This is a genomic window from Spiroplasma sp. NBRC 100390 (assembly GCF_001886495.1).
Classification (GTDB): Bacteria; Bacillota_I; Bacilli_A; order Mycoplasmatales; family Mycoplasmataceae; genus Spiroplasma.
Genome location: NZ_CP018022.1, coordinates 807,402 through 865,072 on the forward strand (window position 1 = coordinate 807,402; position 57,671 = coordinate 865,072).

The window sequence follows — 57,671 nt, forward strand, 5'->3', positions numbered from 1 at the left end:
AGCTGGTTTAAAATAAAACCCAGCAAAACATGGTGTTGCAAAATCATGGGGGTTGGCTGCGGTGCTGCTAGCACAATCGTATTATCTTCGGTGCTATTAAAACTAACCGTCTTGCGAAAACCATTAACAAATGGCGCATGAATGGTATAATCCGTTATTTTTTCTTGGCGCAAAATAGCGGTTAAAATCGCTAACTGGCGTAAGTCCAGAAAATCCGTTGCAACAATTTTTCCTTGCCGGGATTGAACACACCATCCTTTAATCTTATTAACTAAATCATAATCTTGCTGGTAATGTTGTAATAATTGGTTCTTATTAAGCATCTTTTGTAATCGTAAATTGATAAGTTTTATGTTCTAACTTTTGAACATCACCATCAAATGCATACATTACCCCGGTCATAAAATCTAACAAGCGAACACGCTCTTCTTTTGATAACTTTTCCAAATGAACAACTAACTGTCCTTTGTTCAATAATAAGTCCGCCATTTTTGGAGCGTCATTATAACTATCCGCAACAAAACCAGTGCTCATCGTTGAACTAGTTTCACTACTAGTCACGTTTCGCGCTGGTTCTGGCGCATCAAAAGTAACCTTTCGGAAAGGAACAGTTGATGCTGGAGTGGCTTGTTCTTCTTTGTGGTCAGTTTGGACAATTGGTTCAACAGCAGTGTCATTAAAATCAATGCGGGGCTGAGAATCGTAAATACTTTTGGGTTTTTTCTTAAAAATACTCATTATTATCAACTACGACGAACAAATGGTGGTAAATCATCATCGTCATCATCACTATCATTATCAGCTGAGCGATTATTTTCATTGACATGTTCTTTCCACGCATTAATTCGACGGTTTGCATTTGCCGTTTCACGACCAGCATTTTCTTGTAAACTATTAAAATAACTTGGGCGCTTACGCACAACTTCTTGATCCTCTTCGCCTTCATCAGCATCTCCACGCGGGGTTGCTTTTGGTGCAGGTTCTTCATACTCTTCCATTGAAGCACGATAATTATTTTCGGGGTTTAGAAAATTTTCATCTTCATCAAACCCTGTTGCAATAACTGTTACAATCATTTCATCATCTAAATGCTCATTAACAGCTGTTCCAAAAATAATATTAACTTCCCCACCAATTGCTTGTTTAACAATATCAACAGCATCATTCGCATCGTTTAACGTTAATGTGTTTCCACCAGTAACATTAATAATTGCATCTTTTGCCCCACGAATTGAAGCTTCTAATAATGGTGAAATAATCGCCTTGTTAGCAGCTTCAATTGCTTTGTCTTTCCCAGAACCAATTCCAATCCCGAATAAAGCATTACCTTTGCTTTTCATTACCGTTTTAATATCGGCAAAGTCTAAGTTAATTAATGATGGTACCGCAATTAAATCGGTAATTGTTTGTACTCCTTGCCGCAAAATATTATCCGCCTCTTTGAAGGAATCTTTCAATGGCACTCCCCCAATGACTTCTAATAAACGGTCATTTGAAATAATAATTAATGAATCAACATGTTTGCGTAATTCTTCCGTTCCTTGAATCGCATAACTGTTACGAGCACGTCCTTCAAAAGAAAATGGGGTCGTAATAATTCCGACTGTTAATGCGCCTTGCTCTTTTGCAATTTTTGCAATAATTGGAGCTGCTCCAGTTCCGGTTCCACCACCCATTCCAGCGGCAACAAAAACCATATCAGCTCCTTTTAAAGCTTCCTTGATTTCCTCTGCTGATTCAATCGCTGCTTGACGTCCAACATCAGGATTTGCACCAGCACCAAGTCCTTTTGATGTTTCTTTTCCTAATACGATTTTATTTTTTGATTTTGAAACACTAATAATTTGGGCATCAGTATTCGCAACAATAAATTCCACTCCTTGGACTCCAGCTTCAATCATCCTATTAACAGCATTATTACCAGCTCCACCAATTCCAATGACCTTTATTGACGCAACTTGTTCATAATTATCAAAATTGTCCATAACCTTAACTCCTCCATTTTTTTATATATATATTGTACTATTTATTTAATGTTTTGGTAATATTTTTGATGATATTGTTGTGAACCATTAAAATGTTGTTGATTAAGATTCACTAACCCTTGTGATGCCCCGTCAGGAATTGCTGGTTGGCCACTATCATCAGGTGCCAGCATTCGTCCTTTTTTATCAGGATTATTATTTAAATAGCGAATATAGCGATGATCAACTGACTGAACATTTGTTGCACTAACTTTGTTTGCTAAATGTTGATAATAAATATTCCCTAATAATCCTGTTGTTCATGTTTCTTTTGCTCCTAAAGTTGGAGAAGTATAAACCGAAATGTTGCGGTCTTTATTTAAAGCTAATAAGGTTTCTTTAAACCCACTAATTCGTAAAATTTCACCAATAACAACCATTGGATAATTATAGCGCCCTAAGCTATGTGCCAATTTTTCATTTAATGTTTCCATTTCTTCGTTTAAAACATGATTAACAATTTGTTTTAAATCATAATGGGTAAAATTTAATTGTTTTTGTTGTTGATGATCATATTTGCTATAAATAATTAAATTATCTTTACTATTATTATTTAAATTAATGATTTTATATAAATACTTTAGTGCTTGCTTATTATCACAATTTAAGATATGACGTAACCGATTAATAATTTTTTTAACTCCACCCGGAATAATAATCTGGTCACATAAAGTCTCACGAACAAAGACGTAAGCTTTAATACTGTCATAATCTCAATCAATAATTGTAATCCCGTTCTGTAAATCAACTGGCGAAGCAAGATTCCACGCAAGACTAAACCCTTCTGGAAGGATACCCATAATTTCTACTTTGGCATATTTTAAAGTAGCAAAAATACTTTGAATAATTTGTTTTTTTGTTACATAAACAATTGCCTTAATACTTACTTTATGCGCCGCCTGCCCTATTGGTGGCGCTGATAATGCTTTTTGTTCATTAAGAATGTAACGATATGGTCTAATAAAGAACGCTGTTTCATCATCTAATAACGGTACTTCTTTTGCTAATGTAATTAATGAATCAATATCATTTTTCGTAATCAGACGATCATGTGTTAAATTTAGCATTTTGGTTGAAGTTTTAATTGTCATATTATTAGCCGGAACAGTAATTGCCACCCGTTCAATTTCAATTCCTAATTGGCGATTAGCATCTTTAATTAAACTCGCTAATTCTTTTGCAACATTTTTTTCATCAATAATGATGCCATTGTCTGAAAAGCGATATTCAAGATGTCTTTTATAAAGCACTTTAATTTGTGATTCACTATAAACACCAACCATAAAACTAAAACTATAATTTTTAATTTCTAACACAGCATAGACTTCTTTTAACTTATAGTCCATTTCGTTCACCTCCTTTTAATATCTTTTTTAGTCGAATATTATTTCACCCGTTCTAATATTCGTAACTTTGCACTAGTACTGCGAGGATTAAGTGTTTGTTCATCCAACGCTGGTACAATTGCTTTTTTGGTAATAATGCGGTAATTACTTTCAAAATGTGATACCGTTGGTAATTGTTGATTAATTTCATAGTTTGGATCTTGTGTTAGAGTTTGAAAATACTTTTTAACAATCCGGTCTTCTAACGAATGAAACGAAATAACAACTAACCGTCCTTTAACCGCTAACATTGTAACTGCTTGTTCTAACGATGCTTGTAAAACTGATAATTCTTGATTTACTTCAATCCGTAACGCTTGAAAAACACGTTTTGCTGGATGTTTTGCTTTTTTTAGAACTTTTTGCGGTAAACTTTTTTTAATAATTGCTACTAATTGAAATGTTGTTTCAATTGGTTGTTCATCACGAGCAACAACAATATTTTTAGCAATAACTTTTGCAAATGGTTCTTCACCATACTCTTGAAAAACTTTTACTAATGCAGCAACAGAATAAGTATTAATAACCGTTTTAGCTGTTAATGCTTGTTGTTGATTCATTCGCATATCTAACACACTATCATAACGATAACTAAATCCCCGTTTGTCATCATCTAACTGGGGGGATGAAACACCAAGGTCATATAAAATTCCATTGACCATTTTAATTTGGCGCAATTGTAATTCAGCAGCTAAATTAACAAAGTTATTTTTAATAATTTCATAATTATGGTAATTACTTTGTTGTAGCACTTGTTGCGAAGCAACAATTGCATCATCATCTTGTTCAAAACAATATAATTTTCCAGCGGCCAAATGTTTTAAAATTTCAAGACTATGGCCAGCTCGCCCTAGAGTACAATCAACATAAATCCCGTTGGGAATAATATTTAACCCTATAATTGCTTCTTGTAATAAAACACTTTGATGTTTAAATTCCATAGCTTAAATTTTTTCCTCAAAGTTCTTCGCCGCTTCTTCCATTCCTGGTGCTTGGTCAATATAATTTTCTCAAACTTGCGGATCTCATAACTCAAGGTGATCGTTATTTCCAATAACAACAACATCTTTAGTAATACTTGCTTTATTTTGTAAAATAGACGAAATTTTAATTCGTCCAGCATTATCGAAAGTAGTTTCATCAGACATTGACATAATTTTCCGCGTCAATGCCCGTCCTTCGGGTGTGGCCTGTCCTGTTGAAGCAACTTTTTCGGTTCACTTCAATCATTCTTCTTCATTACGAACATCAATACAACCATCAAAACCAAGAGATATAAAGACTTTTTCATCTTTAAATTGCTCTCGCATTTTAGAAGGAATTGTTAATCTTCCTTTATCATCTAAAGTATGGTTGTAAGTTCCTAATAATGCCATTTTATCCCATTCTCCCCCACTTTCCTACATATTATATGATACTATTTCCCACTTTGCAACACTTTTAGTAATTTTTTTACAAAAAAGAACATTTTTTAAGTATCAAAACTTTTAATTTTCTGCCAAGTTTTATTAAGGTTCCCCACTTCCTCCCCCGTGGTTTGACTAAAAAAAAAAAAAAAAAGAATCTTTAACAAGATTCTCAGATTAATGAAATATTAAATTAATCAACTCTAACAACTTCTTTATTCTTATAATATCCACATTCACGACAAACTCTGTGTGGCTTAATTGTTGCCCCACAGTTTTTACATGCTATTAAAGTTGCCCCAACTAATTTAAAATGGGTACGGCGTTTTCTTTTTGCCTGTTTGGATGTTTTGCGAAATGGTACTGCCATTATTTCCCCTCCTTTGTCGTTTTAACCAATTTTTCGTGTAATTGTTCTCATCGTGAATCCACTTGTGTGGCCTGATATGCTGCAAATTCTTCTTCGGAAAAAACTTGCCAAGTTGAATCACCACTAATTATTTTATCACTATTTTTTGATAAATTAATAGGAATATTCATAATTATTTCATCTCACGCATATTTTATTATATCAAAGTTTTGTTCATTTAAATAATTAATATCACTTTTTTTATAAAATTTAAAACTATATTCATCGTTTCATTTTAAATTAATTGGCACCTTAAAATGTTCTAAGCTTCGTGCATCTTCCACAATAATTTCACCCTGAATTGTTGCCACAACATTAATTGCATTTAAATTTGAATGATAAGTAAGTGTTCCTTTAATAACAACACCATTAAGCGCTTTAATATTTGGTGAATAAGCTAGTAACTCATCAGCAATAATTAGCGGTGTTTCAATTGAAATTATTGGTTGCTTGATCAAATCTGCTTCTGTATAAATCATTATTTTCCCCCATTTACTATTAATTTTAACAGATTTTTTACTACAATTAATTTGATGAATAAAATTTTTTTTGGAAAATTATTGTTATAATATAACTATACATTTATTTTTAAATACTAAATGTGTAAAAATGAGGAGCCAAAATGAAAATAATAACATATGACAAAGAGAACCAGTTAACTGAATTGCAAATTCAATTAATTGAAAAGTTAAATAACGATATTCAAAGTGTTTTAGAGTTAACTATCAACGAATTAGCGGACAGTCTTTTTATTAATACATCAACATTAAGTCGGTTAATTAAAAAATTAGGTTTTGAAAATTATAGTAAATTTAAAGTGTGAGTTGCCGGAAAATATAATAATATTAAAGAATTTGATATTCAAGAAGATGACACAACCTTACATAATGTTATTGATAATATTTATAAATTACACACCTATGCTCTGGATGAAACTTATCGCAATTTAAAAATGAACCAGTTAGAACGAATTATCGATACAATTCATAATAGTAACCGCATTATTATTTGGGGCATTAGCCGTCATAGTTTAATTTGTGATAATTTAAATCTCCACTTAAATGTTTTAAAATATAATTCAACTTATTTATCAAACTATTATGCAACAATTCAAATCATTGAAACGCTTGGAGCAGAAGATCTCTTAATCTTAGTTTCTAAAAGTTTACAAGACGCTGAATATCATTTCTTAATCGAAATTGCATCAAAACGAAATGTTCAAATTATTTTACTAACAATCAACAAAGAATATAAAGGGCCCGCTAATTTACAAAAATTAACTTTAGAAAATACGGAAATTTTAAATTTTTATATTGATAACCCCCGTTATGTTTCACGTTTAATGTTAATTAATATAATATTTGGGATGTTAATTGCTAAATACCATCCTACCCATAATGAAGAATATCAAGATTATTACTTGGCAATTGATGAATGACATGAATATGTTAAAAAAATGAAATAGGTAAACCTATTTCATTTTTTTAACGAATTTGTAATTTTAGTTTTGCTAAATTAGCCTTAATTTTATCAAATTGTTGATTAACATCTGCTTCTGTTAATTGTTTTGCCATATTATTAAAAGTGAAACTAATTGTTAAAGCATGATGTTTTGGCATTGCTTTTTCATCAAAATATTGATCAATCACTTCTGTTGTGACAACATCTTTAACTTCTGTTAAAATTGTTTTTTTAATATCTTGATAACTTAATTCGTTTGGTACTCAAATTGAGATATCACGACTACTTGGTGTAAACTTATAAAGATTAGTAAAAAAAGTTCTTTTTTTAGCAGGATAATTAAAGATTACTTCAAAGTTAATTTCACCAAAATAAACTGGTGCTTTTAAATCATGTTCTTTACTATAGACTGGATGAATTACCCCAATTACTGCTAACAATTGTTTTCCTAATCAAATTTCACTGGTTTGATATGGATGATAAACATTATTTGCTGGTGCTTTTTGATAAGTTAACGCATTAAGATCAATTTGTTCACTTTCGAAATAAGCTTCTAATAAACTTTTCATATAGTAATATGAATTTGTTAGTTTTTCCCCGGTTGCTTTATTTTCAACAATTTCAGTTTGGCTAACAAACGCCCCATGATAATAACTTTCCCCATCATTTGCGTAAATCTTTTCCACGGTAAATAATTTTACATTTTTATTATTCCGTGCATTATTATAAACAACACTCTCTAATAAACTGTTTGTTAAACTTAAGCGCATTACTTCGTGTTCTTGTGATAATGGCGATAATAAATGATACGGTTTTTGATAATTAAAAAAGTTAAAATTTTCAATTTCTTTCGTACTAACTAAGGCATAAGTTTTTGCTTGATAAAAACCGTTATTTAATAAAAATGTTTCAAAATTTCGCATTGTTTTTTCATCTGGACGCTTTGCTTTTGCTAAATTAGGAAGCATTGGTGGTTGTGGGATAATTTGATCATAACCAAACAAGCGGGCAATTTCCTCAATTAAATCTGCTTTTTGAAAAATATCTGTTCTTGTTACTGGTGGCGTTACTAACAATTTTCCCCCTGTTTCTTGTAAACGAAATGCTAATGGTTCTAATAAGATTTTAATATCTGCTAGCTGAAAATTATGACCAATCAACTGGTTAATTTCAGTTAAACTAATGCTAATTGGTTCAACGGCTTTTTTATATTCTTTAATAAAATTTAAAACAGATAATTCTTCTAAAAAACCATTAATTTTTAATAAGTATAAATAACGTGACAATCCTAAACCAACTGTTGCATAACTAAGCGGTTTAATATAACGTTGTAAGTTAATATTACTAATCCCAACTTTCCGTTGTTGTTGCCGCATTACAATATGATTCAAGTGTAATGCTAAAACAGTAATCTCTTTTGTCTTAGCATTTACAGCATACATTGGATTTACCCGCACCCCAATTAATTCCACAAATTCATCACCATCAACAACAACTAAATCACCTTTATTAATTGCAAAAGTTTTATTTTCATAATTATCAGTAATTTTTAATGTTGCTTTAATTTTATCAAAATCATAAATTAATAATGGCTGTCCTGTTTCTAACGTTGTTTTAATTGCTAGATCTCCTAATGGATCAGCGCTATTTGATTGATATTCATTAATTTTTAATCATACTCGTTCGGCTAATTTTAATGGAGTTTGCTCTGCTGTTAACTTGACATTAACACTAATTGCTGATTGAACAGCAACTGAATCTAACACCACTTTTAACGGATTCTGATATTCTTTTAAATTTTCTGTTGACTCAAGTTCTAAAGGATATAATTCCCGCTTAAAATAACGAGCTAATTCCCGCGCTAATTCATAAGCGCTTAAGCAATCACTACGATTTAATGTTAAATCAATTTCAAACAAATAATCTGTTAAACCAATTTTTGCTAAGACATCATCAGCGCCAATCATATCATAAGAAACTTCTTTCTCATTAAAACTTAAAATAATCTCATCTTTTTCTTGATCTGTTAAATATTTCTCAGCAATTCCTAATTCGCTTAAGGAACATAACATTCCCTCAGAAGCATATCCTTTAATTTGGCGGGGTTCAATTTTCAGACCATTTGCTAAAACAGCACCTGGTTTTGCCACAACAGTATAACCATTTTCAGTTGGATTTTTAGCACCACAAACAATTGGGTCCACTAATTCTTGACCCGTATCAACTAAGCAAAATTTTAGATGTGTATCAGAAATTTCATTTACAACTTGAATTCGGCCACAAACAACATTACTATTACGATCAAAATTATGGGTACGTTCAACCTCAAACCCTAAACTATTTAATGCTGCAACAATCTCATCATTACTAATATCTTCAAAATCAATATATTTATTTAATCATTTTCTTGTAATAATCATCATGGACCTCCTAATCAAATTTCTTAAACTGTTCTAAAAAGCGAACATCATTCGTGTAAAAACGGCGAATATCATCAATCCCATATTTAATCATTGCAATTCGTTCAATTCCAATTCCAAAGGCAAATCCTGCTAATTCTGGATCTTGGCCACAAGCCTGATACACAAGTGGGTTAATCATTCCAGCTCCCATAATTTCAATTCATCCTGTTTGTTTACAAATTGAACAACCTTGGCCATGACAATTAACACAAGTAACATCCACTTCAACTGAAGGTTCCGTAAACGGAAAGAAACTTGGTCGTAAACGAATTTTGGTATCTTCACCAAACATTCTTTGGCAAAAATACTGAATTGTTCATTTCAAATTAGCAAAACTAGTTTGTGGAGCAATTAAAAAACCATCCACTTGCATAAATTGGTGCGAATGTGTTGCATCATCATCATCGCGGCGATAAGTGTTCCCCGTTGAAATCATCGCGATGATTTCATGTTTGCTTTTCATTTGTGAAATTGCCCGCGCTGTCATATTTGTACAATGTGTCCGTAATAACGTATTTTTAGTAATATAAAAGGTATCTTGCATATCACGCGCTGGATGGCCAATTGGTAAATTTAACCGTTGAAAGTTATATTCATCATCTTCAACTTCTGTTCCAAAAACAATATCATAACCTAACTCTTGAAATAATTGTGAAATTTCATCAATAACTTGGTTTAACGGATGTTTTGTTGCTAACGTTAAATTATACCCTGGTAATGATAAATCAATTTTTTCTTGTTCTAACATTGCCATTGCCATTGTGCTCTCTAATTCACTTTTCTTTGTTTGGCATAATTCCGTTAACGTTGTTTTAATAACATTTGCTCGCTTTCCAACAGTTAAGCGTTCTTCATGACTAATATCTTTCATTTTTTTTAAAAGATCATTTAAAGTTGATTTCTTTCCTAAATATTCCAATTGTAAAGCCGCAAGTTCAGCAATAGTTGTTGCTGCCGCAATTTTGTTAGTTGCTTGAGTAAATAATAATTCTAATTCTTTCTCCATGGCCTTTTCCTTTCTTGCCGAATGATTTATTGAGTAAGAAAAAACCTTGCTTATATCAAAAAATATAAACAAGGAGTAATTAACTTACGGTACCATCCTTTTTTACTAATAAATTAGTCTTAATTACAGTTAACGAAATTATTATCAAAATAATAATCCGGCTGGGATTAGCAGCTCTTCTTAGGTGAATTCCTAATCAACTAAGCAGTTATTTTCACCAACCATAACTTCTCTGTGTCTTAAGTTAGAAAGTACTACTCCTAATTCAACGATTTAATCTGAAATTTTATAATTATATTATAACCTATTTTATTCTGTAAGTTCATTTAGTTTACGTTTTTTTACCAAATACATTGATAATGATCACGATAGTACTAAAATGGCACTAATAATAGTTCCAACCTTGACTGGAGTTTGTCAATTTAATGGTAAATTAATAACAAACTTAAATTGGTGAAGAATAATATCGATTGCAAAGTATCACACCAGTAATGAAATAACATATGCTAATAACAACATCAATAAAACGCCAAGGACATAATTACCAATAATAATAAAGTTTACTTGCCGTGGTTTATATCCTAATGCTCGCATTGTTAAAATAATTTGACTTGCTTCGTCAATGACTGATGATGTAATTACTGCTAAAATAATAAAAATAATCATTCCATTTAAAATTTGTAAAATTAACAAGGAATCATTTAAGAGTCCCAGTCCCGCTTGTGCTAACAATTTTTGCAACGCAATCATTTCAACATTATTGGGACCAGTAAAAATACTAATATCACTGCCATCACTAGTTACAGTTTGCATAATCTTTTGTAAACTATCAGTAACATCATGGTTAAAAATATTAATTGTAAGGTTTTGCAATGTAATCTTATAATTTTGTTTTCCCGTTAATAAATTTTTTGGGTTAATTTTATCATGCACCATAATTTCTTTTGAAATTACCCCATTATATAAGTCTGGAACTGGTTGTCCATGAAAATCACGGAAAAAGTAACGAATAACATCAGCATTAACAAAAATATTACGACGAGTTGTATCATTTTTAATAATCCCTTTTACTATAATCGAAATATTATATGGTGTTGAAGTATTTTTAACGGTAAATTCATATGAAGAACCAACTTGTAAATTATTCAACCGTGCCATTTTTTCAGAAATTATAGCTGGAATTGCTACCCGACTTAAAGGGGTTGCTAATAAATTTGCAACAACTTGCTGATCAATTCCTTGCATTTGATAAAATTTAGCTCAAGTTTGCGGTTCAATTCCTTTTAAAACAACATCATTTATGACTGCTGCTTCATTAATACTTGGTGTTACTGGTAAATTAACTAATGGTAGTTCAGTTTGCGGGTTATAATATAACGTATTAAAAGTAAGAACAGTTTTAACATGGCTTTGGTCAATGATCCCCGTTCAATTAACAATGTTTTTTAATCAATCTGGTAGTGGCAACCCACCACTAGTTGATAAATCATTAATAATTTGCGTTAAATCAGCCAAATAAACTGACTTATAAATCGGTTGATAAGCAAGTAATTTCATTAAATTAGCAGCATCATGCGGATTTTTGTGAATTTCAGCAGCAAGCGTTCTAAAAGCTGCCAGTGATTTTTCTTGCTCAACTTCAACATTTGTGGTTGGCAACACCCGAAAATGGTTATTATTAACTAATTGTAATTTTTCTTCCCCACTTGGGGTTTGATATTGACTCGTCATCATTAATGTACTAGGAAATTGAAAACGATGATCAACATTTTTTTGATAAACATTACTGAATGATTGCACAATATCCCTAAAAATATCAGAAGCATTAAACTGAATAATAAATAATAAGGATGAAATAAAGAAAATAAACATTACTACTGTTCATTTAAAAAATCCTTTTAAAGTAAATGCTAATTGAATTCGAAATAAAAAACTAGTTTTTCGAAAGATATGTTTAATCCCCGTTACTAAAAAATTAAAATGTAACTTCCCAGCACCGTTAATTAACACTAAACTTGGTTTACGAAGATAACTATAAATAAATAAAAATGATAGTCCGGTAAAAAAGATTGGAATTACCAAAAACAAAATCAACATAAATTGTCATGGTGCATAAATTAAGGCAAACGGAATTAATAACCCCGAAGTATATAAGGTATTAACATACAACTGAATTGGGATACTAAAACAATAACCTAATGCAACCCCCAAGGACATTGTTAAAAAGAATTTTGTTAAAAAGACTCATGATAATTCTGTTGCGCGATAACCAAATGCTTTAAAAATTCCAATTTGACGCCTAGTCTTATTCATTTCCTTTTTCATGGTATAGTTAATAAAAATAAAACCTAAAAATAATAAAACGCTACCAACAGCACTATATAGAATAATTTGAATATTAATGTTTTGTGTTTGAGTTGCAATATAACCATCATCATAGGCAATTAATGTTGTTGTTGGATTAATATAAGCTTGGTGCAAATCATTTTTTAAAGTCAAAATTGCGCTAGCATCATTTAACTTGATTAAAACTTTTTGTCATGTTCTAAATTTATTAATTCCTAATTCACCTTTAGCATTAGCATCCGCTAAGGCGCTAAGCATTGCTGGAGTTGTAAATAAAACTCCGTACTGACGAATGTCATTATTATTTGCCGGACGTAAACCCCCACTTGTTCCTGTAATAAAATTATCTAATTTATTCCCAATGCCAACAATTTTTAAACTAAATTCTGGTTTGGTTGGAATAATGTTAATAATATCACCGATTTTAAATTTATTTTGTTCTGCAAATAAGCTACTAATAACAACTTCATTATCCGCCGTTGGTAAGCGTCCGTGGTATAACTTTAATTGATTAAAATTAACCTTCCCGGTGTTGGCTAAATTTGGAACAACAGCAGCCGTAATTTCAAAATTATAATTTGGGGAAGTTTGTTGCGTAATTGATATTGTTTCAAAAACCCCCGCTGAATATGCTGCTGGTATAGTCTGAGTTAATAACCTTGTCGCTAATTCTTTATTGTAATTATAATTATATTTTTTAAAATATAATCAGGCAATGGGATTAACACCATCAATGTTTGTCTTCGTGCCACGACTTGTTTCAATTTCATCTAGTTTATTCATAATCTGAACAAGACGACAAGTCTTTGCAAATGCCGGATTAGGTACTGCCTGACAAGTTGCTTCAATTGTTTTTCATCAAATACTATTTTCATCTAAAATTGCTTCTTCGTTTGGTCCCGTTACTTTAATTTTATGATTATTTTTATCAATAAATTCATTATGCAAATAATAATTTTCAATAAAGTTATCATTATACTCATTAGGAGCGCCAACAAAAAAATAATCTCATTTTTGCGAAGTTCGAGTTAAATCATTATATTTTAGTTTATATTGTAATGCGCCTGATAAAATTCCCGCAATCGTAGCAACAATAATAATTACAAAAAGAATTAAGCCTGCGGCTTCAATTCAGTTTTTAAAATATGATTTTAAATAACTTTTTAAAATTTGACGCATAATGTCTCCCCATTGAATTTTATTTTTGCCCTAATTTGTTTTATTAATTATATCAGGTAATAATACCATTATTTTAATTAACCACCAAGAAAAAAGACCCCATTTTATTTTGCTGGATTATAATAATCATTTTTAGAATCAATTAATTCTGCTAAAACATAACCTATTTGTTCAATAATATCTGTTGGTAACACTGGTTTTTTATATTGTGAAATTTCATCACCCGCAAAACCATGAAGATAAGTTCCAATAATAGCGGCTTCAAATAACTCATAACCTTGCCCAATTAAACTAGCAATTAAGCCGGTTAACGTATCACCCATCCCAGCAACTGCCATATAAGGATTGCCAGTTCCATTAATATAAACAATATTACCATCGGTAATAATTGATTGATAACCTTTTAAAACAACAATGATCTTATATTTATTAGCAAATTCTTTTGCAATATTTACCCGGTCTTGTAAAATCTCTTCAACACTTTTGTCAATTAAGCGTGATAATTCTAAAACATGGGGGGTTAAAACCCCACGGCCACGTAACTTACGCAATAATGGTAAATCTAGAACATTAATTCCATCCGCATCAACAACAATCGGTCCCTTATAATTATCTAAAATATAGTTTAAAGTATTATATGTTCGTTCTGTTTTACCCCTTCCCATTCCATAAGCAATAATATTAACTTTATTTGTTAATAAATCTAAAATCCGACCACGATCAGAAGAATCACAAAAAGTAATTTCCGGAGCCGTATTATTGGTTTTTCCTAATATTTCTGGTGAAACCGCTCAAATTACTAAACCAATCCCAGCATTTAACGCCATGTTTGCAACTAACGTTCCGGCATTTAAATACTCTAAACTTGAAGCAAAAATCATTAAATTGCCATAAGTTCCCTTGTGGGAAATTAGTGGTCGTGAGTGTAACTGCACACTATTACTATAAAACAAATTATTATTAACTAATTGCGAACAAATATCATTTACAGCTTGCGGATGAAAACCTAATTGTCATACCACAACTTCTCCCAAATAAGGAATAATATCATAATTAATAAATGCTGTTTTATAAGTAAAAAAAGTAACCGTTTTATTTGCTTTAATTGCAATCGTTGGAATTGTACCACGATCATTATCAATCCCGCTAGGAATATCACAAGCAAGAACATACTTTTGAACTTGATTTATTTTCTTAATAATTTCACTAATTTCTGGCGCCATTTTGCCATGATAACCCATCCCAAAAATACAATCAATAATAAATTCAGATCATAACAATATCTTATCAAGATCATCACTTAAAAAACTAATTGTTACATTAGATAAAGTCTTTAATTGCTCATAGTAATGTGCTACTTCTGGTGTTTTTGTAGCATCAAAAGTCGCTTTAGAAGCACAAATATAAACGTGGACTTTTTTACTAGCATCATAATCACTAATTAATTTTGCTAAGGCAAGGCCATCGCCCCCATTATTGCCACCATTACTGAAAATTAAAAAGTTATTAACCGTTAAATTAACATGATTAAATAATCCCTCGGCTGCTTTTGCCATTAATTTAATTGGGGTAATTTCTAATTGTTTAAAAATAAAATCATCAATATTTTTATTATCTTTTTGGTTCGTAATATAAAGCATAATTTTTTCATCTCCTTATTCAATTATAGTAAGTTAAGAAAGGAAAAACCAGTTTTAAATTCCTGGTTTTTTTAAAATTTCAACTTTTTCCTGATAATTTGGCATATATCGTTCAATATAATATCAAAATGACTTCGAATGATTATGATGAACTAAATGGGATAATTCATGCACAATAACATATTCTAAGACTGTTGGATCAAAATGAATTAGTTTTGTGTTCAAAACAATTTTTTCAGTTTGGGGATAACAAACACCTCATTTTCGAGTCATTACCTTCACTGATAAGTTTTTATAATTTAAACCCATTGTTGTTGCTCATTTATCCAATAATTGTTCAAACTTATAACCAAATTTTTGTTTTAAAAATTGATGCAACTTTTTAACATTTTCATCATAACTGCCCGCATCTTTCATTAAAAATAATTGGCGATTAATAATTTTCGTATGAACATTTTCTGTTGTTAACTGTAACGGATACTTTTCATTAAAGACAAAAACATAACCAGTTCCATCAGGATTAATCACAATTTTACGATAATTATCATGGACATCCATCACAGTAATAATTTTTTTAATATTTTTATAAATTAAAGCTTCAATTTCTCAGTCATGAGCATGACTAGGAGCTGAAACCTTAATTTTGCCATTATTAACATTTAAAACAATATTTTTTTGCTCTTTAATAATTAAATCATATTTAATTAAATTACCCTGATATGGTAGCACTTTCTGAAATGCCATAATGTTCCTCCCCTTAATAAAATAATAAAACTAGTTCTTTAATTAATGATGATTTTCATGTTCGTCAGAATTATCATTATTATCAATATAATCATCAAAGTTATTAGTTGGATTGGTATCGGATTTTGGCTTTGCTTTTTCTGTTTGTTTTGTAATATCTTCGCGATATTTTTTTCCAGCATTTCAAATTTTATCAATATCACCAAGGAAAACTTTGCCATCATATGAGTTATCAACACGTGCATTAGGATTAACTCGTTGTTTACCACTAATTTTTGGTACTGAACCAATTCGTTCTTCTAACTCTCGTGTATCCAACGGCATATGTTGTTTTGATTTTGGAATAATTATTGAACCTGGTCCAGTTCCCTTTTGTTGTGATGGTGATGAAGTTGTTTCACTGAAAATAGGAGCCGAATAATCGTGGTGTTTAATAATGTCCCCCTTTTTAACAAAATTGCCTTCTTGTTCAATCATAACACCTGTTGGTGATTCATCAACAATCCCAGCCCCTTCTTTGATTGTACGTAAATATTGGCCTTCTTTTCCAACGCGAATTGTTGGGGTTGAATCAGAGGTTTTACTTTCATCTTTTCAACGACTATTATCATATTCTGCTGTTGGTTCTGCTAAATGAGCTTCTCCTTGTTCATTTAACATTGCATTACGGGCCATTTTCGCTTTTAATAATGCCATCTTTGATTTTAAATCAGTAGCAGCGGGATTCTTGTTAGATAAACTAGACAATGTATCCTCGCGCGGATTAAGTTCGGCTTGACTAACCATTTCTTTTTGTGGAGTTAATCCTTTTGCCCCAATTTTACCTGTTGTTAAATTAATTGCTGATAAACGATTTTCTTGATCTGTTGTTAATGGTTTTGCTTTGCGTGCTTTTGAATAATAAACTGCTGTTAAAATACCACCAATAAAAGTAAATACTGGACCAATAAACAATAATGCAAAACCAGGATTAATTTTAAGTCCTAATTTAAAAATATTTAACCCTGTTTTTCCATCAGGTGTCTGAACACCAAATACAACAGCAAGAATCAAAAAGAAAGATGTTACAAAACCAAGAATTAACGCAAGAATAACACCAAACCCTTTATAACGACCATTTTTTGTTAAATAATTTGGGATTAAATACATTAATACTAAAAAACTAGAAATTCCTATTAAAATTCCACCAACCATTTCAGACTTCGCAAGGACATTATTATACACTGTTTGATTTGAAAATTGTAATACAACTCGTGCAATATCTTCTAGCAACATTCGTGCTGGTTCATAAAGAAAATGATTAGGACTAATTTTAATTTTAAAAATAAGTAATAACCCAAAAAATAGCGCACTAAAAAGTCCTCCAACTGTTAGAAAAATTAATGACGCTCCACGTAATTTCTTCATTCTTTTCACCTATCTTTTAAGCTTAACACAACCATACATATATTATTTATCTTCTAAATATACACAGTAATTATACCTTATTTATTTTAAAACTAATAATATTAATTATAATATTTTAAATTATGTCAACGATATTATATAGATATTGTAATCTAATAATAAAAAAACTTAAATATAAAAATTAGAATATAAGATAAAAATAAAAAAGTATGTCCAATTTTAATTAAATTAAACATACTTTTTATTTATTTTTAAATAATAAATTGATCGTTACTAAATCACCATTTTATTTTTACATTGGTGAACCATATGGTTTGAACGCAATATGTCATTTATCAACTGGTCATGGGGTGTAATAAATGTTATTGGTTGTTGAATTAACCCCAAATTGAAATCCTAAATTATAATGATCTCAATAAAATAAATAAATTCCGCGTTCTGGTAACTGTGGTGCATCACGCCGCATTACAAGATCTGTATTACTAAAAGTTGAGACTCAAAACTTATCAAGATCTGGTAAATTTTGATTGTTAGGATCTTCTTTAAATTTTTTTAATAAAGTACTTCATATTTTTTTATAAGTATATGTTTGTGAATCATTAAACAGCATTTCATGTAATTTTGGCTCTAACTGAATCCGTCCTTCACTATAACGCTTAATATCTCATGTAATTTGATAATATTTATAAAAAGCAGCAATAATACGACCAAAGTTTTTAATTTTATTAATCATCCCATCACGAGTGATACCAATATTAATATAAAAAGGTTTACCATTATTTAGGACAATCCCCGCTAAAGGAACTCCGGCAACTAAAACTTTTGATAAATTAACCTTAAATTGTCCTAACTGTAATTTTGTTCCTGATGTACTTGTTAAAATATTTAATTTTTCCCCATAATATTCTAAAAAATTTTCGGGGGTTAATTTATCCGGAGCATAGCCAGTATTAACCCAAGTGTATTTTTCATCGTCTGGTAATTTTGGTGTCACCCCATTTGTATCTGGATTAATAATTGAATTTAATAACGTTAAAATTTCTTCATCCGGAGCATAAGTAATACTGTTTCGAATCTCCCCAAGTTCATCATCTGCTTGTAAAGCAGTACTTAATTCGTTTTGTACAATCGTATCTAACATACTGTGATCAGAAGCATAATTTAAATCAAAATTATCATAAATTCTTTGATAGGCTGAATTTTGATCAACAATAATATCATTATCATTAGCATTAAAAAACTTAACAATTGCTTTTGAAACCGCCCCAGTTACAGCTGTTAAAATTTTTTGCATCCTAACAACATCATTAGTAATTGTATATTGCAATGTAAAAGGCATTCGCGATTCTAATGTTTTAAATTTAATTTTAAGTTCTAATTTAAAATCTAACCGAACACCTTTTAAACCATTCGAATCAACATTGGCTAAAGTTCCTAATTTATTAATATCAATATAGTTTAAATTAAACTTCATCGCATTCTGATCAGTTGTCATTGGAACACTATCTATATAATAATTTGAATATTCATCAGCAATTTGGCGATTAATATTATCAAAAACCGCTAAAAAACCATTGACTAATGCTAATAAAGCAGGCCCTACTTTTTGATCATTACGATCTAATTCTTGCAACGGTTTAGCAGCATTGACAATGGTAAATAAGTTTTCAAATTCGGGGATTGAATAATCCTTAATATCAATTAGTGTTTTTTCAGTTGCATATTGTTGAAAAGTATCAGTAATTTGTCTTGTAATTGCATTTAAAATTTTTAAATCACCTTGATATTCAAGTCCCCCATTGTCTATTTCGGGATCACTTTTTGTTGTACAGCTAATTACAGTATTAACTGCTGTTGTTGTTAAAGATAAACCCATTAATAAAGTTAGTAATTTTTTCATGTTTTAAACCCCCACTAGTTTTTTCATCAGTTATGAAGTAATTATAAAAAAAAAAAAAAAAAGGCAAGTTAAAACTAAATAAAAAATGTGGAAACCCCACACATTTAAGAATTTAGCTCATACCGTTAAAAAAATTATAACATAAAAAATAATTTAATAAGTAAAATTAATAACTCATCATAAGATCTAATAGATTTCTAGCAATTATTTCATCTTTTGAATGTATAAAATATCTATTAATTATTACACAAATTCTTAACAAAAAAGAAAATGAAATCTTAATCATTATACCTATATTATTTGGTAAATTTGGTGCTGAATGATTATGTGCCCAAGTATTCCGCATTTTTTTTAACAACTTCCATCCTGGTGATTCGTTAATAAAGTTAATTAATTCAATATATTCAGTTACTAATTCTTTCTTTACGAATGGCAAAGAAAAATCAAAAAAATGAGGATCAAAATACAATTTATTTAAATCAAATCTTTTGCCTTTATATTTTTCTGTAATATTTTTTAATAACTCTTCATAATTATCTTTTTTCGATAAACCATAATGCAATAACGTAGTTATTTTATCTAATGATGACATTATATAAAGAAAAGTTGACATCTGCCTATGATAATATATATTATCCATAAATTCACGAAAATAAGGATTCATAATGCCTCTATCATGTTCTTTTATGTCAAAAAGATAACTAATTACTTCCTCAATTTCATAAAACAAATCTCCCCAAATTATAGGTCTTTGAAATTCATTATTACTTAAAATAATAAAATAATTAGCCTGCATTTCTTCATTTTTCTCATAAATTTCATCAATTTTTTCTTCAAATGAAGAAATCCGTAACGTTGGTCCATCAGTTTTTTCTATATCAGCAGTAAAAATTTTTTCTATATCCTCAGGAATTAATTTAAATAAATATTGATCAAATTCTTTAATTTTTAATTCTAAATTATCAGGTTCTTTAACTATCTTTTTCATAAAATCATTATATCAAAAAAAATTATTTAAATAATTTAAATCTAAAATAACTTAAGCAACATTCAGCTGCATTAATCATATCTAGTTTATTTACACCAGGTTTTTCATCACGAATATTGGTTTTTTCATTATTAATGCAATTAAATAATTCTTGATATAAAAAACCATTCTTTTTCACCAAAATTTCTTTGTCATTAAAAGTTTTATAAACATCTAAATTCTTACTAAAATAAATTTTCCCTTCCGATAACAAACGTTTTCATTTGTAATGACGATCTTGAACACTTCAACCTTTTGAGCCCGTTACAAGAATAGTAGAGAATCTGCTAATATCCAAATTTGTGTTTTTTCAATCATCATGTTCAAGTAATGTTTTTCGAACAAAATGACCAACGGTGCGAGCATCATGTCCAATCCGATAATTAAAATCTTCTTTTAAATTATGATAAATTTGTGATCAGTTATTAATTTTACTGGCCATTGAATTAACTTTTTCGGTCATATCTTTAAATTCAGTTGAAGAAATTGATTGCTCTTCAAGAATGTAAATTGCTTCAACATATTCTTCTTGATCAAATTCAAAACCAATTAGAATTTGAGTAGCATCATCTTGTCCTTTAATACTATCAGCATAATCAGCTCCAACCTTAATTTTGGTAAATCAATATTTATTCATATCATTTCAGTAAAACTCTTTGGGGTCAAAAAATTTAGCACCAGTTATTAAGTCTTTTCGATAACTATATCGTTCAGCATTAAATTGCCGCTCGCCTCCTCGAAATAACGAATCATATACTTCTGGTTTATTTTCATTTAATCAATTTCCTAAATCAAATACTCTTTGACTAAGATTTTTATTATTTACTTTAGTAGTGCCTCTGACAACTGTTACACCAATATTGTTCATAAAAGTTGGATCATTAAAATATGATATATCATTGTTGTCTAATTCTTTTTGGACTTCTTCTGTTAATGGAAAAATCGATTGAACAAATGTTTCATAAATAATATGATCAGCATTATGATTATTAAATCCAAAAATAATAACCTGTTCTTTTCGCAATTCCATTGTTACATCATCATCTGAATAACATAACTGTGGAACTACTTCTCTTGTAGTTGTAATATTTTTTCCACGTGAGATTTGAATTATCATATTGAATAATCGATACATATATTCGTTTTCGTCTAAAATTGTTGCATCTAATGGAATCACTTCGTCTAAACCAAAAAAGGCATATTCCCCTACTGATGCATCTTGGCCTTCTCAAGTACTTCCATTGTCAAAACCAACTACTTTAATTATTCTGCCATTTGGCCATTTGTATTCGAATAAATTATCACTAGCTCTTTTTTTTATTATTTTTTCATCAATAGCTTCTTTAAGCGTAACACCATATTCAACTAAGTCATTAATCACTCTTGTCATTTTTTTATCGTAGTTATCTTTGGCTGATATATAAGTATACCTTGCCAGTAGACAATTTCAATCTAAAAAATTGCATGTATAAAATAAAGCTAATAAACAAATAAGATAAGATTTCCCAAACCCTTTTGCCCCAGTTAAAATTTTAAATATTGCTGGTTTTGATATTGGCTCACAAAATTTAGCAATAAAAATCTTAGCTAATACATCAATGTTAAAATTACAATTTTGTTCATCTCAATTTAAGTTAATTATTTCTTTTGTTTCCATGCCAATATAGATGCACTATTTTTCTTGATTTGTCAATAAATTTTACGCGCGAGCGCACTATGTTTTCAAAAAAAATTTTTCTTGCGGCGAATTCTAAAAGTATGGAGACCTCTACAATTATTCTTATTTGCAAATCTTCATTCCATTCATATTTACAAATATACATAATTCTCCACTATTTTTAAATTGGAGTCAAGGAAAATCTTTTTTTAGAAAACATTTGCGCGAGCGCTCGTGGATTTTGGCAAATAAAAACCCTTATAATATAAGGGATATTAATGATCTAGATTGATCAGTGCTATCAAATAAACCAATTGCAAATTTAACTGTCTCATTATATTCAATTGTAACTTGAATTCGCCTTTGTTAGTAAGACTATCATTGTAAGAATCAAATTCAATTTTGCCACTACCATAGCTAGAGTATAATTGTTTGACTTCTTCATCTAAATTAGTAATTCGATGAGCTAAGTATTTTGAATAGCTACCATTAGCTAACTGTTGATCTAAAGGCATTGTGGAAGGAATCGAACTAGTTTCTAACGAATTATTAATTTCCGGAAATGAAAAGTTATTATAGTCTAATTGATAAATATAGTTTTTTGAAATTATATCTTGGTTAAATTCAAAGCTATTTTCAGTAAAAATACCATAATTTGATTTTAATTTAACAACTATATCTTTATATTCATAATAGTCAGTTGCATCTGGACTTTCTAATGGATTAGTAACCTCAAAATAATATGGTAATAAAATTTTGTAATCGTCATTATCTCCTTTATTAATACAATAATTTGATTTTAAATTACTTGATAACATAGCTAATGCATTTTCAATTCGATTAACCATACTTTTATTTTCTAAAACTACTGTAGGATTTCTTTTTTTCATGCTATTCATAAATTTGTTACTACTGCATATCTATCTTGACCTTCAAATAAAGTTCTAATTTTATAAATTTTTTCATTATCTATTACTTCTACTCATTGATTATCATTTTTTATAAGTTTAACTGCATGTTCAAATTCCATTGCGATGATTGCAATTAGCACATCGAGATAAAATGTGTTCCTTTTGATAGTCCTTTGTGATTATTCGTGTAAGATGTTTACACTTTGGATTAATTTCAATTTCTTTTACATTCCCACCTGGTGTCATGCATTTTTCAATATCATTTATTTTATCCATGTCTAATCCTCTAAACTTTCGTATTGTTTATTTGAAATTTCATATTGTCAAAGTCACTCTTTATTACGTGGACAATCATTTTCTGCATTAATATCTTCTTCATAAATACAATCATAATCACTGTCTTCGCCAAAATTACAAGTACATTGACAATAACAGTCTTGAATATCATCTGTAACTCATCGTTCACAATGAGAACATCATACTTTAACTTCAACATCACTTTTCTTTAATCGATTATGCCGATACATTTCTAATTTATCTCTGTCTGCTAATAAGATTCCATATTGTTTATCTTTTTCATCAAGTTCATCTAATGCTTTTTGATAAATAACTTTTAAATTATCATAAATTTGCTGATGACTTTTTTCTAAATTTGTCATATTTATTTTAGATAATTCATTAACACTTACACATTCTTCTTTTAACTTTAAAATGATAGTATCTTTTTCATCAAGTTCTTCGTTTTTTTTATATATAATATTTCTTAATTCATTGATGTACTGATTTTTTAAAGTAATACCTTGCTCGTGTGCTTGAAAAAATTCATCTAAAATGTTTTTAAACTCATCTATAAGTTCTTTTTCACTTTCAGTTGGATTTTCATAAGTATCAATTCAATCTTTGTAATCTTTAACTTTTTTCATTTTGCACCTCTTTTAATTGTTCATATACTACTTTTAAAATATCAGGTGCCATATTGTTAGGCCACTTTGTAAAATCTTCTCCACATATTTGTTTTACCTGTTCTATTTGTTTAACAATATTGTTAATTTTTTCCATACCGCATTTCTCCTTTAAACGTAAAAAACCGCTTTTACGCGGTATTTTACTAAATTCTTAAATGTGTGTGGTACCTTACAAAACTAAATAAAAAAAGATATTAGTTTTAATCCAATAAAACTAATATCTGTGTCTTTAAAAGACTTAAGACAATTTTATTTTAAGATAATAAGAATAATTTTAATACAGGGTCTGTGTATTATATTTGAAAAAATTATTATTAGTAAAAAGAAATATTTTCAGAAATTATTAACTAATCTTAATTAAAGATATGGCACCTATTTTAATGGTTAATTTGCTGCTTAGTTAAGGATATCTAAAGGAACAAACTTATTTTACATAAATTGGTTCGGAAATGTAATTTTATTTTTTAAAAAGTCAAAAGGGATTTTTAAAATAATGATTCTGAAAATATTATTCTTCAACAAATGATCTTTTACTTAATATTTTTTCAAAGTCATATATATCCTCTCTATCTTAACAACCCAACCACCCTACCAAAATTAATAATTTTTGATAAATTTGATTATTTTTAAAACAGAATGTTAAAACAATTAATATTATTGTAATATATTTTTATCATTTTTTGAAAAAAATAACAAGTAGTTGTAATTTATGACTGAAATAAAGTTTTGGATATCAACTATCATTTATGCAGACAAAACAATATTTTCTTTTTTGGTTGTTAATAAAAAAATGGTAAAGCTATTCTTTATACTCGTAAATAAAAAAATGTTTTTAATACTAAATTATATTAAAAACAAGTGTTTCTAAAAAGTTATTTAATGATTGCTTGCGACTGGTAAAAGAACATCAAATTCTTTGTCATCAATTGTTTTGTTTCGTGCTCCAATGATTACTCTAATTTTTTTAGGTGTCGTTAAATCAATAACATGTGGCTGTCTATGATTAAAATAATCTTTAAAACCAATGACAAAATCATTTTCTGTTAATGAATCATCAATTGTTTTGACTGCTTCTAAAACTTTTGGGGTCAATGCAATAACTAGCTCAGATTCTTTTACCTTATTTGGTTGAACAGCGTTAACCATAATTGGCGGATTAATAGAATCAATAAATAAAATATTTTTATTAATTTTTCATTTTAGTTTTTGATTCTCATCCTTTAATTTTTTGTTCTCTTTGTGTAACTCTTCGTTTTCACCTTGTAACTTTTCATTCTCATCTTGACTATTGAAACTTTTATTTGGTTTTCCTCCTCCGCAAGCCATTAAACTTATTGTACTTGTTGCAGTTAAACTAATTGCACCTAATAAGCTTAGTAATTTTTTCATATATTTGTCCCTTCTTTAAAATATTGTAATATTTGATATAAAAAATTATAGCATACTTCATTATTTAAGAAGGTGAAATGGAAAAAATGAATTAATTTTATTTTGTTATTTGAGAAGAATTAAAAAAGTTTGATGATTTTTGATAATATTAATCCTTATCATGTTGCAAAAATTCAAAAAATGTCCGATAAACATAAAAAAAGTAATAATTACAATAATTATTACTAAACAGATTTATAATTTGAAAAAATAAACATATCCTTTTCCCGTATCACGATGATTAGTAGGATCACCAACTAAATTATAAGTAACTCCCCCAAATTTTAAATTAAGATGAAAACTATTAAAGTGAAATATCTTATGATTCCCCTTAAATGTATATGGAGTAATCTCCCCATTAAAAGTAAATAAGGTAGCATCTGAAATTTGTTGTGATGTTAAACTTGCTCTAAATTCCCGACGCATTAATTTTCATACTTCATTTTTTAAAAAATAAATATTAGTAACTTTATCTCATATGCTTGCTGAAATATGAAATTGTCAATGTCCTTGAATATGAAACATCTTAATTAGAGCAACAACTATTTTCCCAAAATTAACTAATTTTGTTTGGAAATCATTTTTATTAATTATTACAGGAACCGATATTGGCACTCCAGCATCCGTAACTATTCCAAACATTGGACACCCAGCAATTGTGATTCGTGATAAATTAACCTTAAAAGTTGCAATTGGAATGTCCTCTATATTATTATCAATTTTTAACATTTTTGTTTTATAAAAATCAACAAAATTTTCAACAGTTAATTTGTCATCACCATAGCCTTCCCCTGCTCAATGAGAATAATCATTATTAGAATTTCCATATAAACTTTGACCATTCGTATTTTTATCTAAAATACTTGTCTCTAAGTCTAATAACTTTTCATTCACGTTTCAGGTTAATTGTGAATATAACGAACTAATATTTGGGACTGCTTTTAAATCATTATTTAATTGAAACTGCACTAAATTATCTAATCTTGCATGTTCTTGAGCATAATTAATATCAAAATTATTGTATAAAGTTTTATAAGCACTTGTTTCTGATAAAATAATTTTATTATTAGCAAAATAATCTCTAATTACTATTGAAACTGCTTCAATTGTTCCATTTAATAAGGGTGTCATAATATCTAAATTATCTGTAATAATATATTTTAAGGTAAACTGTTGGGCTGAAACTAACTTTTTATAACGAACAGTATAATTCACATTATAGTGCAATGCAACAGCATTCGTATTTTCTACTGTAATTTTGGCAATTTCACCTAATTTTGCAACATCAATATATTGTAAAGTATATGTTATCTTATCACGTTCTAATGTCATTGGTTCCATTGCAAAATAAAAATTTGAATATTTCGCTTGAATTTCGCGATTAAGATCATCAAAGACACTTTCAAAACCATCATTAATAATTGCAATTGCTTCATCAACTCCTTCTGTTGTTGCCATAATATTAACTTTTGATTTGTCTTTTAATGCTAACCCATAAAAAGGAGCAAATTGAGTTTTATGTTGTTCTGAATTAATATATGAATTATTTATTGAATAATTAGTAAAATTATCACTTATTTCATTTATAATTTCGTGTAAAACTTCAACATCTTTTGTTTGATCACTATCTTCATCAGTTTCATGAGTAACAGTTCCTTTTGGTTTACACCCTATAACAACATTTATCATCGTAAAAATTAAAAAAATAGTTCCAAATATATTCAATAGTTTTTTCATAGTTAACATTTTCCTTCCATTTTTTAAACTAAATATGTTGCTAATCTTAAAGTTTTAACAGCAGGATATTCAATATTTTTGTTTCTTCTCAGTTTGTTTCTTAAAAATTTTTACTTTGTTAACTAAAATAAATAGTTTAATTTCACTTTTTATGTCTTTTTTTTACGTTATATTCTTAATTTTATTAATTGTTATTTAATTACTACTTTAATATTTTTTAATTTCAAAACCCAATATTTATATTGCAATTAATAGTTAATTGTCCTGAAAATATTAATACATTATTATTCTTTGTTATACATTATAGCATAAAAAGTAAGGCTTTTAAAGTTAATTTCCAAGAATTACAAAAAAATAATTTCTTTATCACAATAAAAAAACTAGTTTTAAGATAAAACTAGTTTATCGCTAACACTCTTTGGTTATTCCTAACATCATTACTGTAATGTTGCAACAATTTGATAAAATGGTTGTTTTGAAAAAATTGAGGCGGCTTTATCTGATGACGCCAAAATTTTTGACCCCGGTTTTGCTCGAAAAACAATTTGTTTTGTTTGTGTGTCATAAGGGACGTCAACAAAGATTTCATCATATCAAAGGTCTTTATATTTATTTGCAAATTCTGGTCCTAAAATGCTTTTGACAACTTCATAACGGATATCATTTAAATTATCCCCAGTATATTTTAAGTTTAACGTTACTGGGATTTTTGCTAAGTTTTGGGGTTTTTTGTTATCAAAATTTAAATACTTACGGTGATCTAAAATAACATGGAATTTAAAGGTTACTCCTGAATCATTAAAAACATTAGGAACCGTTCCTTTTAGAAAAAAAGTTCCGTTAAAATCATCATCAATTTTAATCTCTAAAGTTCCCCCTGATGACATAAATGCAGCAGCAATTGCCTGGCTATAAAAGGCCGAAAAACGATTACGATCACCAGTAAATTCCATTAACGCTGCTGCCATTGGCAACACATTAGTTGGGGTATTTTTTCAATTATTATACAACTCACTTGCTAAATAAATATTCCCCAAATTAACCGTTGGGAAAACTTGATCAAAAGTAACTGCCTCTGAAACAATTTGTAATTTTCCCGTAAAATTACCGCCCGCTTTAGCAGTTACCGTATATGAAGTATTACCATTAATTGTCACATCAACATCATTACTGGTAAAATTAGTTCCGTTTAAAATATTAATAATTGCTAACACTCGTGCTGGATCAGTTGGATCACCAACCGCTTCTTCCGCATATGGTAAGGAAGTAAAAGTAATAATTTTTGTAAGATCATTTGTTGTCCAATCCAAATTAATTTTTTTTGTTAAGAATGGTTTCTTTGTCACATCAGGCATAAAGCGGATTGTTGCTGTTTTCATTCCCGGATCAATATCAACATCTAAATCATCGGGATTATACCTTAGCTTTTTAATTTCCGCTTTAATACTATGGACATTGGGAACAACATGGTAATTAGTTTTTTCCCCTAAATCCAACCCAGTTGTGCAACTAACAACTGACATTACACCAACCGAAGTAATTGTCAGCGACGCTAAAATCATCATTAATTTTTTCATAATGAAAGCTCCTTTATTGTAAAAATAAAATATTAAATAAAATATATCAATAAATTGGTTTAATAATTTAACCTACTAATAAAGGCGGACAGTTTTCCTTTTTAAACTGAATTAATAATTTTGTTTTTCGTAATTGGTCTTTTAAAATTGTTTTTCGAATTAGTAATTTAACAACAACAAAAATTCGCATTTGGTTTAAAAAACAAATCATTTCTCAGAAGGGATCAGGTTCAGCATTACGATCAAATAATTGCTGATAAATTTCCCCGTTTTTTAAAGCAACAAAAAAGTTAATTTTTTTAAGATAAAATCAATAAATCACAACTAACACAATTGTTAATAGTAATGACATCCCAATAATAATATAAAAAATATAAAATAAATTTAATAAAATTAAATATGGTAATGGCCCAAAATGTTGTTTTTGAATTAAATTAATATACTGTTGAAAATTATTATATAACACTAATGTTAAAATAATTAAATTCAACAACCACGTTAAAAGTACTAATCAATTAGTTTTTAATAGAATTTTACAATGTTCAAACGAATATTGATAATAACGAAAGTTAATTAAAATTTGTGTTAATATTCCCACAACAAAAACAGAAATAAACGAAATTAAAACAATATATCCCAAGTTAAAAATAAAATTATCAAAAAGAAAATGATTAACAGGATAAATAATACCGACTCCTCAGAAGAAGAAAATATAAAAAAGTAACATTAACAAAAATGAACTAAGAAACTTATGATAAAAGTTATTATATTTTTTGGTCATTATCATCACCTGCTACTTTAAGAATTTATCTTATTTTATATCCATTATTATATCACTAATTAGTATAACAGAAAAAATTAAAAGAATAATTTATAACAAAAATTGCTGCTAACAGCAATTAATCATCTAATTTTAAAACAGCCATAAAAGCTTCTTGCGGTACTTCAACCGACCCAATTGCTTTCATTCGTTTTTTTCCTTCTTTTTGTTTTTCTAATAATTTCTTTTTCCGGGTAATATCGCCCCCATAACATTTTGCTAAAACATTTTTGCGCATTGCCTTAATATCTTCACGAGCAATGACCTTATGATTAATGGCCGCTTGAATGGGAACTTCAAAGTTTTGTCGCGGAATAATTTCTTTTAACTTAGCACATAACGCTTTTCCACGACCATAGGCAAAATCACGGTGAACAATAATCGATAAAGCATCAATAATATCACCATTTAATAAAATATCCATTTTTACTAGTTTATTTGGACGATAACCAATAAACTCATAATCTAAGGAAGCATAACCCTTACTAATTGATTTTAAACGATCAAAAAAATCAAAAACAATTTCATTTAATGGCATTTCATATGTGAGAATTCGTCGCGTATCATCAATATATTCTAGATTAACATATGTTCCCCGTTTATGTTGACATAATTCCATTAATGGACCAATATATTGGTCAGGCGTCATTATTGTTGCTTTAACAAAAGGTTCTTCAATACGGTCAATTTTTTGTACTGGTGGTAAATCACTTGGATTATCAATTGTAATCACTTCTTTGTTTGTTAAATAAACATGGTAAATTACTGATGGCGCTGTTGCAATTAATTCTAAGTTATATTCCCGTTCTAGGCGTTCTTGAATTACATCCATATGTAATAATCCTAAAAACCCACACCGAAAACCAAATCCTAATGCCTGCGAAGTTTCTGGTTCATACACTAATGATGCATCGGATAATTGAATCTTTTCTAATGCTTCTTTTAAATCTTTATACTTTGCTGAATCAATTGGATATAACCCACAAAAAACCATTGGATTCATTTTCTTATACCCCGGTAATGGTTCAGTTGCTGGGTTTGCCACGGTTGTAATCGTATCTCCTACCCGGACATCACGGACCATTTTAATACTTGCTGCTAATCAACCAACCTCACCAGCAACTAAGAAATCCTTTTTAACTTCTTTTGGAGTTTTAACCCCTAATTCTGTTACTTCATAAATGGCCTTTGTATTCATTAATTTAATCTTATCACCAACATGGACTGTTCCTTGTTTAATCCGAATCGAAACCATTACCCCACGGTATTTATCATAATGCGAGTCAAAAATTAGCGCTTGTAAAGGTTTATTATCATCCGCATCTAACGGTGCTGGAATATATTGCACAATTGCTTCTAAGACTTGATCGATGTTCAAACCAGTTTTAGCACTAATTAATGGGGCATTAGTGGTTGGAATCCCAATTAACTTTTCAATTTCTTCTTTTACTCGTTCCGGATCAGCTGATGGTAAGTCAATTTTATTAATGACAGGAATAATTTCCAAATTATTATCAATTGCTAAATAAACATTTGCTAGGGTCTGTGCTTCAATCCCTTGAGCAGCATCAACGACTAAAATCGCTCCCTCACATGCAGCTAAACTCCGTGATACCTCGTAGGTAAAATCAACATGCCCCGGGGTATCAATTAAATGAAAAACGTATTCTTGCTTATCTTGAGCATGGTATTTTAATTGCACGGAATTTAATTTAATGGTAATCCCGCGTTCACGTTCTAAATCCATTGAATCTAATAATTGTTCTTGCATTTCTCGTTTATCAACAGTTCCCGTTAGTTCCAAAATTCGATCAGCTAAGGTTGATTTACCATGATCAATATGGGCAATAATTGAAAAATTACGAATTAATTTTTTATCCATTCTAAAGTCGAACCCTTCCTACACCAAGATAAGTTATCTCTCTGATATATATTATACATAATTTTAAAAAAGATAGTTGTTTCACAATTAATTCTCATCATAAATCTGAATTTTCTAATCCCTAAGGAACAAATTGTTTTCTTGAATTTTCTAAGAAAATATTATATAATATAGTATGCAAGTTAGAAATTAAAAGGTAAATAAATCGATTATTATCAATATTTTTTATAACGATGAAAAGAGGAAAACTAATGGATAGTGATTTTACAAAATATTACAATCAATTAATGAATGAAGTAAATTTAGTTAGTAATGTTGAAAAGATTTCTGATACAAAAAAAGACTGACTTTATACCTTACTAAAAAATTTAAAAACATTCAACACTAAACAAGTTAAGTTACAACAACATGAAGGGTTAATTTATCAAATTATGAAAGTAATTGATCAAAGTACTGAATTCATCCATAACCGCATTAGTAATGCTTTAAATGAATATCGCAAGCTATACCGTCAACATTTTAAAGTCAACTTAGATATGCGGAACGAAAATAATCGAATCTTTGCCTACTGTGAAAAACAACTAGAAACAAACTACGGCGACAGCTTGCAAGTGTTACGCGACTCTGTTATTAACTATTATTATTTAAACTATCTAAAAGATAAAATTGAAGAAACCTTAAAAATTATTAGTTTATCAGCACGAACATTGTAACAAGAAAAGAGTAACCCTATTCGTTACTCTTTTTATAATGTCAAAATTGTTCATCATCTCAAATTTTATTAGTACTATGTTGGTTAACACGATCAAAGACAATCGTTAACGTGATTCCCAGGACTGTTGATACCGCAACTTGAATTGTATCATTAATTAATTCACCAATAGCCACGGCAGAATCAAAATTAGATACTAAATAACTGTATAAAACATACCAGAATAACATTAAACTACTAAGAAAAATTGCCCCATAACGACTTAATACTCGTGATAAAAAATAAGTAATTAAAAACATTAGCACCCGAATCACAATTGATGCTGGAATAAAAATCGGAAAACCAGTAATAACATCAATAATTGTTACATATAAAACACCACTAATTAATAACATTGGCCCCTTAATTAAAGTTATTAAAGCTAAAAATAATCCATCCGCTAACTGTAATATTCCCTTGTCATACCCAAGACGAATAAATTGTGAAGCACCAGCAACGGCTACTAACAGTGCTGTAATTAACGCCGTTGTAACCAAATACTTTAGAGATTTTAACCGATACATTATTAAATCAAAATGTTTCCTGGAATTATTTCTGGGGATGGAGTATGATAATAATTTTTCGCTTCGGTTACTTTTTTGCCTTCTCGTTGTAAACGAGTAATTATTAAATACCCATCTTCAACTTTAACTTTAATTCCGGTTTTTAAGACAGCAATAATTGTCCCGTCTACTAAGTCAGCATCCTTTTCTGCTAATGGTTCTGTTGCAATAACAGCTTGATGAATTTTATAAATAACATTCGCAACGGTTGTATAAGCAATTGGTCACGCATATAACCCTCGGATTTGATCATAAATATTTTGTTTTGGTAAATGTCAACTAATTTTTTCTTCATCACGAGTAATGTTATAAGCAAATGTTGCTTGACTATCATCTTGGGGCGTTCCTAACAACTTTCCAGTAATAATATCTAATAAGTGTTTCTCAATCATTGTTCCTGCTAAAATCATTAACCGATCATGTAATGATGAAGCGGTTTCATCAGCGGCAATTGTTAAAGCTTCTTGAACATACATTTCCCCCGCATCCATTTTCTTAATCATCTTCATTAAAGTAATCCCTGTTTCTTGTTCACCATAAATAATTGCTTTATGAATTGGTGCGCCGCCCCGCAATTTTGGTAATAATGAACCATGGGCATTAATACAATTAATTTTTGCCAACTTTAAAATTCGTTCAGGAATAAACTGCCCATAAGCACAAGTAACAATTACATCTGGTTGTAATGCTTCTAATTCCGAATAAAGATCATTAATTTTTTCTGGCTGAAAAATCTGAATTTGATGGGCTAATCCAAATTCTTTCACTGGTGAAAATTGAACCGTTTGATTACGCCCAATTTTCCGATCAGGTTGGGTTACAATCCCAATTAACTCAATTGTTGGTGCTAACTTTGTTAATGCGGTTAAAACTGCTGTTGCAAAAACAGGTGTCCCCATAAAAATTACTTTATACTTTTGCATTTTGTTTGCCTCCCTTTTCTAATGATAAATTTGCCATTAAATGAACAATATGTTGATAAATTACAACCATTGCTAAAGTATCACGATTACAATATTTGAGCATTTCCGCTCGAAAAAAGGTTTTTCAAATTGGCATTGGGATATTATTTTCAACGCGACGGCGAAAAATTTCACTTGCCATATCCCCTTTTTGAACCTTTAACGCTTGATAAGTAAAGTGGTTATCAAATGCTGGTTGGGTTTTTTTAATTGATGCTGATCCATAAAACTCTTTTTTATAAATCATAAAATCTTGAAAAAAGTCCATCAGGTCAATTGTTTTATTACGAATAATGGTCAATTTTTGTTGTCATGTTTGATAAGTTGCAACAATTGTTTTATCGGTTGTTTTACTAATTAAAATTGCTAAATAGTTAATTAATTCTGCTAATACTTTACATTCAAAACTTTTATAATAAGCAACATAAACCCCAACTTCCGCGCGGAATAAATCAGTTACTAAATGTTCAATTAGTTGCAAGCGTGGATCACCTTCACCATCAGCTAAAAAGGCATAATGTTCCATTGTTGTTTCGTCATGGTAGGTAAACTGCTGATCTTTAATTATATGGACCGAATATTGAAATGGAATTTGTTGATAGGAGTAAGAATAATCAAAGCGGGGAACCGCAGCTTTCATTGTTTCAAAATCATACATGTACAACGGATATTGATATTGGGCTAAAACGGTACTAATCCGTTCAATTTTTGTTGGGTCAATAACCGGAGCATTATCCTGTACCGCTAAAATTTGGCGTTGTTGTTTAATAGAAAAACAAATTGGTTTTTTTTGCCGCGATGATTGTTGAAAAGTAAATGGTAAAATAACATCTTTTAAACAGTCAATATGTTCTTGGTATTTTAATAAGGTCTTCTTTTCCATCCCTCGGATTAATTCAAAAACACTATGGTGTTCTGGTAAAAAAGTTGCTGCATGTTGACAATAACCATAGCGGTCCCCTTTGGCATTAAAACATTGTTCTTGGCTAAATAAGGGCAAAACTTCAGCAGCTGGTTTTGCCAAATAACTCTTAATTAATGCTAAATCATCGGTAATTAAACGGTTTTTTGCAACACGTTTAACAAAAACTCCCGTTAACATTTGTTGGCAAAATTCTAACAAGCTAACTGGTTGCAAAGTTTTGGTTGGTAACTTATATCAATCTTGAAACATAAACAATTCATCATCATTAATATCACCAACACGAGAATATTCCGAATTCAATAACATTAATGAAACTTGACTAATTTTTAACCCCACCCCGGTTAATACATAATATTGGTAAGCAACATCATAACCATATTCATCTTTCACTGGTTTATCAACATACATTTGTAAATCTTTGTCATATTTACGACCCGTTGAAGCTTTAACCTCAATTAAGTGATAAGTTCCATCAGGTAGTTTTTTTAAAATATCACACTTTGTAATGCAATTATTATAAATAAAGGAAGGCTCAAAATAAACATCATAGTTTGGATTAGCTAAAACTTCCGTTGTTTTAGCAAAAGCAATTTTCTTACTATAGTGTTCTAAATTAAAATAGTTATGATCACGCATAAAGTATTCGCGTGCTCGTTGCCCAACTTCGTTTCCATCAGCAATTGTCTCACCAGGATAAAAATCAATTGTATCTGGAACGGTTGATTGAACATCATCACTAAAATAACGCACATCATCACTAATACTTTCATTTTTATCAGCTGGTCAATAAGTTTCTAAGGCTAAGTCATATAAGTTTGGGGTAAACAATCCTGAACCAACTGTTGTTTCATCATCATCACTACCAATAAAATCACTATCATTAATTTTGGCACTATTAATATTATCTTGTAAATCAAAAAAGACAGAAATTTTTTGTTCTGTTACTCACTGTTGGACTGTTTTTAAGTTAGTCCGTGATGCTAATGTCCACGCAATTTTTAAACACTTTTTAAAGCGTTTAAAGTCCTCTTTTTTTAATGTTACGACTGAATCCATTTTGTTGCACTTCCCTTTCGTTATTTGTTCATATCCTCTGAAAGATAAAGAAAATAAGACCATGCTTATTTTCTTGGGACAAATTTCTCAGGTTTCGGTTTTGGGCGTTCATCGGCAGGTAGTTGCCCTACTTTTCGTAGTTTACGCTCTTCCTCGCGTTTTTTTACCATTTCCGCACGATGAGCTTCATATTCTTGTTTTGCTGTAATTTTAGCAGCTTTCTTTTCTTCTTTTGTTAACTTAACTTTCTTTTCGCTAATTTCAATGCGATGTTTTGTTTCATCTAAATCAATTTCTTGATTAACCGTTCAAGTTGTTTCATATTGTTTTTTACTAATTTTTTTTGAAATCCCTTCAATTTCAAAAGCCTTTTGTTCTAAAAAAGAATTAGTTTTTGCTTCATAAATATCAACAATAACATCAAAAATATCACGATATTTAAATTCTTTCCCCTTACGAGCAATAACTTTTTCATATTCTAAGCGTAAGTTTTTACGGTTGTCAGTTTCTTTAATATATTGTTTAATTTTATCTTTAACTTGTTTTTTACGTTTTTCACGTTCAAGACGTTGTGCTTTTCGTCCCATAATTGACGAAACAATTGCAAAAATAATAACTGCAACTACAATTACTACTAAAATGACATTCATTGTCATACTGCCACCCAGAAAATTTGACATTATTATCTAAACTCCTTTTTTACTTTATTTATATTATGCACTATTACCACGGATTTTACAAATGTTTTCCCCGGGGCAAATTCTTTTTTCTTCGCAATAATTTAATTTATCCAATCACAACATTATGATAAACTTCTTGAACATCATCAACTTCATCTAACATATTTAACATTTTTTCAAATCGTTCAGCATCTTCGCCTTGTAATGTGATCCGTTCATGGGGTAACATTGTAATCTCTGCCATTTGAAACGTTTCAATGCCACTGTCATCTAAAGTTGTTTTAACACTATTAAATGCTGTTGCTGGCGCATACACAACAATTTGGCCATCTTCAGCGACAACATCATTAATATCACAATTTGCTAACAATAATAATTCAAAAACTTCTTCGACTGTTTTTCCTTCAAAGGCAAAAACTGCTAAATTATCAAATAAATGTGTTACTGCCCCATTAACTCCTAACTTCCCGCCAGTTTTTGTAAAACAATTACGAACTTCCGCAACAGCCCGATTAACATTATTTGTTAAGGTGTCAATAATAATTGCACTACCCCCCGGACCATAACCTTCATACCGAATTGCTTGGTACTTTTCATTATCATTACCACTTGCTTTTTTAATTGCCCGGTCAATAACATCACGCGGAATTTGTTTTGCTTTTGCTTTATCAATCGCATTACGTAATGCTAAATTAGCATTAGAATCAACGCCACCCTCACGCGCTGCTAAATAGATTTCACGGGCCATCCGGTTATATAACACCGCTTTTTTTGCGGCTGTTGCGGCCATTGATTGTTTGCGAACTTCAAATGCTCTTCCCATATTTGCTCTCCTTAAATCCTTATTTTTTCCTTATATATTATACAATAAAATATTTAAAAGTTATTTATCATAACGCATTAAATAACCATTTTCATTACCATAATATTGAGGAATTGTCCGCACAATATGAAATCCATGCTTAAGATATAACTTTTGGGCAACTAAATTATGTTCATTTACCTCCAAAAAAACACTATTAAAAGAAAAATGCTCTAACAAATAAGTTAGCATTTTATCACCTCACCCTTGGTGTTGATATCTTTTTTTAACCGTTAGTTTAATAATTTCTAAATCACCACCACTATGCATTAAAATAAAATACCCAACTAAATTATTATTAAGAACCAACTTATAAACAAGATAATTTACATTATTAAGGATTTGAATTAAATTACGATATTTGTAATAATGTTGCGGATAGTTTTCTTGCTCTAATAAAAATAATAATAACCCGTCAGTATTATTAACTGGTTTAATTGTCATCATTATCCTAATGCTTTCTTAATGTAACGTGGTTCTAGAGCAAAAATATCATCAACCAATTCGAAATGGTTTTTTAACAGTTGATAATTTTGCACCGGATTAATGTCTTGCAAATCACACCGAAATTGATAACCGGGAAATTGTTTAGTAATTTCTAAACAAGTTTCATAATCAATAACTTGACTAGGAATCACTTCTTGACCATTACTAATTATCGCAAAGTAACGTTGCCCACCACGCGCATCTAACATTGAAACAACATTATCGAGTCCGGCTTGATACAATAAAGTATTAATAACAGATACTTTAACAACCGGATTAATTATTTTAATTGTTTTAACAATTGTCATTGGAATTCGAATCCCAGTATAACTCCCTGGTCCAACTGTCAAATAAAAATGATTGACATCTTTTAACTGCAAATTATATGTCGCTAATAACTTGTTAATTGCTGGTAATGTTTCTTCAGTATGACGACGGGCATTATTTTGATGAACTTGACCAAGCACTTGCTCATCTCGTGCTAAAATTAAAGTTAAAAAGTCAGTACTAGTATCAATAAATAAATTTAACATCTTATTCCCCTCTTCCTAAGGCCTCTCGTAATGCCGTATTGTTAGTTTTAATAGTAAAAACTCGTTCTTCGTTATTTTCAATATTAATAGTAATTTTAATTACTTCATAGTGATCAGTTATATCCTTACTAATTAAACTTGGTCATTCAATAATATTAATACTATTCGGAAAATAATCAAAATACATTGCTCATTCTTCAATATGATCTAAACCTAATAACCGATAACAATCCATATGATTAACAAGAATTTTATTTGGGGTTGTATATTGATTCATAATAATAAAAGATGGTGAAGTAACCGGTTCTGTTACCCCTAACGCAGCTAATAAATACTTTGTAAAAGTTGTTTTACCAGCCGCTAATTCCCCTTCTAATAATAAACATAAATTAGGTTGCAAAAATGGCACTATTTTAATAGCTAATTGTTTTGTTGCATCTTCATTTTTTACCATTATTTTCATAATATCCCACTTTCTATAAATAATTATATCTAGGAATTAATTAATGTGCCATACTTTCCCAAAAATATGTAATAATTAAAGGACAGAAAAAAAAGAAAGGTTGTTATAAACTAATGAAAGATATTTTAATTATTGGCGCTGGTCCGGTTGGGTTATATGCTTGAAGTTGTGCCGGAATGTTAGGATTAACTGGTTATATCATTGAAGGAAATGATAATCCTGGGGGACAACCTTGAGAGTTATATCCCGAAAAACTATTATATGATATGCCCGGTTTTTCTGAAATTAAAACAAAAACTTTTATTGAGAACCTAATCAGCCAAACTGAAAAAAGTAGTAAACAAATAACCTATTTTGGTAAAACAAACATTTTAACAGTTAACGAAGCGAATGATGGTTTTGCTGTTACTCTAACAAATAACGAAGTTATTAGTGTTAAAACAATTTTAATCACTAGTGGTAATGGTGTTTTTACCCCAATTCGATTAGAACACCTTGATGCAACACAAAAATATGATAACTTGTGATATGCTGTTAAAAAACTAACGACTTTAACTAATAAAAAAGTTATTGTCTTGGGTGGTGGAGATAGTGCTGTTGACTGAGCAAATCATCTAGTTGAAGATAAGATTACCAACAATGTCACCATCATTCACCGGCGCGAATTATATCGTGCTAAAGAAAGCAACGTCCAAAAACTACAACAAAATAAAATTACAGAACTAAAACCTTACCATGTTAAAAATGTTCAAGTCCAAAATAAGCAAATTAAATCATTAATTCTTGAACATGAGAACAGTAAAGAAACTTTAGAATTAGCAGCTGATTATTTTATTGTTCAATATGGGGCAAAAGTAGCGCCAACAATGTTAAATCAATTTTCTTTAGAAACAACACCAATGCGCAAAATTATTATTCAACCAAGTGGACAAACTAGTCATCCACATATTTTTGCAGCCGGAAATAGTGCCTATTATGAAGGAAAGTACTATAATATGGTAACTGGCTTTGGTGAAGCAATTAATGCTTTGTTTAACATTACCAAGATTATTCATGGGAATAAATATCACCCCGGTTATTTAAGTGATATTAAAAAATAACAATTATTTTTCTTGAAACAAAAAAATGTATATAAAATATACATTTTTTATTTGATTAAAATACTTATGAACCTTTTAAGGTATAAATTTCTTTTGGTGGTTCATCCTCACTCATTTTCTTTGTATTCTGATGTAAAGCTTCTTCCCGCTCTCATAATTTTTGATATGGCATTTCTGGTTCGGTTAAAGTAATAAAATCATCTTCATATTTTTGTTGACGAATTTTACGCATTTTATCTTGCCGTTTTGTCCAAATCTTATGGACAATTGGTAAACGTAAGAAAATCCCTCGTACTGACCGTGGTGCTCATAAAATTGAATTTCCAATAATAACAAATAAAGAAGCAAAGATTAATCCGAAGAACATGTTTAAGAGTTTTTGTCACCCCCATATTGGTTGTAACTGATCATTATAAATTTCCATTGGATTATATGTTTTTGTTAAGAATAAATAATTAACTAAAATCGCAATTACAATTGGTACTAATAAAATCATTCAATTACGAAAAACACCTTTAAAATTACTATTATATGTTAAAAATAATCAATTATAAAATCATAAGTATAAAAAGCGAAGTAAACTAACAAAGCACGTAATAATTACAATACCATATAGTGCCGCGGAAAGATCATTTACTAAAAATCGGAAAATTAATGCTGTAAAAAAACACAATACAATATTAATGATCCCAATCACAAAAGTTGGAATTGCTGTTTGCTTATAATTTGCTTTACCATACACTAAAACATTAGCTGGTTCTGCTAAGACAATAAAAACAGAACTTAAAGCTACTAATAACGAAAATGTTGGTTGATAAAAAATACTTTTAAAAATAGCAATTTCTTGTGGCGTTCAAGCATTTAAGGTTTTTGCACTGTTGTTAATTTGTTCAAGAATTTGTGGGGCATATAATGTTGTCACAAAGTATGGCGATAAAATAAACTGGTTAACAAATAAAAAACCACCAATCATAAAGGCATAAGTTTCAAACTTAAGATAACTATTTCAATCAATCCGTCCATTTTTTGCGGTTCAAGCGGCAAAAAACTCACGAAATGAATTAATTAAAATCATCATAATACTTCGAACCCCAACAGTAATTGTCATATATAACGATAAGGTTGATGATACCCGTAACCCTAATAATAAAGCGGTAATAATAACATCCCCATTAATTAATAAGGTTTCACCAATATTCTTTAAAACAACAATATTACTTGATTTTACTAATTGCATATTATCTTTTTGCCGTCCAATCCGAATTCAAGGATAATGAAACTTAACAAATACGTAAATTAAACTTCCCTTCATAATGGAATATCCTAGGAAAATTAGGAAAACAAAAATTGGGTCAACTGTGCGCGAAATTAAATAGAAAATAACTGAATAAGAAATTAGATCACAAATCATTAAAATTAAACGACGCATATGGTTATTTTGATCCGCTTGCATTAAATTTTCATAACAAGCAGTTCAAAATAAGGCAATTAAGTTTTTTGATCCAATAATTAAAACGATTAAAACCATTTTTCATAATGGATAACTAATCGTTTGATCATTTCATAAAATCGTAAAATTATCTTCAAATAAATAAATATAAGCACTATACCCAATTGCAATTGCCGCTAATAAAATAACGCCAACAATTCCCGAAATTTTATACTGGTGTTTTGCTGTATTAACCATTTCATTAGCTTTAATTCAATCTTTTTGTAATAATGGTTTCATTAGAAAAATAACGGTAATCGCTCCTAACCCACCTTCAACAGTTCCTAAAAATGAAACAATCGCAATACTATTCTTTACAAACCCGTTTAATTGCGAACCATAACTACGAATTAATAAATACATTAATGTAAATTGAAAAGCAGTTCCAATTAAAGAAGTAAAAGCGCCAATTAAAATACTAATGATTCCTCTTCTTGTTGACAATTACTTCACCTCTTTCTGCTGTTTCTCATATTATTATTCTATAATATTTTCTGAAATTTTAATAACCTTTTCATTTAAATATCCTAAATGCTCAGGTAACTGATGAAATATCAACGTTGTTGCATATAACCCAATCATGTATTCTTTCGTTATTCTTTTCGCCCCATATTTAACGTCATTTATAATGGGATGTTGTAAATAACTTAACGACGCTCGAATTTGATGCTTCCGTCCCGTTCCCAATGTTACTTCTAATCAAGTTGTGTTTATTGTTCTGTTAACCACCTTAAAGTAAGTAATTGCCTTCTTACTATTAGGTTGTTCAGTTAACCTAAAAATCATCTTTTGTCGTGATTCATCTTTTGCTAAATAACCTGTAACAGTAAATTCATCTTTTGTTATATTTCCTTCACATTGTGCCAAATATTTTTTTTCAATAGCTGCTTTTTGATTAATTTTGCTTAATAATAAATCCAAACTAATTTTATTTTTAGCATATAGCACTAATCCTCTTGTTAACTTATCTAATCGGTGAACATGGGAAATAACAAACGATTGATCAGTTTGTGGATGATAATCTCCTTTTTGCATTAAGTAATTTTGCACCATTCCATCTAAAGAACTATGAAATGTTGAATGCATTTCTACCCCATGTGGTTTATCAACAATTATAATGTTTTCATCTTCATAAACAACTACTAACTCTTCTTGAACAGCATCACTTCCCGCTATTTGTTGTTTACGTTCTGTAACCACTAAATTTTTATCAAAGATTAAAATTTGATCACCTAATTGGAGCTTATAATTCCGTTCTTTCATCACTTTATTATTTACTTTAATCTTTTTATTTCGAAATAACTTATAAAGCACGGATAATGATGTTGTTTGAAACATTTTTTTCATAAAATTAAAAAGCGTTTGATTAACATCATTATCTTTAACTGTTAATGTAATAATTGTTTTTTGTTCCATACTTTCACCCACCATTGTTTCTATCAATATTATATAATGAAAGTTTAATGATACAACAAGAAAAAAACATCCTAAGTTTTATTTAGAATGTTTATCTCCTTTTTGTTTCTTTGCTTCAACTTTTAAAACATTAGCTTTAATTTCTTCAATTTCAGCAACATCAGTAATTTCATTAAACAAATGATATAACATATAATTTTTTTCTTTTTCTTTTGTTGCAAAATGTTGTTCCATAAAAACAGCTGTTTCATCAATTATTGTCATTAATTGATAAGCTTTTTTTGTATCAATACTATTTGTTGACAATGGTCCTTTCACCAAGGTTGGTAATTGAGTAACAAATGCATAATCTTCCAAAGCTTTTTCTTTTTCAGTATAGTAAAAAATTCGAAAGGCACTAACTTTTGCCCCAATTGTTTTAATAGCATTCCGAACACCAGTCACTTTTGTTGATAACATATTTTTAATAAATACTGCAATAATAACCGTAATTGTTCCAATTGGAATAATAATTGATAAGATTAGATCTAAATCAACGCCAAATTTTGTTGAAAAGATTGCTTTAATCAAAGTATAACCATTTTGGATTAACAGTACTGTTACAAAGAATGAAAAGTTTGTTGCTTTTCATCATTTGTGAGGTACTAAAACTTCGGTTTTTCTATTTAAAACATATCAGAAGAAATATGATACTAAAACCAATAAAACTCCATAAGCTAAACTAATTAAAGTTGTCAAAAAATTAAAGAAACTAAAAATAATTGTTAAATTTGTTAAAAAGTTTAAATACATACGAGGGTTAAAAATAACATAATCATTTGGAAAATTTGTTGATAACCCATAACGTCATTCAAAACTACGACGTTGTGCTAATTTAATAATTATAACAATATAATAACATAACGCAATTAAAGCAATCATTGCTGTAATAAATAAATATGAATATGCCATATTAATATTAGTTGCTCGCTGATTTCAAGCCACACTTCAATCCGTTACACTATTATTTGTTCCAAAAAAATTAAACGATAATAATGAAAAATCAATTAATGGATATGTAATACTCATTAAATTCTTATAAATTTCTTGCACTTCTGCCGGCGTTTTTTTCCCTGCCGCAATTTCCGCTAGAACTTGTGAAACATTATTTTCATTATTAATTCGTTCACGTTCATTAATAAATAAAACTAAAAATGTAATAATAATCGCAGTAAAAATAATTCAAAAAATCATTGAAACTAAATACTGCCCGCCAACTAAACCAGTTGGTGTTTTATTTTTTGTCATTAACATCACCCTATTTTCTACTTATTTTAAAAATAAAACTATAATTACTATAAAACTGCGTTTGATATTATATTGATATATAAATACTAATTTTTTATACTAAAGTGATTATAACAAAAGAGTAAATAAATACAACCACTTATTTTATTCCCTTAAAATAAATTTTTAGGTACCGGTTATTTTCTAAAAACCATAATTTTTTGAAAAATTCCTTATATTATTTAGTTAAATGTCTACAAAATTAAGTTTCTTTAATTTTCTGATTTAATTTAGCCTTAAAATCATTTTTTTGCTATCTTTTTAATTTCTGCCATTAATGTCCGTTATGATACGCCAATAATTAATGTTTTTTTGTTTAAAACTAATAAGTTATTAAAATCTATACTACTCTTTCTAATGAATGGTTACCTGAATATATAATTGGTGTACTTCCTTCATTAATTTTATATTCATTTATATTCTTGACATTAGTTCAACGAGTAGTTTTATTAAATTGAACTAATTCTATTAGTTCATTATCAATTAATTCTTCAATTGGCTTAAATCCATTTAGGTTTGCAAATCTTAAATCTATCATATTAAGTAAGGTTTCTTCATTCAAGATTTTAGGTCCATAACCTAGTGTTTGCTTAAAATTATGTGAAATTTGTCCTCCAACACAAACTTCTAAACACCATGAATATTGAAATAATCTATTTGTTTTTTATTACGTTTAATATAATTATAAACTTGCTGAATCTTATCTTGTTTAGGAATTAATGAATCACCTTTGAAACCATTAATTAATTCAAGCAAACTATCTACATCACCTTTAGTAAAAAATTCTCGTGCAATAAAATTATTAATATAACTGATATTCAGATAGTCGCTAATGAAAAAAATAATTAAAGCTAATTTTTTTGTTTTATAAATTAATGCATTTTTCCGATGTTTTAAGTACAAAATTAGTGCAATTAAAAATATAATAAATAATAAACATATCCAATTGAAATAAATAACATCAACTTCTTTTTTGTAAAAAATAAAAAATCGAGTACCAGCATAAACTTATACTAAAAAGTATTTGTTTAATTGCCGGTAAGTTTTTGGTTTGTTTTTTATTTAGTTTTGTTTTAATATTACGATATTTTTCAGCAATTTCATGTTCTTCGGGAATACAATTAAGTGGTGATTTAACTAGGAGATTATTGATATTTGGGATATTAATAAGCTTTTTCTGTAATTTCATGTTTAGTTTCTTGTTCAATTAAAATATCATATTTATCGTCAAGTTTACCTAGCATATATGACAATAAATCAAAATAATAATCTGATAAAAACTAACTGTATCAATACTTTTTGTTTTTGTTCTTTTCCTAAATTAAATTCTTTTGCAAATTTTCAACTAAATTCCATATAGGCTTTGGCCGAATTTTCTCTTGCCGAAAAAACAACAACATATGAATTTTTCGATTTAAATAAACTACTCGCTTTAATTAACTCCACTCCTTCTAAACAAGATTAGAGTAGGTTTTTAATTATTTTATTAGTTTTTAAATCACGTAAAATTGAACATTATACATAATAGAATAAATTCTACTTTTTGAATCATTTATAGTTTTATCTACAAATTAGCTTTTACTTAATTAATAAGATAATTTTTACCTAACTTACTTAGGTTTATAAATCTCTAACGCCTTTTTTGTTGAAGTTTTGTAATTAACAATTTTATTAATTGTTGGGCGATTTTTTAAAAATTTATTACAATAACTTAATTTTGGGTCATATTTTTTCTGTTGTAATTCAGGATTAAAAATCCGAAAAAATGGTTGTGCATCAAAGCCCGTTCCTGCTACTCACTGTCATGAACATTGATTTATAATTGGATCATAATCAATTAATTGTTGAGCAAAATATTGTTCTCCTTTTCGTCAATCTATTTGTAAATTTTTAACTAAAAAAGATGCGCATACCATTCTTGCTCGATTATGTAATAAACCTGTTTCTTTCAATTCTTTCATTCCAGCATCAATAAAATCAAAGCCCGTTTCACCATTTTGTCATTTTTGAAATCATTCTTCATTATTTGTTCAGTTAATTGTTAATTTTTTATTTCAATTTTTACTAAAATGTCATTGATTATGTAATTGGGCATTATAAGTTACTTGATAATAAAAATCACGTCAGGCTAATTGACGAGCAAAAGCGTTATCAAAAGTTCCAAATTTTTCAATACTTCAAAGATAACATTGACGGATTGATATCACACCAAACTTTAAGGCTGTGCTAATTTTTGCTGTATTATTTTCTAAATCAACAAAATCCCGGTTTTGTTGATACTTATGATCTAGACGAAAAATTGCTGTTTTTATTTTTTCAAATTCTAATGGTAAATTGAAATCACTAGATCTAATATTTGTAATATCCAATAAAATATCCATATTTTTTAATTGTTGAGGTGAAAAGTCTTTAACCTTATAAGTAGGAATAGGATTTTTACTAAAAATTAGTTTTAATTTATTTCAAAATGGCGTAAAAACAGTATAATATGAATTTTGACTAGTTTTTATCGTTCATGGTTCTACCAATAAATAATCATCAAATTCACGATAAATAAAATTATGTTCTTTCGATAATTCACGCATTGTTTGACTGCGATTAATGGCAAATGGAGTATAATCACGGTTAGTATATATCTTATTAATTTTATATCCTTGATCTAACAAGAATTTAATTCCTTGTTGCTCACTATCACTTTTTAGAAAATTAACATGGACTTTTTTATTTAACTGTTTTAAACAATGGACCATTGCTTCAAAACTACGTTGAGAAAAATAATTATTTTCTTTTATTTGCTCTTTTGTAAAAATAAATAAGCAATAAATCTTATTCTCTTCATTGGCTAATTGAGCAAGACCAAAATTATCTTCAATTCTAAAATCTCGGTGAAAAATAAAAATATTCATTGGTTATAACCACTTTCTAATTTATTTTTTACCATTATACTATAAAGGATAATGATCTCATTCAAAAAACAAAAAAAGTTTATTTAATTTTTCAATAGTTGTTTCAAACCATAACTATTTTCCCTTACATTATTTTCATATTAAAATAAATTTTTTTATTTTCTCTAGTAAAATAAAAAGTTAAAAATAAATTTAGCATTCAACAAATTATTTGTTAATTATTTTTATAATTTTGAAAATAATTTGATAAAGTTATTTCTCAATTAAATGTACGACTACAAGACAGTTCTTAAAATTAGTTTTTAGATATAATTATTTATATTAATTTTTCAAATTAATATGCATATTAAATATGATTATGTAGAAAGAAAAAAAGGAAAAAACTATGAAAAAAATATTAAGTCTATTAACCGGCATAGGAATCACTGTTGCTTCAATGCCAAGCGTAATTGCAGCAAATGCTTATGACAAAAATAAAACAATTGTTGTTACTAATCATGAAGTTTGCACAAAAATGGCTAAAAAATATATCAAAGCATATCCAAAAATTACATCGCCAGAGTTATTTATCATTACTTCAACTTGTGAAGGGATTGTTAATCCGATGGATTCTGGTCTTGGCGGTGGATTCCAGATGGTACTGCATACTGCAAAAAATCCTTCTGCACATTATATTAATTCGAGAGAAAAATCAGGCGCTGTAGTTCCCTATCAAAGTGGAAATACTCCGCAGCACATTGGAGTTCCTTCAATGCTAGCTGGTTATCAACATTTATATAATAACTTAAAAAAATGAGGTTTAAAACCCGCGGTCCCATGAACTAAACTTTTCAGCAAGAATATTGCTTTAGCTAAAAAAGGAGTTTATATTTCAGATCGATTAGCATCTGTCCTATATCGTGTCAAAAACAATCAAAAATATTTGAACATAACAGCAAATAAGTTTTATAATACTAATTTAAGTAAGTTCCTTACCCAAATTGCTAATAATAAACCTAATGCACAGCCCTTTTATATTAAAAATTCATTAATGAACAGAATATTAAACGAAGAATTAAATGAAATTGGAACATTTATCACAAATAATGACGTTGCTAACTATAAAGTTACTGAAAAACCAGCCTTAAAACATGATATCTTAACCTATATGGCCCATACATCAGCATTACCTGGTGGTGGTTTCTTGCAACTGTTAGGTACTAGTTTACTTGCAGAAGCCATTTCAAAACATGGATATTTAACAACTTGAACTGATATCCAAAAGTTTAGTTATAAAATTAGAGTTCTTTATTATATGTACTCGTTAGAACCACATCTTAAAGCTTTTAAGAAAAAAGAAATGCAGTTGATGTTAACACGCGATGTTCCTATTTTGGCAAAGAAAATAATAAAAAAATTATCACAACCATTACCAACCAATATTGCAACAAAGATTGGAAAAACTAAATTACCATTATCTCGTGTTGTCAATTTGGAAATAAATTTTTAACACCAATATTATTAGCAATAAAAATAACCCGTTTTCTTAATTGCGGAACACCATAATCAGCAGAATTTAAAACTTTATAATCAATTTCATAACCATTTTCTTGGTACATTTTAATTATTTCATTAATCACTAACTCTCCATCCGCATTTCTCATACTTAAAATACCCAGTACATTTTCCATTATTACTATTTTAGGATTAATTTTTTTAACTAATTCCAACATTGATTTATATAATATATTCCTTGGATCATTTCATGAACGAATCCCGGAAACACTAAAACCTTGGCAAGGAAAACCACCAACAATAATATCTGGCATATTACTCTTAAGCATTTTTATTAATTTATTTTTAGAATCTAATTCTGTAATATCATTTTCATCAACATCATGATTAATAATTTTTCTTAGATTTTTAAAATTATAAGCATAGGTTTCATTAGCTTCTGGAAAAATTTCAAAATTTTGAATTGGTTGCATTCCAGCCATTGTAAAACCAACACCTATACCACCTGCTCCTGAAAACAAATCAACAAATTTAATTTCTCTTTTAATATTTCAATCTTGAAAATAATCATACTTTCATAAATCCGCTATATCTGTAAATTCAGAAGTATCATTATATGATTTAATACGAATAATATTTTTTAAATTATTTAAATTTAAAATTTCTGTTTGAATTTTATTTTTTTCATACTCATTAAATAATTTTATTTTACGATTATATTCAGAAGTATCAATTAAACCTTGATTAACTGCTGCACGTAAAATAATATTTTTTCCCACTTTTAGCATATTTGCTAGTTTTAAAACTGAATACATCCTAATCCTTTTGCAATTTCCTTTCTTCTTATAAATTAAGTATATAAATATAACATTATTAATGCAAGAAAATTATCATTTTTAGTTAAAATTATTAATTATAATAAAGTTAACTCTTCTTGTTTAATTTGAATAATTTAAGTTAAAACCATTTGATTATATTAATTAATATAATAATGTTCATATCTACAATTAATTAGATTACTATTAATTTAATTTTATATTTTTATTATAATTATGATTTTTTTAGATTTACTTATTGATATTTTCTAATTATGTATTAAATATCAAACAAAAAAAGAATATCAACAATGTGATATTCTCATATTTTTAAAAGCAATTTTTATTTTAAAAGAGGAAATTGCTAATTATTAGAGTTAATTAACTCTAAAATTATTTGTATTATTTTTAATAAATCTTATTTAAAAAGGTCATCAACTTTTTAAATAATTTGCTGCTGATTTTAGGTAATCCGTTGCCGATGAAACGTAATGTTCGGCGGTTTTTAACGCTTCATTGGCAAAGTGTTTGATACTATCTCAATGTTCATAAGTATAGTAACCACCATAAATCGCAGCGCCAATTAATAATGAAATTCCCATTGTTTCAACTGCTGTTCCCAACGAACCAGCAAGAATCCCACCTTCAACAGCAGTTGATGTTGAACCCGCGATGATTCCTTCAATTTCAGCAAGTTCAGCACCAGTCAAGTTTTCTAATGATAAAAAGGCATCGGGAATTAATTGATCAATTCGTTGCGCAATATTTTTCGCATAGATTAATAAATTTTTTGTTGTCATTCCTAATGAAGATATTTCACTATAAAAATTACTTCACTGAAATGTTTTTAAGAGATTAAACAAAGTTCCTAATTGACCCATTGCCGCATTGTAAAGAGCATAAGTTTCATTTAATAAATTAGGATTAGTTAAGATATTTTTCATTCCCACAACATAATCTCAAAATCCAATGCTAACGTTAGCAGTATTAGCTGCACTTGCAGCACTCCCTGCTCCACTACTGATAATTCCGATTGAACCTAAAAGGCTTAATAATGTTCCCATAATTTTTTCCTTCTTTCCTAAATTATATCTTCAGTATACAGTTTTAATCATGCCCAAGTTCCGAAAAGAACTCCGATTGCAGCAAAGGCAGCTGGAACTGCTCATGATGTTGCAGTTAATGTTCCCTCGGCTACTAAAACTGCCGTATTATAAATTAAGCTATATGAAACGCTACTTGCAAAAAAGGTAATATCTTTTGCTCATAACAAGTCATCTCATAAATTTTTATTGGAAATATCATTATCAATCAGAAATGTATTTATTGCATAATAAACAGTGAATAATGCTGCCCCTAAAGCGGTTGCGGCAATCGCTCATGGAACGCTAATTCCAAACCATCAAGCCGCTGCTCAGAAACCAGCAGCAGCAATTTCAGCGATAGTAGCAGCTGTATAAATCCCGGTATTAACAATTTTAAGTTTGTTTACTGCATTTAATGTATTAGTAATTGTTTTTTCTTTATCTAAATCTTTGTTAGTTGTTTGTAACAAAGAATAAGAATTTAATTTTAATGTTTCGTTTTTATGATCAAGTTTAAAATGTTGATCAAAGTCTTTAACATTTGTTTTTAAATAGTTTGTAATTTGATTTAAATTAAAATTTTTGGTTTTAAAATCATTGACATATTCTAATGATTTTTCTTGGACTTTATTAATTACTTCAGAAGTAATCGGCTGATTATTAGCATTTGTTAAAACATTAGTTTGATACAATGTTTGAAAAGAATCTTCTTTAAAATAATTTTCAACATGATCTCAATCTATCCCTTCTTTACTAACATTATCTTTGTGATGTGTTATTGGTTCATATGTTTTATTTACAGCAATTGATAAAACCCCACTAGTTGCTAAAAGAGCTGTACTAAGGACAGATAAAAGCTTTTTCATAAAATTCATCTTCTTTCTAATTTATATTTTATTATTTTCAGTAAATCACTACTTAAAAGGTCATCAATCTTTTAAGTAATCAGACGCCGATGATACATAATGTTCACCCGTTTTCAGTGCTTCACTAGCAAAATGTTTAATGCTATCTCAATGGTGATAAGCATAATAGCCACCAGCAATCACAGCACCAATTGCTAACGAAATACCCAATGTTTCAGCTGCCGTTCCTAATGAACCCGCAAGAATACCACCTTCAACAGTTTCTAATAATTCATTAGTTGACATTGTTGTGTTAAATATTTCTTCTCAATTTAATACAGTCGGAAAATCTAAATAATCTCAGAAATATTCTTCTATAAATTCAACTGGATTATCAACAATTACAGTTTCTGCAATTAGATTTGTTGTAGCATTTACTGTTACTCCTGCGCCACTGCTGATAATTCCGATTGAACCCAAAAGACTTAATAATGTTCCCATAATTTTTTCCTTCTTTCTATTATTAAATTGTTATTTTTTTAAAAAGGTCATCACCCTTTTAAATAATCAGTCGCCGATGATACATAATGCTCACCTGTTTTCAGTGCTTCACTAGTAAAATTTTTAATGCTATCTCAATGGTGATAAGCATAATAGCCACCAGCAATCACAGCACCAATTGCTAACGAAATTCCTAAGGTTTGTACTGCAGTCCCTAATGAACCCGCAAGAATACCACCTTCAACAGTAACAGGAGTTGATAATGCTTCAGCAGCTGCAGCAAGCGCTGCCTCATTTGATAAAACTCCAGTTGTTAAACTAGCTGTTTCTTCTAATGCAATCATTGCTTCAGCAATAACATCAGTTGCTACTTTTTCACCAGCATAAATCGCTTTTTCAATAGTTAAAATTCATGTTGAATTTGCATTAAGAATTCCAGAGACTTCTTTGCTAACAAGATCAATCATTGATGATGCACTAGCATGAATAATATATGTTCCAGCAGGAATAGTTGTTGCGTTTGCAACAGTACCAGCCCCACTGCTGATAATTCCGATTGAACCCAAAAGGCTTAATAATGTTCCCATAATTTTTTCCTTCTTTCTATTATTAAATTGTTATTTTTTTAAAAAGGTCATCACCCTTTTAAATAATCAGTCGCCGATGATACATAATGTTCAACTGTTTTTACTGATTCACTAGCAAAATTTTTAATGCTATCTCAATGGTGATAAGCATAATAACCACCAGCAATTGCAGCGCCAATTGCTAACGAAACACCCAACGTTTCAGCTGCCGTTCCTAATGAACCAGCAAGAATACCACCTTCAACAGCTGTTTCTGCGGCCAACGCCCCTTCAACAGTTGCTACTTCGTCTGATACAATATAACCCATTTCTTCAAGATATGGAATTATATCACCTGTTTCTAATCCTTCTGGAATATAAACATATTGTTTTAATAAAGATAATGTACCTTCACTAAATTCACCTCAACCATTTTGTAAAGATGTTTGAAGGCCATTTAGTAAACTTTTAATAGCACTATCGGTAATGGCAACAGAATTGGTGGCACTTGCGGCAGTACCAGCCCCACTGCTGATAATTCCGATTGAACCTAAAAGACTTAATAATGTTCCCATAATTTTTTCCTTCTTTCTATTATGAAATTTTTATTATACATTTTTGATAGGTTAGATAAGGTTGTATTGAAACCTTTACCTAATTTATTTATAACTCTGCTTAAATAAAAAAACAATAATTTAAAAAAATTATTGTCTTTTTATTTATTTAATATGAAAAGATATGGAAAATTATGAAAAATGATGGTAAATATGTTATTCAATAATAATCTTAATTAAAATATAATTTGATTTAAAAACTTTTATTGTTTTTTACAGGGTACCATAACATCTATTGCTGAAGAATTTGTTCAACAAATGTCTAATTTAGCAATCTTAAAAACTTTATTATGATTAATAATAATTTTTTGATCAGATAGTCCATTATGTTTAAAAGTTGTTGAAAAATTTAATAAATTTTGTGACACACTTAAAATCTCTTCACAATTTTTTAAATTAAATATTATTCGCTAATGATTCCAAATCTCATGATACTTTTTGTGCGTAATCCGTGGTAAAATTGTTTCTCGACGGCCAACATAAGGATAATCAAAATGTATAATTGCTTTCGCAAAAATAGGCGTAATCACAACAAATCAAATAATACTAAAGATTGGGATTCAGAAGAACTGTGTTCCTTTTGCTGCTGGTAAAATTCCCTTGTAGATAAAGTCGACTAAACCATCAGTAAAGGATACTCAAATATGAACACCCAACATGGACATAAACAAGCCATTTAATCCTGCAATTGGGGCATACACCATAACGTATAGCAATGGTGAAGCTAAGAAAATAAATAAGTTAATGATAATATTATTTCCTGTTAAAATTGTCACTAATAAGATAGTTGACATTAACAGCGCGGTTGAAAGGCGGTTTTCCTTTTTACTAGTTAAGATAATTGCAACACTAACTCCTAATGAAGCACCAAAGACAATCGCATAATTTGGTGGTAGTTTTAACTGAAATAAATCACCAATATTTTGACTATATAAGAATCAATTATATAACCCAGTTTCAATCCCGTTAATTTGGGGTAAACGGTTAAACGGTAAAATTGACATTCATTCAATTAAAGATAATTTACTATCAAATAACTGTGGTTGTTGTAAATATGTTCATACTGCTTGAATACTAGCATTATTTCAACTTTGCGTAAAAATATTATATTGTCAACCATAACTATATGAGATCTGACGAAATAACTCCATAAATTCTTGTTGCGTTAATAATTGAGAATTACTTTGAACAAATAAGTTTGCCGAAATATCTTTAAACCCAAATGGTACTAATAAAATATTTAAAAATTCATAAACAAAAGCTGCGCCTAAAAAATGATGAGCATTTTGATTTCACATTCAGAAATAAATCTTATTTAAAAGCATTGCTACTACAATTCATAATAATAAGAACACAACAGCTAACAACATACTAGCAAAAACCACAATAATACTTACCAACGGAAAACCATTTAAAAGTCCTAGTGATTTTGGCATTCTTAATTCAATACACTTATAATAAATGTATGATGTCATAATACCAACCATCACGCCACCAAAAATTGAAGTATTTAACGTTACAATTCCTAAGGTTGTTCCTAAAAATAAAGATAGATTATCCCCCTGATAGAAAAATAAAATACTAGTTACATACAATGTTCCATCGGGTGTAACCTGATATTGAATTAAAGCAAATTGAGTTACCGAGAAAACCAAAAAGCCAGTAACACCAATTGCTACGGCTTTAAGATTATTAGTAATACTAATAACAGTAACAAGACAAAAAATAATTGATAAATTGTTAAAAACAGCTTTCCCAATTTTAATGAAGACATCCCCCACTGTAATTAGGACTTGATTTTTACTATGATCATTTAAAATGGCACCAATCCCATAGATTAAAACAATCAACAACAATGGGATAATTATTAGCGTAATAATTTTAATAAATCGTTCGTATATATCTCTAATTTTAATTTTATTATTACTATAGCCTTTCCCATTCTTTTTGATTTGATATAACTTATCAATTCTTGACATTTGTAATTAATGCCTTTTAACCTAAAGTTTACCTATCACTCATAAACTGGATGCGACCAGCTGTTGAGTTATAAAATGGATATGGGTTAGCATATTGTTGGGTGATATTTAGAGTGTACATCACACCAAAATTAATCGTGTTGTTTAATAACATTCCAACAACCGATAAAACAACATAATCACCAATGAATCTTGACTTAACTTCTGCCATTGTAAACATCATTCCTGATGGCCCCGTATTAAAAGCACTCGTGTGATAAACAACATCATCAAGTCTGCTCTGTTTGTTGTCCCCTTTTAATCCTGTTCTAATGGTTGAATCAATAAATTTAAAATAAGGATATTGTTGAACAAATGAATCTCATGTATTAGCATGATTTAAAAAGTTAAAGACCAGTGGTTTTCCACTATTAGTGACAAATTGCATCCCACGTTTTGCAACTGGAAATGATGCATTCCCAGACATCACTCCAATATCTCATGTCAAAGGTGGGTTTTCTGCTTGTTGTTGACTAAGCGATGGTGCTAAAGTTGATCCTAGCGTTGAAGCTGTTAAAATGGTAAAAAATGTTTCTTTCATATTTGAATAACTCCTTCTTTATGTAATTAATATTGTTGATAATTGCTAAATGGTTAATACAAGTTGATACGACAAATAGTTGTTAACTATTCTATGCTATTAATAATACCATATTTTATTTTGGAAAAAAAGGAAAAAACTACTTATTTAAGCAGTTCTTAATTGGGTTTTTAAACCAGAAAAATGCCTTAAAACCTTAATTTCACTGTTCATATTGATAAATCTTGTTAATAACACTATCAATATCATTATCATAAAAACAAAGGGAACAACTGTTTTTGATTGGGCTGTATAACTATATAAATAAACTGATTTCTCAAGTTTGTTAACCGCCGAACTAAGTTTGGCAGCTGTTTTAACAGCCGCTAACGCTAAGTCTTGCGATGAAAAATAAATAAATTTCCCCACTTGATTTGGATCATTAATGCGATATACAACATAACGACCATCTGAAATTATTAAATCTCATGACCGTTTTGTTTTTGAATTTCATGTTTTAATTTCCTTTTTATGAACAAACTTGGATGTTAACTGAATTTTATTAGTTAACTGTTGAATTGCTGCGGTGGCGCTACTCGTTGTTACTTCCTTATTACCAAAAACATCATAGGCAAAATATTGTTTGCGTAATGTCCGATCCTTATTAATTAATTCTTTTTCCTTTGCGGCTTGTAACGTTGCTGCTAACATCCGCCCATCACGATCAGAAACGTCCGGATCAGGAGAATAAGAATACATTAACTTTGTTTGAAAGTTTCCTTCTAAATATAAGAATTGATCTAATTGTGCTGCTGTTGCTAAAAAGTCTGGTCGTAATTGATAGTAATGTTGATTATCATGAAGAATTGGGTTTGCTAATAACTTTTCTTTAATCGGAACTCAATTTAAATAACTTCGAATTAAGGATTGACTATATCCTTTGTTAAGATTAACATCATAAGCTTTATCCTTATAAATAAAGCCCTGCCCTTTAGTTCCATCAAAAGTGGGGTTTGTAATATAAACACCTTTTTTAATATCTTGATATGTTACCTGGTGGTTACTATTTGCACCAAAATTAGTTAAAACACTATTAAAATAACGATCGTATCAAATATCATAAAAGTGATTTTTTTCTTCAGTTGTAATATTTTGATTTGTAAAAACACCTTTTTTCTCTGCAGTAACATCTAAAAACTGATCATTATTTTGTTTGGTATTAGCATATAACTTAATCTTTCCCACAGATTGGTCAACAATGCTATAACTATTAATATTGGGGGCTTTTGTCTTTCCAAAACCATGACTTCATTTTGGAACTAAATTAATTTGGATCTTAACAGGTTTATTTTTATAAATTCCAGTAAACGCACGAGTTCAATATTTATGCCCCAGACCAACACTGCCTTGCTCTCTTAATCCCCAATATCGCGTATTATTAAATCAATTAATAAGATCTTGACCACTGTTTTTCACTCCAATATTTGTGAATTCTAACGTTGGACTAGTTCCGGGATAATAATCTTCTCCCGCTAAATATCTACCATTTAAATCAGAATATTGAACTGTCACTCGATTAGTTCCTGTTGCAGCAATTGCTAACCGATATTTAGTTTCTGTCTTAGCAACACCGTTATAATAATCACCATTAAAATCTTTACGAAAATCTTTTTTTAATAAATCATAAATTAGTTTACTATTCCCTTGTTCAACAATTGGTTTTACTAATGGTTTTCCTAATAATGATTGATTAATATTAGCATAATAACCCTCTTCCATTAAAGAAACTAAAGCATTAATATCTTGGTCATTAAAAGCATTATAATATTGATTATTGTAAATATAATATAATGATTTATTAATTTTCATTTTATATTTTTCATTAATCTTTGCTTCTTCTGGCGTATCAAACCAATAAAAACCATCATAACTATATTGTGCCTTTACTAACCCTTCGTTCGTATAAGTATTTAAAGCATCTTGGCGACTATACGCCACATTCCCAAAAGCATCACGATACAATTGCTGAAAATTATGCAAATCAGCATCATAAATCTTCTTGTCATCTAATGTCATATGTTCATAGTTTTTAATAATTTTGTTGGGGTTCGAAGCAGTTAAGACAGAAGTTACTTTATTATTTTTTAATAAATACTCATTTAATGCTTCATCAAAGTGAAAGGTTTGTCCATCATATTCACTATAATTAACTTAGCCACCATAAACACGATTAGCTAAAATATCTTGACGAAGAACTTCGGAACTAATCGCATAATCATTTCTTACTGCAACTGTTGTGTAATAAACACCAGAAGTCACAGT

Annotated in this window: 53 protein-coding genes (2 of these 53 cut by a window edge); 4 read left to right on the plus strand and 49 right to left on the minus strand. The window is 29.2% G+C overall.

What is annotated here, in order from left to right:
• The 8 genes from S100390_RS03580 to S100390_RS03615 form a co-directional block, all read right to left on the minus strand.
• A protein-coding gene (locus tag S100390_RS03580; RefSeq protein WP_070406922.1) for a hypothetical protein crosses the window boundary here: on the minus strand, positions 1 to 323 show its 5' portion. The gene continues 427 nt to the left of window position 1, outside the view; the window shows 323 of its 750 coding nt (coding positions 1–323); its start codon is at positions 321 to 323; its stop codon lies beyond the left edge, outside the window.
• Complete coding sequence (locus S100390_RS03585; protein WP_070406923.1) at positions 316 to 738, minus strand: cell division protein SepF; 423 nt, start codon at positions 736 to 738, stop codon at positions 316 to 318. Before S100390_RS03585 ends, S100390_RS03580 begins: the two co-directional genes overlap by 8 nt.
• Positions 739 to 740: 2 nt before the next feature.
• Positions 741 to 1,985: a cell division protein FtsZ gene (gene ftsZ, locus S100390_RS03590; protein WP_070406924.1), complete on the minus strand. Its 1,245-nt coding sequence runs from the start codon at positions 1,983 to 1,985 to the stop codon at positions 741 to 743.
• 41 nt (positions 1,986 to 2,026) lie between these two features.
• Positions 2,027 to 3,370, minus strand: coding sequence for a cell division protein FtsA (locus tag S100390_RS03595; protein ID WP_070406925.1), 1,344 nt, complete (start codon positions 3,368 to 3,370; stop codon positions 2,027 to 2,029).
• A gap of 38 nt (positions 3,371 to 3,408) precedes the next feature.
• A complete protein-coding gene (gene rsmH / locus S100390_RS03600; protein ID WP_070406926.1) occupies positions 3,409 to 4,350 on the minus strand; it encodes a 16S rRNA (cytosine(1402)-N(4))-methyltransferase RsmH in 942 nt (313 codons plus the stop codon).
• Between the two features lie 3 nt (positions 4,351 to 4,353).
• Positions 4,354 to 4,785, minus strand: coding sequence for a division/cell wall cluster transcriptional repressor MraZ (mraZ, locus tag S100390_RS03605; RefSeq protein WP_070406927.1), 432 nt, complete (start codon positions 4,783 to 4,785; stop codon positions 4,354 to 4,356).
• 223 nt (positions 4,786 to 5,008) lie between these two features.
• Positions 5,009 to 5,185, minus strand: coding sequence for a 50S ribosomal protein L32 (rpmF, locus tag S100390_RS03610; RefSeq protein WP_040093245.1), 177 nt, complete (start codon positions 5,183 to 5,185; stop codon positions 5,009 to 5,011).
• Positions 5,185 to 5,703, minus strand: coding sequence for a YceD family protein (locus S100390_RS03615; protein ID WP_070406928.1), 519 nt, complete (start codon positions 5,701 to 5,703; stop codon positions 5,185 to 5,187). The genes rpmF and S100390_RS03615 overlap by 1 nt, the downstream gene beginning before the upstream one ends.
• A gap of 143 nt (positions 5,704 to 5,846) precedes the next feature.
• Between S100390_RS03615 and S100390_RS03620 the strand changes: the two genes are divergently transcribed.
• Complete coding sequence (locus S100390_RS03620; protein ID WP_070406929.1) at positions 5,847 to 6,689, plus strand: MurR/RpiR family transcriptional regulator; 843 nt, start codon at positions 5,847 to 5,849, stop codon at positions 6,687 to 6,689.
• A 19-nt stretch (positions 6,690 to 6,708) separates the two neighbouring features.
• Here S100390_RS03620 and pheT read toward each other — a convergent pair whose 3' ends face one another.
• The 17 genes from pheT to lepA all read right to left on the minus strand — a co-directional run bounded on the left by pheT (position 6,709) and on the right by lepA (position 31,373).
• Entirely contained in the window at positions 6,709 to 9,105 is a 2,397-nt protein-coding gene (gene pheT, locus S100390_RS03625) for a phenylalanine--tRNA ligase subunit beta (RefSeq protein ID WP_070406930.1), read from the minus strand.
• Positions 9,106 to 9,115: 10 nt separating this feature from the next.
• The gene (gene pheS / locus S100390_RS03630) at positions 9,116 to 10,153 is read right to left on the minus strand and encodes a phenylalanine--tRNA ligase subunit alpha (RefSeq protein ID WP_070406931.1); all 1,038 of its coding nucleotides are present in this window, start codon (positions 10,151 to 10,153) and stop codon (positions 9,116 to 9,118) included.
• A gap of 309 nt (positions 10,154 to 10,462) precedes the next feature.
• On the minus strand, positions 10,463 to 13,678 hold the full coding sequence (locus tag S100390_RS03635; protein ID WP_070406932.1) for an ABC transporter permease: 3,216 nt from the start codon (positions 13,676 to 13,678) through the stop codon (positions 10,463 to 10,465).
• A 104-nt stretch (positions 13,679 to 13,782) separates the two neighbouring features.
• Positions 13,783 to 15,318: a bifunctional ADP-dependent NAD(P)H-hydrate dehydratase/NAD(P)H-hydrate epimerase gene (locus S100390_RS03640; RefSeq protein ID WP_070406933.1), complete on the minus strand. Its 1,536-nt coding sequence runs from the start codon at positions 15,316 to 15,318 to the stop codon at positions 13,783 to 13,785.
• 54 nt (positions 15,319 to 15,372) lie between these two features.
• On the minus strand, positions 15,373 to 16,062 hold the full coding sequence (locus tag S100390_RS03645; RefSeq protein ID WP_070406934.1) for a M48 family metallopeptidase: 690 nt from the start codon (positions 16,060 to 16,062) through the stop codon (positions 15,373 to 15,375).
• A 42-nt stretch (positions 16,063 to 16,104) separates the two neighbouring features.
• Positions 16,105 to 17,469 (minus strand): MFS transporter, encoded by a 1,365-nt coding sequence (locus S100390_RS03650; RefSeq protein ID WP_070406935.1) that lies wholly within the window; start codon positions 17,467 to 17,469, stop codon positions 16,105 to 16,107.
• A gap of 292 nt (positions 17,470 to 17,761) precedes the next feature.
• On the minus strand, positions 17,762 to 19,369 hold the full coding sequence (locus S100390_RS03655; protein ID WP_070406936.1) for a hypothetical protein: 1,608 nt from the start codon (positions 19,367 to 19,369) through the stop codon (positions 17,762 to 17,764).
• A gap of 166 nt (positions 19,370 to 19,535) precedes the next feature.
• Positions 19,536 to 20,357 (minus strand): hypothetical protein, encoded by an 822-nt coding sequence (locus S100390_RS03660; RefSeq protein WP_070406937.1) that lies wholly within the window; start codon positions 20,355 to 20,357, stop codon positions 19,536 to 19,538.
• A 22-nt stretch (positions 20,358 to 20,379) separates the two neighbouring features.
• Entirely contained in the window at positions 20,380 to 22,053 is a 1,674-nt protein-coding gene (locus S100390_RS03665; protein ID WP_070406938.1) for a hypothetical protein, read from the minus strand.
• A 275-nt stretch (positions 22,054 to 22,328) separates the two neighbouring features.
• Complete coding sequence (locus S100390_RS03670) at positions 22,329 to 22,943, minus strand: hypothetical protein (RefSeq protein ID WP_156768781.1); 615 nt, start codon at positions 22,941 to 22,943, stop codon at positions 22,329 to 22,331.
• A 299-nt stretch (positions 22,944 to 23,242) separates the two neighbouring features.
• Complete coding sequence (locus S100390_RS03680; RefSeq protein WP_070406941.1) at positions 23,243 to 23,887, minus strand: hypothetical protein; 645 nt, start codon at positions 23,885 to 23,887, stop codon at positions 23,243 to 23,245.
• On the minus strand, positions 23,874 to 24,023 hold the full coding sequence (locus S100390_RS05430) for a hypothetical protein (RefSeq protein ID WP_156768782.1): 150 nt from the start codon (positions 24,021 to 24,023) through the stop codon (positions 23,874 to 23,876). Before S100390_RS05430 ends, S100390_RS03680 begins: the two co-directional genes overlap by 14 nt.
• A 782-nt stretch (positions 24,024 to 24,805) precedes the next feature.
• Entirely contained in the window at positions 24,806 to 25,318 is a 513-nt protein-coding gene (locus S100390_RS03685) for a lipoprotein (protein WP_070406942.1), read from the minus strand.
• A gap of 234 nt (positions 25,319 to 25,552) precedes the next feature.
• The gene (locus S100390_RS03690; protein ID WP_070406943.1) at positions 25,553 to 27,094 is read right to left on the minus strand and encodes a hypothetical protein; all 1,542 of its coding nucleotides are present in this window, start codon (positions 27,092 to 27,094) and stop codon (positions 25,553 to 25,555) included.
• 437 nt (positions 27,095 to 27,531) lie between these two features.
• Positions 27,532 to 28,671, minus strand: a complete 1,140-nt coding sequence (locus S100390_RS03695) for a hypothetical protein (RefSeq protein WP_070406944.1) — start codon at positions 28,669 to 28,671, stop codon at positions 27,532 to 27,534.
• Between the two features lie 67 nt (positions 28,672 to 28,738).
• Positions 28,739 to 29,452, minus strand: a complete 714-nt coding sequence (locus tag S100390_RS03700) for a hypothetical protein (RefSeq protein ID WP_070406945.1) — start codon at positions 29,450 to 29,452, stop codon at positions 28,739 to 28,741.
• Between the two features lie 118 nt (positions 29,453 to 29,570).
• The gene (lepA, locus tag S100390_RS03705; protein WP_070406946.1) at positions 29,571 to 31,373 is read right to left on the minus strand and encodes a translation elongation factor 4; all 1,803 of its coding nucleotides are present in this window, start codon (positions 31,371 to 31,373) and stop codon (positions 29,571 to 29,573) included.
• Positions 31,374 to 31,624: 251 nt separating this feature from the next.
• On the opposite strand from lepA, the gene S100390_RS03710 reads away from it, so the two are divergent.
• Positions 31,625 to 32,086, plus strand: coding sequence for a hypothetical protein (locus S100390_RS03710; RefSeq protein ID WP_070406947.1), 462 nt, complete (start codon positions 31,625 to 31,627; stop codon positions 32,084 to 32,086).
• 16 nt (positions 32,087 to 32,102) lie between these two features.
• Here the strand turns inward: S100390_RS03710 and S100390_RS03715 are convergent, their stop codons facing one another.
• The 8 genes from S100390_RS03715 to tsaE all read right to left on the minus strand — a co-directional run bounded on the left by S100390_RS03715 (position 32,103) and on the right by tsaE (position 38,654).
• On the minus strand, positions 32,103 to 32,648 hold the full coding sequence (locus S100390_RS03715; RefSeq protein ID WP_070406948.1) for a hypothetical protein: 546 nt from the start codon (positions 32,646 to 32,648) through the stop codon (positions 32,103 to 32,105).
• A 2-nt stretch (positions 32,649 to 32,650) separates the two neighbouring features.
• Positions 32,651 to 33,610: a methionyl-tRNA formyltransferase gene (fmt, locus tag S100390_RS03720; RefSeq protein ID WP_070406949.1), complete on the minus strand. Its 960-nt coding sequence runs from the start codon at positions 33,608 to 33,610 to the stop codon at positions 32,651 to 32,653.
• Positions 33,597 to 35,630, minus strand: coding sequence for a DUF2779 domain-containing protein (locus S100390_RS03725; protein WP_070406950.1), 2,034 nt, complete (start codon positions 35,628 to 35,630; stop codon positions 33,597 to 33,599). The genes fmt and S100390_RS03725 overlap by 14 nt, the downstream gene beginning before the upstream one ends.
• A gap of 65 nt (positions 35,631 to 35,695) precedes the next feature.
• Positions 35,696 to 36,310, minus strand: coding sequence for a hypothetical protein (locus tag S100390_RS03730; protein ID WP_070406951.1), 615 nt, complete (start codon positions 36,308 to 36,310; stop codon positions 35,696 to 35,698).
• Positions 36,311 to 36,416: 106 nt separating this feature from the next.
• Positions 36,417 to 37,133 carry a YebC/PmpR family DNA-binding transcriptional regulator gene (locus tag S100390_RS03735; RefSeq protein ID WP_070406952.1) on the minus strand — a complete coding sequence of 239 codons (717 nt, stop codon included), beginning with the start codon at positions 37,131 to 37,133 and terminating at the stop codon, positions 36,417 to 36,419.
• Between the two features lie 60 nt (positions 37,134 to 37,193).
• Positions 37,194 to 37,619: a GNAT family N-acetyltransferase gene (locus S100390_RS03740; RefSeq protein WP_070406953.1), complete on the minus strand. Its 426-nt coding sequence runs from the start codon at positions 37,617 to 37,619 to the stop codon at positions 37,194 to 37,196.
• Complete coding sequence (gene tsaB, locus S100390_RS03745) at positions 37,619 to 38,191, minus strand: tRNA (adenosine(37)-N6)-threonylcarbamoyltransferase complex dimerization subunit type 1 TsaB (protein ID WP_070406954.1); 573 nt, start codon at positions 38,189 to 38,191, stop codon at positions 37,619 to 37,621. Before tsaB ends, S100390_RS03740 begins: the two co-directional genes overlap by 1 nt.
• Position 38,192: 1 nt before the next feature.
• Positions 38,193 to 38,654, minus strand: a complete 462-nt coding sequence (tsaE, locus tag S100390_RS03750; protein ID WP_070406955.1) for a tRNA (adenosine(37)-N6)-threonylcarbamoyltransferase complex ATPase subunit type 1 TsaE — start codon at positions 38,652 to 38,654, stop codon at positions 38,193 to 38,195.
• A gap of 113 nt (positions 38,655 to 38,767) precedes the next feature.
• On the opposite strand from tsaE, the gene S100390_RS03755 reads away from it, so the two are divergent.
• A complete protein-coding gene (locus S100390_RS03755; protein ID WP_070406956.1) occupies positions 38,768 to 39,754 on the plus strand; it encodes an NAD(P)/FAD-dependent oxidoreductase in 987 nt (328 codons plus the stop codon).
• A 64-nt stretch (positions 39,755 to 39,818) separates the two neighbouring features.
• Here S100390_RS03755 and S100390_RS03760 read toward each other — a convergent pair whose 3' ends face one another.
• From S100390_RS03760 to S100390_RS03795, 5 genes are all read right to left on the minus strand, one after another.
• Positions 39,819 to 41,687: a transporter gene (locus tag S100390_RS03760; protein ID WP_070406957.1), complete on the minus strand. Its 1,869-nt coding sequence runs from the start codon at positions 41,685 to 41,687 to the stop codon at positions 39,819 to 39,821.
• A gap of 33 nt (positions 41,688 to 41,720) precedes the next feature.
• A complete protein-coding gene (locus S100390_RS03765; RefSeq protein ID WP_070406958.1) occupies positions 41,721 to 42,659 on the minus strand; it encodes an RluA family pseudouridine synthase in 939 nt (312 codons plus the stop codon).
• Between the two features lie 78 nt (positions 42,660 to 42,737).
• The gene (locus S100390_RS03770) at positions 42,738 to 43,946 is read right to left on the minus strand and encodes a hypothetical protein (RefSeq protein WP_231918027.1); all 1,209 of its coding nucleotides are present in this window, start codon (positions 43,944 to 43,946) and stop codon (positions 42,738 to 42,740) included.
• Positions 43,947 to 44,612: 666 nt separating this feature from the next.
• Positions 44,613 to 44,888, minus strand: coding sequence for a hypothetical protein (locus S100390_RS05490; protein ID WP_070406960.1), 276 nt, complete (start codon positions 44,886 to 44,888; stop codon positions 44,613 to 44,615).
• A 707-nt stretch (positions 44,889 to 45,595) separates the two neighbouring features.
• Positions 45,596 to 46,891, minus strand: coding sequence for a cryptochrome/photolyase family protein (locus S100390_RS03795; RefSeq protein ID WP_070406963.1), 1,296 nt, complete (start codon positions 46,889 to 46,891; stop codon positions 45,596 to 45,598).
• A 385-nt stretch (positions 46,892 to 47,276) separates the two neighbouring features.
• Here S100390_RS03795 and S100390_RS03800 point away from each other — a divergent pair, with 385 nt between their 5' ends.
• Positions 47,277 to 48,380 (plus strand): gamma-glutamyltransferase, encoded by a 1,104-nt coding sequence (locus tag S100390_RS03800; protein WP_070406964.1) that lies wholly within the window; start codon positions 47,277 to 47,279, stop codon positions 48,378 to 48,380.
• Here the strand turns inward: S100390_RS03800 and S100390_RS03805 are convergent.
• The 11 genes from S100390_RS03805 to S100390_RS05600 form a co-directional block, all read right to left on the minus strand.
• Positions 48,334 to 49,173: a DNA cytosine methyltransferase gene (locus S100390_RS03805; protein ID WP_231918028.1), complete on the minus strand. Its 840-nt coding sequence runs from the start codon at positions 49,171 to 49,173 to the stop codon at positions 48,334 to 48,336. The two genes, S100390_RS03800 and S100390_RS03805, sit on opposite strands and share 47 nt — an antisense overlap.
• 449 nt (positions 49,174 to 49,622) lie before the next feature.
• On the minus strand, positions 49,623 to 50,264 hold the full coding sequence (locus tag S100390_RS03810) for a hypothetical protein (RefSeq protein WP_070406966.1): 642 nt from the start codon (positions 50,262 to 50,264) through the stop codon (positions 49,623 to 49,625).
• A gap of 17 nt (positions 50,265 to 50,281) precedes the next feature.
• Positions 50,282 to 51,151 (minus strand): hypothetical protein, encoded by an 870-nt coding sequence (locus tag S100390_RS03815; protein WP_070406967.1) that lies wholly within the window; start codon positions 51,149 to 51,151, stop codon positions 50,282 to 50,284.
• 48 nt (positions 51,152 to 51,199) lie between these two features.
• Positions 51,200 to 51,631, minus strand: coding sequence for a hypothetical protein (locus S100390_RS05595; protein ID WP_070406968.1), 432 nt, complete (start codon positions 51,629 to 51,631; stop codon positions 51,200 to 51,202).
• A gap of 38 nt (positions 51,632 to 51,669) precedes the next feature.
• Positions 51,670 to 52,218: a hypothetical protein gene (locus S100390_RS03825; RefSeq protein WP_070406969.1), complete on the minus strand. Its 549-nt coding sequence runs from the start codon at positions 52,216 to 52,218 to the stop codon at positions 51,670 to 51,672.
• A gap of 38 nt (positions 52,219 to 52,256) precedes the next feature.
• The gene (locus tag S100390_RS03830; RefSeq protein WP_070406970.1) at positions 52,257 to 52,772 is read right to left on the minus strand and encodes a hypothetical protein; all 516 of its coding nucleotides are present in this window, start codon (positions 52,770 to 52,772) and stop codon (positions 52,257 to 52,259) included.
• A 242-nt stretch (positions 52,773 to 53,014) separates the two neighbouring features.
• A complete protein-coding gene (locus tag S100390_RS05445) occupies positions 53,015 to 53,179 on the minus strand; it encodes a hypothetical protein (protein WP_231918029.1) in 165 nt (54 codons plus the stop codon).
• Between the two features lie 42 nt (positions 53,180 to 53,221).
• Positions 53,222 to 54,790 carry a PTS transporter subunit EIIC gene (locus S100390_RS03835; RefSeq protein WP_070406971.1) on the minus strand — a complete coding sequence of 523 codons (1,569 nt, stop codon included), beginning with the start codon at positions 54,788 to 54,790 and terminating at the stop codon, positions 53,222 to 53,224.
• 28 nt (positions 54,791 to 54,818) lie between these two features.
• Entirely contained in the window at positions 54,819 to 55,370 is a 552-nt protein-coding gene (locus tag S100390_RS03840) for a hypothetical protein (RefSeq protein ID WP_070406972.1), read from the minus strand.
• A 147-nt stretch (positions 55,371 to 55,517) separates the two neighbouring features.
• The gene (locus S100390_RS03845) at positions 55,518 to 57,425 is read right to left on the minus strand and encodes a hypothetical protein (protein ID WP_231918030.1); all 1,908 of its coding nucleotides are present in this window, start codon (positions 57,423 to 57,425) and stop codon (positions 55,518 to 55,520) included.
• A 135-nt stretch (positions 57,426 to 57,560) separates the two neighbouring features.
• Positions 57,561 to 57,671, minus strand: the 3' portion of a protein-coding gene (locus S100390_RS05600) for a hypothetical protein (RefSeq protein ID WP_231918031.1). Its footprint extends 48 nt past the window's final position; the window shows 111 of its 159 coding nt (coding positions 49–159); the start codon falls outside the window, past its right edge; the stop codon is at positions 57,561 to 57,563.